Below are 57671 nucleotides of genomic sequence, written 5' to 3'. Positions count from 1 at the left end.
ACAGTTACCACCGAATGCCTCACTTGAGCGTACGGATAAAACTGTCACTGCAATGACCGATTACTTCCTGAAAAACGAAGAAAAATATGTCGATTCTGTATTCAGTGTTGCCGGTTTCTCGTTCACAGGTGTAGGTCAAAACGCAGGTCTTGCATTCATCAAGTTAAAAGATTGGGAAGACCGTACATCACCTGAATCTCAAGTGGGTGCGATTATTCAACGTGGTATGGCATTGAACATGATCGTGAAGGATGCTTCATACATCATGCCAATCCAATTACCAGCAATGCCTGAATTGGGTGTAACTGCCGGCTTCAACTTGCAGTTAAAAGCTTCTGCAGGTCAAACTCATCAACAACTTATCGATGCCCGTAATATGGTGCTCGGTATGGCTGCTCAAGATAAACGCCTCATGGGTGTTCGTCCTAACGGTCAAGAAGATACACCACAGTACAAAATCACGATTGATCAAGCTCAAGCTGGTGCAATGGGTGTGAGTATTTCTGAGATTAACACCACAATGGGTATGGCATGGGGTGGTTCTTACATCAATGACTTCGTTGACCGTGGTCGTGTGAAGAAAGTCTATGTACAAGGTGAAGCTGCGGCACGTATGATGCCTGAAGACCTGAGCCAGTGGTATGTCCGTAACAACCAAGGCACAATGGTTCCATTCTCGACCTTCGCTACTGGTGAATGGACTTATGGTTCACCGCGTCTTGAACGTTATAACGGTATCGCATCTGTGAACATTCAAGGTTCACCGGGTGTGGGTGTAAGTTCGGGCGATGCGATGAAAGCGATGGAAGAAATTGTACAAAAACTTCCTTCGAAGGGCGTTCAAGGCTTTGACTATGAATGGACTGGTTTATCTCTAGAAGAACGTGAGTCTGGCGCACAAGCACCATTCTTATACGCACTTTCATTGTTAATCGTCTTCCTATGTCTTGCTGCCTTGTATGAAAGCTGGTCTATTCCGTTCTCAGTATTACTGGTTGTACCATTAGGTGTATTGGGTGCGTTATTACTGACTTTCCTTGGAATGGTGTTCTTCAAAAATCCAAACTTGGCGAATAACATTTACTTCCAGGTGGCTATTATTGCCGTCATTGGTTTGTCCGCGAAGAATGCGATCTTGATCGTAGAATTCGCCAAAGAACTTCAAGAAAAAGGTGAAGATCTGTTTGACGCAACATTGCATGCCGCTAAAATGCGTCTACGTCCAATTATCATGACCACTTTAGCCTTTGGTTTTGGTGTACTTCCGCTTGCGCTTTCTTCGGGTGCAGGTGCAGGTAGCCAGCACTCCGTAGGTTATGGTGTATTGGGTGGCGTAATCAGTTCTACCCTACTTGGTATCTTCTTTATTCCTGTGTTCTACGTATGGATCCGAAGTATCTTTAAGTACAAACCAAAACAACAAAATAATCAGGAGCATTTATCGTGATGCAAAATGTATGGTCTATTGCAGGTCGTAGCATTGCGGTTTCTTCACTTGCGCTTGCTTTGGCTGCCTGCCAAAGCATGCGTGGTCCAGAGCCGGTTGTTCAGACCAATATCCCCGAAAGCTACACAGCAAGTGCTTCTGGTACTTCTGTTGCTGAACAAGGATATAAAGATTTCTTTGCTGACCAACGTCTGGTACAAGTTCTTGACTTAGCTTTAGCCAATAACCGTGACCTACGTACGGCTGCTTTAAATATTGAACGTGCACAGCAACAGTATCAAATCACTGCCAATGGTCAATTACCAACCATTGGTGCAAGTGGTAGCGTACTTCGTCAAGACACGATGAATTCAAAGCCTATCACCTCTTATAATGTCGGTTTAGGTGTCACTGCCTATGAACTTGATTTTTGGGGTCGTGTACGTAGCTTAAAAGACAATGCTTTAGACAGTTACCTTGCAACTGCAAGTGCCCGTGATGCAACACAAATTGCGTTGATCGGTCAAGTGGCTCAAGCATGGTTAAACTATGCATACGCTAACTCAAACTTGAAGCTTGCAGATCAAACCTTAAAGGCTCAGCTTGAATCTTACAACCTGAACAAAAAGCGTTTTGATGTCGGTATTGACAGTGAAGTTCCTGTTCGTCAGGCTCAAATTTCTGTAGAAACTGCACGTAATGATGTTGCGAACTACAAAACTCAAATTGCTCAAGCGCAAAATTTATTGAATCTATTAGTGGGTCAACAAGTACCTGCGAACTTGCTGCCGAACCAACGTGTCAATCGAATTACTTCGACCAATACCATTGGTTCAGGTATTCCAAGTGACTTGTTGAACAACCGTCCAGATGTCCGTGCAGCTGAATATAAACTGTCTGCTGCCGGTGCGAACATTGGTGCAGCTAAAGCACGTCTGTTCCCTACTATTAGTCTGACAGGTTCAGCGGGTTATGCTTCAACGGACTTAGGTGATCTATTTAAATCAGGCAACTTTGTATGGTCTGCTGGCCCTAGCCTTGATATTCCAATCTTCGATTGGGGTACACGTCAGGCAAATATTAAAGTTTCTGAAACTGACCAGAAAATTGCATTGTCTGATTATGAAAAATCAGTTCAGTCAGCTTTCCGTGAAGTGAATGATGCGCTTGCAGTTCGCCAAAACATTGGTGACCGTATTGCAGCACAGCGCCGTTTAGTTGATGCAACCAATACAACTTACAAACTATCAAATGCCCGCTTCCGTGCTGGTATTGATAGCTACCTAACTGTGCTGGATGCGCAGCGTGCATCTTATGCAGCTGAGCAAGGTTTGTTGTTGCTTGAACAAGCAAATCTCAACAACCAAGTTGAATTGTATAAAACACTTGGTGGTGGTATCAAAGCCAACACTTCTGATGCTGTGCAATACCAACCTTCTACTGCTGAGCGTAAAGCTGCATCAAAACAATAATTTGAGTTAGCCTAGCCCGTAATATTTGAAAAGCTCACTTCGGTGGGCTTTTTCATTTTTAAATCGGAGCTACAAAATAAAAATGAACATATTGCTTTTTGCTGAAGAGTTTCCTATCTTCAATTCACCTTTTTATATTGATAACTAAAAATGCTTTTAAGTAATCTTGAATCTGTTCCGGGTCATACCATTACACAACAACTTGATGTCGTTTATGGCAGTACTGTCCGCAGTAAACATGTTGGTCGTGACTTTATGGCTGGCCTAAAAAACATCGTGGGTGGTGAACTCAAAGGTTATACAGAACTACTCGAAGAATCCCGTCAAGAAGCTATGAGCCGTATGATTGACAAAGCACGTGCCTTAGGCGCGAATGCGGTCGTCGGTATCCGTTTTTCAACCTCAAATATTGCTCAAGGCGCCTCTGAATTATTTGTATATGGCACGGCAGTTCGCGTAGAAGCCAACTCAGCAAAACTCCCTGACCCATTTCCAACTCAGGACTAAGTCATGGATGCCTTTATTTTTAAAGTCCTGATCTTTGTGGTGCTCTTTTGTATTGGTTGGGGCTTCGGTCGCCATATCGAACAAAAGCATCTCAAAGAACTCGAAGCTCAAGAAAAACGTTTATCGCATATTCGAATAGACAACAACCGCTTTAAAACTACTGAACATTTCGGACAACTTATTTCGAGTAATGTAGTGATTTCACATGATTATTTTAAATATGTGATTGCCAATATTCAGAACTTCTTTGGCGGACGTTTAACCAGTTATGAAAGCATCGTCGATCGGGCACGTCGTGAAGCCGTGGTGCGTTTAAAGCAAGAAGCTGAAAAAATGGGCGCAACGCAAATTATGGGTCTGCGTTTAAGCACCACTGAGCTGGGTATGCAAGGCGGCATGGTCGAAGTCTTTGCGTATGGGACTGCAATTCAAAAGAGAGACATCTGATCTCTCTACTTCTCCCCAATTCATTTTTACTATTTAATTTACTTTACACAATATGTTTTCAAACTCTTCATAACTCACATTTTCATTGCGACAAACTTTAAAGCAAACTTCATTAAATTTCTTTTCATCAATATTTGGATCATGATAACTAAATGCAACATCTCCAGCATAAGCACGTGCTAGATCTTGCACCACAATGTCAGCGTTACATCCATATAAAGTTGGACATGCCTCTAATGTTCCTTCGTAATACTCTTTACACTGAGTCGGTTCGACATCCACCTTATTGGGTTTTTGCATCGACACATTTAAACCATTTTCATTCATTAGAAGAAAATATTGAAGTTTTCTAAATGGTTTTAAGTCAATCTCGAGTCCCGAATGATTGATACGAGCCAATTGATCTTTGTAAGAATTATGATCATCTGAGATTAACTCTGCATTACCAGCTTTGTCGATTTTGATAAAGCTATAGTTGACAGGCATATATGCGCCACTCCCCTTATGTGCAATCACTTCGATCAAATGATCTTTCGCAATAAATGCGCCCGTAAATACAGTCGATTCAACACTGGTCAGCAACTTACCTTTCACTAAAACACAATATCCAAAACATTGATCTTTGAATCTAGCCTGATCGCCTTTAAAATCATCAACAGCATGAAATTCAGCTCGCCATTTAAAATCACCAATTTTATTCGAGCTATAAGGTAATTTATCAACATCTGAATCTTGAGGATTTTGACTGTAATACTCAGACTTCAATAATCCTTTTTCATCAAACAGTGCTTCGATCGGTAACCACCCCTCATTTGGTCCTCGCATAACAACTTCTGCACTCGCCGCTTCAACTTTAGGTTCAATCTCAACAGATTCAATAACTGGTTCTGATACAGTTCCTATTTCTTTTTCAGGCTTTTCGAGCGTTGACTTCTGCTCAATTTTTTGAGTTTTCTGTTTAAAATAAAAATATGCCACTGTACCGATTGCACCAATGATTGCGCACAAAATGATGGCTATTCCCCATTTGTTAAAATTATTCTTTTTCATTTCTTATAATCTCGTTACTCATTAAAAAAGTCACTCTTAAAAGTGACTTTTAAACAATTTAAACTTGATAAAACTTACTTCACTTTGGTTTTACGAATCATTTTATACAACGTTGTCGGTGATAATCGAGATACCCAAACACCGAGCTTTTCTTTAGAACCACCCACCACGATGTATTCTTCCCCTCGTTGCAAAGATTGCACCACCGTTTCGGCAAACTCATCGGCTTCCAAGCCATTTTCAATAGCTTCATCCTGATGCCCTTGTGGTTTTCCTGCACCATTGAGTGCATTAAATGAAACATTGGTTTTGACAAATCCGGGGAATATCACCGATACGCCCACCCCTTGATCTGCCACTTCTGCACGTAGACTGTTCGCCCACATATGAATGGCAGCTTTTGCAGCAGAATAGGTCGCGCGGTACTGTGTCCCTAATAAGCCTGCAACACTTGAAACAAAAGCAATTCGACCCGACTTTTGCGCTAAAAAAGTCGGTAAAACGGTTTTAGTCAAATAGACTTGAGAAAAATAATCTACTTCCATGATGGCACGTTCAGTTTGCATGGTCGTATCCGTGATCAATGCACGCTGACTCAATCCCGCGTTATTGATTAGCCAGTCAATTCGACCTTTATGCGCAAGGACTTGTTCATAAGCATGGCGAACTTGTTCTTCATTGGTAATATCTGCACACACTGAAAGATGCTGATCTGGATGTAATAATGAAACACGGACTTTTTCCAACTCTTCAAAACGACGTGCGGTCAAAATGACCTGCGCCCCTTGCAAAGCACATTCTTTTGCTAAAGCTTCACCCAAACCTGACGATGCCCCAGTAATCCATACCACTTTTCCGTTCAAATCATCACGTTTTACCATTTTGACATCCTTTTAAATAACTAATTTATTCATTTATATGTATTTTATGCTTTACGTAGTACAGGCTCATTGTTCAAAAACACCATAAAATGATCAAAGTACTGACTCATCGATTGTGCATCATAAATTTTGCCGAGTTTATCGAAGCGTTTATATCCGAGTTGCGTGGTGAGATTGATGACACCGGTTAAAGTTTTATCCACCACCATATTAAATTTCAGCATTTTTTTTGGTTCTCGCACCAAATGCGTCACCCCGGCATCGACCACTTGTGTAAATGCCTTCAATGCGAGTGGGACATATTGATTCTGCCCTTCTTTCATTTGACTGACATAGGCAAGCAAGTCGGTGGCTAAAGAGGCATCGATCGGATAATGCATATAATGCTGACCATCTTCGCTGTAAAAACGTCCATATAAATAATTTACCATCGGTACAAGGCGGTCATTGCTGAAAAAAGACACCGACCACGGCATATATTTACGGGTCGTTTCACGTATTTGCTGAATAATTTTTTCGGATTCATTGTCTCCAGACTTATTCATGCGCGCCATTTGGCCAAAAACTTGATCTAAAATTTCACATGCAATATCCGCTAAATTATCCCCTAAGGCTTTGGACTGACTTTCTGTTTCACCTGCATTGAGTTTTTGATGAATCGTCTCAAAACGTTGATATGTCGTAGGTTGAATCTTTAAAGAAATAGAATAAGTCATTTGATATTGCTCCTTTTATCTTAGTTTTGGGATCAATGGGTACTTCTTATCTTAGGTCCTATCATACGGACTCTTTTATTTACTGCCAAATCCTAAAAGTTAACATTCGCCCAACATCCCTAATTCACCATTTTTTTTGCTACAATAGATCTAATTTTTTATCCACTTTTGATCTGTTTAGACTATGACTGATTCAGCGCAAAATATTGCTACGACCTACGATCCGACCGAGATCGAAAAAAAATGGTACAAGACTTGGGAAGAGAGAGGCTACTTCAAGCCATCTCAAAAAGGTGATTCATTCTGTATTATGATTCCGCCACCAAACGTCACTGGTAGCTTGCACATGGGTCATGGTTTCAACAATGCCATTATGGATGCGTTGACTCGTTATAACCGCATGTCTGGCAAAAATACCCTTTGGCAGCCGGGTACCGACCATGCAGGTATCGCAACGCAAATGGTTGTTGAACGTCAATTGGGTGCTGAAGGCATCAGCCGTCACGACCTTGGCCGTGAAAAGTTCATCGAAAAAGTGTGGGAATGGAAAGAACAATCTGGCGGTAACATTACCCGTCAAATTCGTCGTCTAGGCTCATCTGTAGACTGGTCACGTGAACGCTTCACCATGGACGAGGGTCTTTCTAACGCGGTTAAAGAAGTATTTGTTAAGTTACATGAAGAAGGCTTGATTTACCGTGGTAAACGCCTCGTAAACTGGGACCCTAAACTACAAACTGCCCTTTCTGACCTAGAAGTTGAGTCTGATAAAGAAGAAGCAGGTTCACTGTGGCACTTCAAATATTTCTTTGAAGATAAGTCACTTCGTACTCACGACGGTAAAGATCACATCGTAGTTGCAACCACTCGTCCTGAAACATTGCTTGGCGATACAGCTGTTGCGGTTGCGCTTGATGATGAGCGTTATGCAGCGCTTGTAGGCAAAAACATCATCCTACCTATTACAGGCCGTGCTGTTCCTATCGTAAAAGACGAATATGTAGACAAAGAATTTGGTACAGGCTGTGTGAAAATCACCCCTGCGCACGACTTCAATGACTATGAAGTGGGCAAACGCTGTGAACTTCCAATCATCAACATCTTCAACAAAAATGCTGAAGTTCTTGCTGAATTTGAATACATCGCAAAAGCGGGCGAGCAAATTTCTAAAACCATTCCTGCACCTGCGGATTACATTGGTTTAGAACGTTTTGAAGCACGTAAAAAATTGGTTGCTCAAGCGGAAGCTGAAGGCTGGTTAGACCAAATTCAACCATATACCTTGAAGCCACCTCGCGGTGACCGTTCAGGTGTGATCGTTGAACCATTACTGACTGACCAATGGTATGTGAAGATCGCTCCGCTTGCTGAACCTGCAATCAAAGCTGTGAAAGATGGCGAGATCAAATTTGTACCTGAGCAATACAGCAACATGTACATGGCTTGGATGAACAACATCCAAGATTGGTGTATTTCGCGTCAATTGTGGTGGGGTCACCGTATCCCTGCTTGGTACGATGCTGAAGGTAACGTATTTGTAGGTCGTGATGAAGCTGAAGTTCGTGCGAAAAACGGCATTGCACCTGAAGTTGAATTGAAACAAGACGAAGACGTGCTTGATACATGGTTCTCTTCTGGTCTTTGGACGTTCTCAACTTTAGGTTGGACTGGTGACGCTGCGAAAGATAAAGAAAACTACTTCTTAAATACTTTCCACCCGACTGATGTACTAGTAACAGGTTTCGACATCATCTTCTTCTGGGTTGCCCGCATGATCATGATGACCATGCACTTCATGAAAAATGAAGACGGCACACCTCAAGTTCCGTTCAAAACGGTGTACGTTCACGGTTTGGTACGTGATGGCGAAGGTCAGAAAATGTCTAAATCTAAGGGCAACGTGCTTGACCCATTAGATTTGATTGACGGTGTTGATCTTGAAACTTTAGTACAAAAACGTACCACAGGTTTGATGAACCCGAAACAAGCAGCGAAGATTGAAAAATCAACACGTAAAGAATTCCCTGAAGGTATTCAATCTTACGGTACAGATGCGGTTCGTTTCACATTCTGTGCGCTTGCAAACACAGGTCGTGACATCAAGTTCGACATGAAACGTGTTGAAGGTTACCGTAACTTCGCGAATAAAATCTGGAACGCTACCCGTTTCGTGATGATGAACTGCGAAGAGCAAGTGATTGGTCAAGACGTACGTCAAGACCTTTGGGAATTGCCTGAACAGTGGATTGTTAGCCGTCTGCAAAAAGCGGAACAAGCGGTGCAAACTGCGTTTGCAACGTACCGCTTAGACTTGGCTGCACAAGCGATTTATGAGTTCATTTGGAATGAATACTGTGACTGGTATGTTGAATTAACTAAACCAGTTCTAAATGACGAAAACGTATCGGTTGAGCGTAAAGCTGAAGTGCGTCGTGTTCTTCTTTCTGTAATGGAAGCGTCTTTACGTTTGGCTCATCCGTTGATGCCTTACCTAACAGAAGAAATCTGGCAAACGCTTGCGCCGAAACTCAACATTTCTGGCGAAACGATTATGTTGGCGCAGTACCCTGTTGCTGAGCAAGCACTCATTAACGACCAAGCTGAAGCTGATATGCAATGGCTGCAAGGTTTGATTGGTGCGGTACGTAACATCCGTGGTGAGATGGGTCTAGGTAATGCTCGTTTGTTGCCTGTTCTTCTGCAAAACACCACTGATGCTGAAAAAGCGCAAATCGCTCGTATTGAACCATTGTTTAAAGCTTTGGCTAAAGTTGAAAGTATTACTTTCCTTTCTGACGGCGAACAACCGCCATTATCTTCTTCATCTGTTGTTGGTCATGTGTCTGTATTCGTTCCAATGAAGGGCTTAATTGACCCTAAAGCGGAATTGGGTCGTCTACAAAAAGACTTAGACAAGGTTCAAAAACAACATGACCAAATTGCCACTAAACTTGGCAATGAAGGTTTTGTGGCGAAAGCGCCTGCTGCTGTGGTTGAAGGCGAGAAAGTGAAACTTGCTGAATTTGCTGATCAGTTAGCGAAGATTAAAGCGAATATGGAGCAAATTGCAGCGCTGTAATGCTGTGGTTTGATTCAAAAAAATCCCCTCTTAGCGAGGGGATTTTTTATTTCAAAGATTTATAATTTTTATATTATTGTCTTCTAAAACTTTTTCTATTTCTTCACGAGAATATTTTTGCTCTAAGTAATCGATATGCTCACTTATCAAACCACCCCACTTTTCACCAGATTTTTTATAAACATTATCAAAATATTTTTTTAGATCTATAAACATCATTAAAAATCTGACAAATCCGATAACAGTCGTTCTTTCCCTAAATTGATATGTAGATGTATAGTTTTCTATCAATTGATCTAAATCATTAAGACTATTTATACCAAATTGATTTAGCTCCTTAACAGCTAAATTAATATAATTACTATTTATTAATTCATGTTCTATATCCACATATTTATCATAATTATCAGCTAATAATGTCTTTAAACCAATACTAGTGACTTCAAACTCCAGATTATCTTTCTTTATACTATCATTAAGCTTTTTCGCATATTCTTCTATTTCGACAGTTAATCTATTAAATTCAAGATCAGCAGATTCTAGCAATCCTGAAAGTAATTTAAATCGCCGATTTAAATGTGAAGGTAATTTACCACCTAACTTATATCCTCTATCATGTTCGATTTCAGCCCATGCGTGTTCTAATGCTGTTCTAACCTGTATTTCGAAACACAACCCTTTATAAGCTGAAAATTCAGGTAATTTTTCTCGATTTCTTCCTACATCACATACAAAATGAACTGAACGATAACCTACTTTTTCCTCTCCTAAATTTTCAGATTTATTCACACTATCTGCTTTATGGACGTGAAACATTGACTCAATAAGAGTACAGACTTTTTGTACATCTGATTCAATTAATGTAATAACACGGACACCAGCCAAATCAGTCATAGATGCAGGGCTGTAATCTTTTTCTGTCAGTTTGTCCTGAATTTTCTTTAAAAAGCTTTTCTTTGTTTTTGAACGATAAGGTACATCCACAAAACTAATATTTTGTGAAATTAAAGAATTTTTTAAAGTCACAGCAATAATTTCTGCTAAACCTTTATAGGGATCAATATTATTATCATACCAATGACCATGATCTTCTTTAGTCTTTATATCAACTTTAGTATTCACCCCAACTCCTTAATTTATTTAAATTATCTTATTATCCATTACTATAATCCAAATATTCTTTTTATTGAATTCAATTCTTTACCCTCACCCCAACCCTCTCCCATAGGGAGAGGGAGCTGTCATTTGATCTTATGCTTGCGTGAGTTTAGTAATGAATATTCCCTCTCCTCTTAGGAGAGGGTTAGGGAGAGGTATTTTTTAATTCAGTACAACTCTGCCACAAATCTTCCAACACCATATCCGTCCCAACCAACACATCATTATTCCAATACCGCACCACCTTTAAACCTAAAGCCTCTAAAAATTTCGTCCGCTCAGCATCATATTCAATAGCATCATCAATTCCATGCTGACTACCATCTAATTCAATGACCAAACCAATTTCATGACAGTAAAAATCCACAATATACGGTTCAATCACATGCTGACGACGGAATTTAAGGTTCATAAAACGCTTGGCACGAAGTATTTGCCACATCATATTTTCAGCATCGGTGGCGGTGTGGCGCATGGATTTGGCGAATATTAAAAGTTGGGGGTCGAGTTTATTGTTCATTGCATTTTGCTTTTTATTATTTTATTTAGATTATCAAATTTTATTACCTCTCCCTAGCCCTCTCCTACAAGGAGAGGGAATATTCATTATTAAGCCAATTGACGGTATTTAATTAGATGCAGCTCCCTCTCCTGAGCGAGTTTTAAAGCACTGCTTTAAAACGAAGCGCAAGTGAGGGTTAGGGAAACGTGCTTTTAATGAAAAAAGTATCAAAGCATCCCATTCTCCAACAACACTTCCAACCCTTTCACCTTTTCCATATATTTCAGTCGTTCTTTTTCCCACCTCACTTGTTCTTTCAGCACTGAGACATCGCCATCAATCACCTTATACACATCTTTGACCTGCATATTTTTCGGCTTCGGCTTTTCACTCCAGTGAAAACTATCTGTAATGTCATCAATTTGACTTACAAGGCGCTGGCTTTGCGCCTCTAAAGCCATTTTATAAAACTTTAAATGTTCATCCGTTAAGGCTTTAGGGCTTTTGCCTTTATTGGTTTCAAGCTGTAATTGCAGCTTTAATAAATAAAACAAATCCTGTGCTTCATGAGCTTGGTTCACCACTTGCAGCAATTCAGTTTTTTCCGTTTTTTTAGTTTCATCAGGTTCACGGTCAGGGTGAATCATGGCAGTGATTTTTAAATACACGGTTTTCAGTGATTGGTTCACTAACTTTTCAGCTTGTTCACGCTTTTGCGCTAAGCGTTTCCGCTGATGCTCTTCTTTCTCACGTTGATATTGTTCGCTGTCCCACTCTTCATAAGACTCGTATTCTTCTTCTGTTTCTTGTTCTATATCAACATGACCTTCTACTTTGCTCTGTTCTGCTTGTGCTGACTTGGCTTTTTTATTTGGCTTTAGGTTATGTGCATGATGCTGCTGATAAAAAGCATCCACCTCTGCAACCTTTTCCAGTTCAGCAGTATTTAAGTAGTTGGATTTTTTCAGCTGCTTTGCCAGTTTCGCAAGCTTTGCATCCAGCTGAGCTAAATCTGCTTTGGCAAAGTCTTCTTGCTGTAGATGCTGCCAAAGCTGAGTTAGTTGACGGTAGTACACCGCATGCAAATCACGATAGATCGGTACTAGTTTTAACTGAATATAACTCTGAATCTCACTTTTGGCATTTTGCCAAAGCGCTAAATCCAGCTTTTGCTGTTCGATTTGCTCAATCAGTTTATTCAGCTTTTTATGCTGTGGGGATAAAGCTTCAGCACTCGGGAGTAGACTGACTTTTAACTCAAAAGACATAAGCAAATTTAACGCAAAAAGAAAATTATAGCCGATCTAAGCACGAAACTTATGAGCACCTTGTATGAATCAACAATGGATTTTTATCCATTAACGCTCAAACCGTTGTAAATATTGACTCAGCTCTTCCCGAACCACCACCTCATGCCCTGCATGACTTCGACTTTGTTCCAAGAGATGTTCTGAGTCGATCACCACCACGCGATGACCATCTGCAATCAAGCGATCTACACCGTCAAAGAGCATTCGGACACCAACATCGTGTATCAAAGAAATATTGGTCAGATCTAAAACGATATGGTTATTCGCAACAGGTTCATCCTCTAAGATCCGCAGCAACATTTCCGACTCAGTAAATTGCAAAACGCCGCGCAGTTCATACACCACCACCGAATGATCAATACCGCAGGTATAGCGACTTTGGACGATCGTTTGCGCTGAAGGTGTTCCCTCCATGACATGCAGTCCCATGTCCTTCGACAGTCGTTCAAATATTTCGACGCCTCGAACACTATTCCCATGTGTATCGAGTTTCGGACTAAAGACTGCCAGCCCAACCTGCCCTGGCAAAGCCCCCATGATGCCACCGGCCACACCACTTTTTGCAGGAATACCGACCGTTGTCAGCCAATCACCCGCTGCATCATACATGCCGCAAGTCATCATCACACTCAACACTTGGCGCACCACCGAACGTGACAGCAACCGTTTACCTGCGGCTGCTTGCACACCACCATTGGCAAGCACACTGGCCATTTTTGCCAAATCTTTAACCGTCACTAATATTGCACACTGACGAATGTAACCATTCACCACATCTTCAGGGTCTTCTTCAAGTACACCGACTGTGCGCAGCATGTAACCAATCGACAAATTTCGAAAAGCCGTCTTCACTTCAGACTGGTAAACCGCTTCATCAAAACTCAGCTCACGCCCTGCCAGTTCACTTAAAAATTCACGGAGTTTTTCAGCTCGAGTGCTGTGTTCGTCATGCGGTAAAAGTGCATGTGTGGTGATTGCTCCCGAATTGATCATCGGGTTTTTCGGGGTATTGCTTTGTGGATCGAGTGCAATTTGATTAAACGCCTCTCCCGATGGCTCGACACCGACCTTTTGTAAAACGCTATCCAAGCCAAGATGACGAATCGCTAAGGCATAAGCAAAAGGTTTAGACATCGACTGAATGGTGAACTCGACTTCGTCATCACCCGTGGAATAAATCGTGCCATCTACGGTAGACAGTGCCAAAGCCAGTCTATTCGGATTGGCGTTAGCTAACTCAGGAATATAATCTGCCAAAGCTCCGTGCTGATTGGCATCGCATGCATTGAGGACATGCTGTAAATAATCTGGAACAGGCGTTTTCATAAGGTCTATTTTTTGTTGTGTGCTTTTTTATTTATAACAAATTGAGCTGCATCTGTATAAGTCCTTATGGTGAAGACGCATTCTGAGCTAAAACTTGTATGTGCTGTAGGTTTAAATGGTGCATCATTTCTCGAATAAAAACGAAATAACTGAGTTGAATGATTGCCTGCTCACCAAATAGATTTTGATAATATTCGGTATGTTCAATCATTTCATTAAAGCCATGTTCTAAGCTTTGTCGGTCAATGCAGGACGCATGTTCAAAAAAGGTCTGCGCCAATATATGTAGCATCGTGTCATTCGACTGAGCATAGCGCTGCGTCTGATAATCAAGCTGTAATCGTTCTAAAATTTCTTCAATTTCATAGATCAAATATTCAATCGCTAAAGCATCGAAGCGCTGATGTCGGACACATTTTTGCACCAAAGCCGCTAAGCCATGATCAAAATGAATATTCTGTTGCTCGGTCTGAAAGTCGAGCTGCGCTAATCCGAGCTGAAATTGTAATTGCTGCATAACTATCGTTTAAATTATTTAATCTTCTGCAAAGTTTAACTCACGAAAGCTACGCACTTGGTTACGACCTTGTTGCTTTGCAATGTACAGCGCTTGATCGGCCATACGCGTGACCACAGCAGACGATGTCCCCTCAATCGCCGTTGCCACACCGAAACTTGCATTAATCTTCAACATTTGATGGTTGGCTATCATAGTTTCAGCTTCAGAAATGGCCAATCGACAGCGTTCAGCGACCTCTATCGCCTGCTCTAAACTCTGATTTTTTAAAATTAAAATAAATTCTTCACCGCCATAACGCCCAACCACATCTTGCACACGGGTATTGTCATTTAAAATTTGAGCAACACGTTGTAAAACGGCATCTCCTGCATCATGTCCATATTGGTCATTGATCAGTTTAAAATGGTCGAGATCAAGCAAAACCACTGCAAATTCAGGCCGTGTCTGTTTGCTGAGTTTATCAAGTTCATGACTAACATAACGTCGGTTAAACACATTGGTCAGCCCATCGACACGGCTGAGGACTTCCATCTTTTGTTCACGGTGTCGCCACTGTAAAAGCAAAATCTGAAAAAATACTGCACTGACGATCAATATAGGTAAATACAACTCCGCCATACTCATGAGCCAAAAGGCATTGTCGTAAAACTCACTCTGTTTTAAAGCTGGGCTGAAAATCGGTGCATATTCTAGATGGTCAATCGAAGTTTGATAGCAAATATAGCCAATAAACAGTGTGATCGGAAATGTGATACTGAGCATAATTGCAGGACGATAAAAAACTAAACCGACCATCAGTAGATTGACCGTCCCCGCCATGGTGGCAGGACTATAGATCCCGATCATATAGCCACCATAGATCATGCCGATCCCAAACAGGACGGGCGCAAAATAGCTAAAAAACAGTCTGAAATTTAAATATTTTTTGAAATAAATACTGAGTACTGCCAATACGCCATAACTGAGTAGGACTATACAAGCGACGATGATCCTGAACTTGAGTTCACTCGGATTAAACCAAATCCGATTGGTCGAATAATAAAAATTCATGATGCACCACTTCAACACGCTAACTTGACTCAGCATGCCAAAGATGAGAAGTAAACACCCTTTATCGTAGTCAGACCAATTGATGATAAGATAGTCTGACTCAAACAAAAGATGCTTCAATTTACGCCATTGTACGCCCCATTTCGTACAGACAGCATTGCCCCAATTTTTCCCCATTAATCTTCTTTTTTATTTTATTATTTCGCTAGTTATACAAGGTTTTAACTTCAAAAAGAAAGCCTATTTTCACAGTTAAAAGTGCAACCTTTGAAGCCTTTAAACTTCACTTACACCACTATTCAATTTACTTTTCCATTATTTCTTTAGCTCAATTGGTCACTTTTATCTTTTTGAAATAGTACAGTTTATTATTCTAAACGCTCGGTGAATAAGATCCCGTTCAGATGATCGACCTCATGTTGTACGATCCGTGCAGGAAAGCCATTCAGGGTTTTCTCTTTGACTTCACCTTGAAGGGTCAAATATCGCACGTGAATTTGCTCGGCTCTCGGGACTTGTCCTCGTGCATTCGGCACACTTAAGCAGCCTTCTTCACCCAAAACCGTGGTCGTAGATCGAGATGTAATCACTGGATTGACCATCACGATCGCCTCCATTTCAGGCGCATCGGGATAGCGTAAATTTGCACGTGAAGCCACGATAATCACCCGCTTTGAAACATAAATTTGCGGCGCGGCAATGCCTACGCCTTGACGCTCAAGCATAGTGGCCTGCAGTGTTTCACTTAGTGCAGTTAACCATGCAGAACCTATTTCAGATGCTTGCACATCTGCGGCAGTGAGCGTCAAAATTGCTTCACCACTCTGTGCAACAGCAGCAACATTACTCATGTTTTTATCCTTTTTAAGTCTAGCGGGCTGAAATCACTTTAAAAAAACAACCATGCAATATGCATTATTATCGGTTCTGAGTATAAAACAACAGCGTGCTATGGCTTTGAATCTTTTGTGGTTTATATAGAGCACAAAGTAAAATAGTAGATCATACTACCCTATGCCATTGATATTTATCATTTATACATCAAGGTACGCCATTATCTATTACCAATCATTCTTTAAGTTAATGCGACTTTATCTATATTATTTTGTTCTTAATTAATAATATTTTCATAACTATAAGTTTTCAATAAGGCAAAAAAGTTTGATTATTCAATAAAAAATTGAATCACTAAAATCGTCAAATGCTATTTGCTGCTGGAAAATATTTGCATGGAAGCTCAGCCACGCCTGACTCGTCAAGATAAACGCACCCTCGGACTGTCATCCCTCGGTGGCGCACTTGAGTTTTATGACTTTGTCATTTATGTGTTTTACGCCAAAATTATTTCGGAACTGTTTTTCCCCACTGGCCTCAGTCCATTTTGGGCGATGTTGAATACCTACGGTATTTTTGCAGCAGGATATTTTTTCCGCCCATTGGGTGGTGTGGTGATGGCGCATTTTGGCGATTTGATTGGTCGTAAGCGTTTATTTAGTTTGTCTATTTTACTCATGGCTCTGCCTACACTGATGATTGGTGTGATGCCGACTTTTGAAAGTATTGGTTATGCAGCACCACTTTTGCTCCTACTGATGCGTGTGATTCAAGGCATCGCGATTGGTGGTGAAATCCCTGCTGCATGGACTTTTGTTTCAGAGCATGTACCTGAGCAAAAAATTGGTATCGCCAATGGCTTACTCACTGCCGGCTTATCTTTGGGTATCTTGTTGGGCGCACTGATGTCTTTGTTTATTTCATTACAATTTACAGAGTCAGAAATCCATGATTGGGCATGGCGGATTCCATTTATTTTAGGCGGGATCTTTGGCTTTGTTGCGCTCTATCTCCGCAGTTATTTAAAAGAAACGCCTGTATTTAAAGCCATGCAAGAAAAGAAACAATTGGCTAAAGAGCTTCCAGTGAAACAAGTACTGCAACAGCACAAAACAGGCGTTGTGATTGGTATGCTGTTTACATGGTTCTTAACTGGCTGCGTTGTTGTGCTGATTTTAGCGATGCCAAATTTACTCACGGGCGCCTTTGGTTTTGAACGTGCCGATGCCTTTAAAATGCAAAGTGCCGCTATTGTGATGCAAATGGTCGGTTGTATCTTGGCAGGTCTTTTGGCAGATCGCTTCGGTGCGGGTAAAGTGATGCTATTCGGTTCCCTCCTTGTTGCGATAATTGCGGGAGTGTTCTATAACAGCTTGGGCCATGTGGCAGCATCGACCGTGTTTGCGCTCTATATGCTGCTCGGTTTGGCATCAGGCACGGTTGGTATGGTGTCTTATAGTATGGTGAAAATGTTCCCTGCACAGATTCGTTTCTCGGGCATTTCATTTTCATACAATTTGGCTTATGCCATCGCGGGTGGTATCACCTTGCCATTGGTTCAATGGTTGAGTTTATACAGCAACATTGGCGCCATGTATTATATATGGAGCGTCTGTTTGGTGACCTTCTTTACTGCGATGCTCTATCGTCAACGTTTTGAAAAAACTTCGCACTAAAAATAAAAAAGCGGTCAATGACCGCTTTTTTTAACTTGCTTTCAAATCAATTCAGGCTTTTAAATTTTTACGCAATTCATCTTCTACAATTTCAATCTCAAGCTGACTAAAACGACGAATTTCACCTTCTGCATGTTTTTCAAGTAATCCACCAAGCAGTGGAACTTTGACTTTCACCGTCCAGTCCAAATTGAAACTCACTTGTGTTGCATCACCACTGACACTTCGTTTACAACTGGCTTCGAGCGGTAGGTTCGGATCTAGTTTGACGTCAGAGGTTAATGCCGCCAAATTACTAATATCCGTACGTTTCAGACGAAACGCATCTTTTAAAAACTTCTTGGCAATATCTGGAATATTTACATCCAAGTTATAGGCACGTTTTAAGGTATACATATCACCTGTTTTTTTTGATTCTAAAATTTCTAGATTTTCACCCGGTATGCGTTTGCACACCGCTTCATGCAAGCTGATATCTGCGGCTAGTCGTTTAAAATCTTCAAGTGAAACGCCATGAATTGTGGCATTGACGGTAAATTGATGTGCCATTCTCGTAATCCTTCAGGTCAATATTGGTTTTATTGTTTTATTTCGCCCAGTCTACAGTTGCTAAAACTGTGCTTTGAATTAAATCGAAAAGCGCTGTGGCTGTCATTGACCTGAAACCAAGCTAGAAAAACAGAATTGCCATACTGCAACTCAGAGGGACTCTGCCTTAAAGGCTTTTTTGAAATATTTGCCCATGCTGATTTTTCAACTCGAGCTGAAATTCCCAGCCCGCATCAATTTTTAAATACATCCCTGCATAGGACAACTTTGCGTACCAATGACCAAACTCGAGGCTAAAAATATCAAAGCTGGCTTGTTCAGGAAGCTGTTGCATTGGTTTTGCATGTATTAAAGCGCTAGGTTCAAAAGACTTGAAGTGCGAGCCATAATGATGAAACAGTTCAAAACATAGCTGATTAAAAATTTCAAATGTTGAATCTTTGGGATCAAGTTGCGTCATTGCTTTAATAGCTTCCCATATCTTTTCATTTCTTCTTGCGCTTATTTTTATATTTCTATAACAAATCTTTGTGGTACTGCTTTTATAAATCTCAGTTTAATTTAAGTTGTTAATTTAACAGCATGCTATGCACTACACCATCCCGATCACGGTGTACCAATTTGATCGGTTGTGAATAATCGATCAAGATGCTTTGGTGTTTATAACTGATTTGGATGCCGTATTCATCTGCACCATCATCCAAACCGCTGATGCTACATTGCGTCCCTTGTGGAAATGCCTTGAGCCATTCAGCGTTATACACATCTGCTATTTGCTCAAACTGAAAAAAGCTCGCCTTTTGCTGCAGTAGAACCGTAGCTTGTCGGTCAAAACGCAGTTGCTGCTCAAGTTGAAAGTCGATAATCATGACTCTGCATGCTCTTTACTTATTCATCGGGATCGGATCATCGGCTATTAAAATCAAGCTTCGCAGACACCCAATTTTGCTTATAAATTCACAGAGGATTTTATGACATGTCTTAGACTCAAATGAACACAGCCACATTTCTTAAGGCATAAAAAAGGCACTTCTCATCGGGGTGAAGCCCGATTATGAAATGCCCTTTATGGTTACAAAGTAAATATATTTTTATAAATTGTCAAATTGGGAATGAAAAAAACATCTGTGGGCTAAATGGATAAAGCTTTCATCGCCTGTTGCTGCTGTTTATTTTTGACTTGTGTCCATTGCCACCAACCAAATGCCGCCAAGCCCACAAAACCTGCATACAACGCCGCAGTGAGATACAGGTCTTTGTATATAAACATACCCACATAGATAATATCGACAAATACCCAAAGCACCCAAGTGGCAATATGTTTCCGGCTGGTCCAATATGTTGCGAGTAAGCTAAACGCGGCCAATTGTGCATCCAAAATTGGCACGGCTGCATCGGTAAAATAGTGCAGGCTTAAACCAAAAATCAAACCGCCCACAGCTGCTAAGAGCATTTGAAAGATCACGAGTTTGGTCGCAATCGGTTCAATACGAATGTCGTGGTCTTGTTGTTTGCCCTTCAACCAATGATAAAAACCGTAGAAGTTCACCACTACAAAGAAAAACTGCAAAATGGTTTCGCCATAAAGTTTGTAGGTATAAAACAAGTAGGCATACAGCAAAAAAGCTGCAAAGTTAAACCACCAACACCACATATTTCGCTTTATGGTTAAAGTCACCCCGATTAAGCTAATAATGACTGCAAATATTTCTAAGTTCGACATGGTTGATTGGGCCTTAAAAAAGCTGCAGCTATTATGGAAAAATTCAGCCTAAAGGCAAGCTATATCCTGCACTATTTCATATCAACTCTGTAAATTTTAAATCAAACCACTCATCCACCAGACGATGATTTTGATGTTTTGAACGCATCAGTTTTGACAGTTTTCTAACAATCGTTTAAAAACTTAGCTATGCCTAAAAAACAATCAGAAGGAATCATTAAAATGTCAGAACAACAAGGTCGTGTAAGTCGAGAAATCCGTGGTCATCTTTATTTGATCGGTTTGGACCGTGCAGATAAACGAAATGCGTTTGACAGTCATTTAATTCATGACCTTTCATTGGCGCTCACTGAATATGAAGATGATCCAAATTTACGTTGTGCGGTGATTTTTGCTCATGGTGATCATTTTACTGCAGGTCTAGATCTGGTCGAACTACAACCCAAACTCGGCAGTGGACTGTTTAATTTTCCTGATCAGCAAATTAATCCGTGGGGCACCAACTCACGACAACGGAAAAAACCAGTTGTGGTCGCGGTACAAGGGTTCTGTTTTACAGCGGGTATTGAACTCATGCTGAATGCCGATGTCGTGATCGCACAGCGTCAGACAGAGTTCGCTCAAATGGAAGTGCAACGTGGCATTCTTCCTTTTGGTGGTGCAACAGTTCGCTTTGTGCAAGCAGCAGGTTGGAATAAAGCCATGCGCTATTTACTCACGGGTGAACGTTTCAATGCGCAAATGGCATATGACATGAACTTGGTGACTGAAATCACCGACCAAGCGCCCTTATCTCGTGCAATAGAACTTGCAGAACAAATTGCACAGGCCGCACCACTGGCGGTTCAGGCAACACTCGCAGCAGCACAGCAAGGGGTGCATTTGGGAGCCGATGCTGCATTTGCTCAATTGGATCAGCACTTACAACCACTACTAAAAACACAAGATGTACAAGAAGGTGTGATGGCCATGCTACAACGTCGCGCAGCCAATTTTCAGGGCAAATAACCCTTTATTTAAACTGAGTAAACCCTTTACGTCCTGCCTATCAAGAGAAAAATTATGTCAACGGATTTAGAACCAGCAGCGCAAGAAATACATAGTACACCCGTGAGTTTCCCTGCAACCGATGGTTATACGCTTTCTGGCGTTGAATATCGGCCTAATACTGCCGCTAAGGCCAATATTATTATTTCAAGTGCGACAGGTGTACCTCAACAATTTTACCGTCGTTTTGCCGAGTATGCCGCAGGACTCGGTTATCAAGTACTGACTTTTGATTATCGTGGTATAGGACGTTCTGCACCGTCAAAACTTAAAGGCTTTAAGATGTCCTACCTCGACTGGGGACGTTATGACCTTTCTGGTGCCATAGCTTATATGCAACAACACAGTCAGGAAACTTTTCTAGTGGGACATTCCTATGGCGGCCAAGCACTAGGACTTACCTCAAATCACGATCAGATACGTGCCATGTATTGTTTTGGCACTGGCGCAGGTTGGCATGGCTATATGCCCTTTAAAGAAAAAATGAAGGTTCATGTAATGTGGAATATCGTTTTTCCGCCGATGGTTGCCATCAAAGGGTATTTGCCTTGGAGCAAACTCAATATGGGCGCTGACCTTCCTGTCGATGTCTATAAACAATGGCGCCGTTGGTGTAAAAACCCAACCTATTTCTTTGCCGACCCTGAGCTGAGTGAGTTATCTCAACAATATGCTGCAGTTCAAACGCCGATTTATGCGGTCGCTGCGCTCGATGATGACTGGGCATTACCCAATTCACGACATGCTTTTATGCAGCATTATGCGCAAGCATCAATGCACTATATCAATATTGAAGCGCAAGATTATGGTCTAAAACAGATTGGTCATATGGGATATTTCCGCAAAGGTGCTGAACTCTTATGGCAGGAAGTGATTGGAAGGTTTAACGAGCTATTAGTCGCCTAGACCAATTTACTTCATACATAGCACATTGATTTATTCGGATAGAGAGATACATGCGTCCACGGAAAAACACCTCTGAACATCTATTACTACAGTCAGCACACGCCTTTAAACGCTATGGTTATATGGGCTGTAGCATGGGGAAATTGGCTGAAGCCTGTGGACTCTCAAAAGCTGCGTTTTATTATGACTATCCGAATAAAGACGCTTTGCTGATGGAAATTTTAAACCTGACGCATATAAAGTTACAGCACAGTATTTTTCAGCAATTACAGCAAACTACTACCTCACCTCAACAGGCTTTCTCGCACATCCATCAACTCGCCATCCAGTTTTTTAGCCAAGGTGGATTAGGTTGTTTAGTCGGGATTTTAAGTATGGAACGGCAACATTTGCCTACCGAGATTTTTGCAAAATTACAGTCCATCTTTCAGGAGTGGCAACTCGCCTTTGAAGTGTTTTTTCAGCGATGCATGAGCATCGAACATGCCGCTCAACTTGCCAAAGTCAGCTTGGCGGATTATGAAGGCGCGATTTTAATGGCCCGAATAACCGATGATTTGAGTTATCTCGATTTAGTCCGAGAACGCATTTTGCTTCAACTTGCGGAGTCTTGATAGCGATATTCAATTTTATGTTCTTCGCCAAAACGGTCGACATGTGTATAAAACTCACCGTATCGGCCTAAATAATACTCGAGCGATTGATTGTAAAAACTCCAATAAATCGACCATTCATTCAGATCTAATTGGCGAATTTGAGTTTTACAATTGACTGGCATGCGACGTAAAAAAACTTCTTGTAACTGTTCGGCTGCCTGTAGCGAATCTAATTTGTATTGTTGTTGAAAGAAAATTTCCGCAATATCATCAAAAAGTTGCTGTTCATATTCATCTACTTCAATGACTTGATCGACGTCACGAATAGCATCATCATTCGATGCTAAAGAGATACTTTTCGATTTTTTTGGTGCTTGGTAACGCGTATATTTTTGACGATATTTTTCTGTTTTTATTATTTTTTTGACCACGATTCCTGCTGCAGACAACGCAATCAGAATACACATCACAATGAGAAAAATAACCATAATAACAACCTACTGCCGATGACGCGCATGCACATCTTGAATCATCGAATATTTTTATGGACTAATATAACGCACAATAACGTTTAAAATTCATACAAAATTATTTTAAAGCTGAAATCTTGCCAATTTTCTTTGCTAATTTATTTCAAACTATTACACCTGCTGAAATCATTGAGTATGTATACATTTCTAAAAAATCTATTATTACTTTAAAAACAGGATAGTTAGATGCATTTATGTGGTTATTTATCCGTATTTAACGATTAATTTATAAATATACATTTGTAAATTTTGCAACAATTTTGAAATAAAAACCCAACCCAACGGCGCAATGGCTGCAAAAAAACATAAAACGCAACAAGAAGCCTCTTTAAGCACAGGGCGATATCTTCTGAAATGACAGGCTGTTGGAGTTTTTTATAAAAAGAAAAAATTATGATACGCGAAGCACAAATTCAGGATATACCCGAAATTATTCACGTGATTCACAACAGCATTCGTTCATGTATCCAGGACCATCAACGTAATGAAAGTGTGATTCAAACTTGGCTTGAGGAGGCAAATCAATCAAATATTCTAATGTGGATGCTTTACAACGACAGTTGGGTCTACGTCAGTGACAATCGAGTGGTCGGCTTTATTTTAGTCAGTGATCAGGGACAAATTTTACTGAACTATATTTGCCCTGAACGTCAGTACCAAGGCATTGGTAAGGCGTTATTGTTAAACATGATGCACTGCGTCAGGAAAAAGAATATTACCGAGATCAGTCTAGAAAGTACTCATACGGCACTCGCCTTTTACCAAAAATATGGTTTTGTCGCACATCAGGATTTTGAGCCTGCCGATGTTCCGCTCAAATTGGTCAAACAGCTCTGTTAGTAGAGAGGCAAACCTCATAAAAAGATAGATTTTCAAATAGGATGATTATGATAGGTGAATTTAAAAAGAGATCAATCTAAATAAGTATTGGCAAAGGATACTAGCGATAGCACCGCAAAGTTTTCGCCGTTTACAACGGAGTATCAAGGCTTAAGTTGATCGCGTCCTGCCTGTTTAGCCATATATAAATAATGGTCTGCATGCTTCATTAAGGCTTCGATACTGTCGAAGTCATTTTGCTTATCCATCCATGCCATGCCCAAACTCAGTGTGACGTAATTTTTGTCATCCCCCCGATTAACATGTTCAAGTTGTTCATTACGCATGGCTTCGAGTACCAATTGCAATTGTTCTTGGGCAATCGCATACGGAACATCATGCATCAATATGGCAAACTCTTCTCCCCCATAGCGAGCCACATAGGCTGAACTTGGCAGGGTATTTTGCATGGTTTTCACGATCTGCTGTAACACCTCATCGCCTTTGAGATGTCCATAGTGGTCATTATAATTTTTAAAATAATCGACATCTAACATGGCAAAGACCAATGTTCGATGACTATGAAAACGGACTTCTGAATATAAACGTTGAATTTCGGCATTCAAAGCACGACGGTTGAATGCCCCCGTTAAGGCATCAATACGAATTTGTAGCTCTAATTTTTTATTCAGCTCATGGAGCTGTAAGGTGCGCTCTTTGACTTTCTGATCGAGTGAACTGTTTAGCTCAAGCAGACTATTATTTAACTGCTCGGTATGCATCGACTGCTGTGCATAATGATGCGATTGCTGAAACATGATCAACAAGGCATACAAACTGGTTGAAATGAACGATAAATTGACGGAATCAATCAAATTCATCATCAGCAAAAAGTCGTTTAAAAAAGTAATGCATAGGAAAATAACCGCGATTAAATTTAATTTTGAATACGGTTCTTTCTTTTTCAGTGTTACGTAAAAACCATACGCAAAATTACTCAGAACAACGATCACATAGGCAAAGCTGTAGGTTGCCAAAGGCTGAAAAATCTCAGGCGTCGAAACAAAAGTCACTGAAATATTCAAAGACAACAGCAACATCGCGATCTGATAATTTAAGGTAAATAAATAGCGACGACTGAGCAAGTGGATATAACTTAAAAAGAAAATCGATGCCAAATAGGTAAATAAGTATTCTAATCGCGTGCCCCACAACCAATTAATATCGGTAAAAGTTGTATAGGCATAAGGTGCTGAAAATAAATTATGGAGTGCTAAAAAGACAATAAATAAGCCAAACACCAAATTACTTCGGCTATTGCGACCGCGTAACCCTCGGAAGACTGAAAATAGGATTGTAAATAGTCCCACACCCAAGACGGCACCAGACACCATTCCAATACTCATCATCTGTTGTTGGAATTGGCGGTTTACTGTCTTAGCAATACCAATACGCATCGGGTTTTCAAACCCGCCGTGCATACTGTTAAAACTTGAAGCCTGAATGGTTAAGGTGAAATATTCATCTTGTGCCACAAAATAGGCAATTCGTGGTGCATTCTCCGTTTTTTGTTCTGCTTCAGTTCGCCCAACTTCACCCAAACGAACGATCACATCACCATTTAAAAATACCCGATATGCACCGTACTGATTTGGAATCAATACCGCGATACGTCGGCCAATAAATTGTTTGGGAATTTGGAAATGCCCAGTGTATGTCCCAAAACCTTTACTGTCCCCTGTAATATCTTTAAATGAAGCAGGCAGATAGACCGTTTGACCGACTAGAACCGAACTCGGAGACGTTAAAAATTGATTTGGATAAAACAACCATTTGCCTTGTAAGAGGCTACTGGTGTCTTCCGTGAAGTAGATTTGGTTAACTTCGTTTTGATGTTTTAAATAAAACGATTTAGGAGCAGTTTCATACTGTGCTTGAGCAGTCGATACAGTGAGTGCCAATGTAAAAATAATAATGGTAAGAACCCAGAACAATCTGGTGCAAGGCAACTGTAAAGACAACGGCTTTGATTCCTGCGTTTATACTCGAGCAATTATTCTAATCTACGGTAAAAGACAAAAATAACAACTACTATTTTATCAAATTGATCAATAACTTCCATGTCACTGATCTAAAACAGTCGCTGTATTAATCGCGAGTTTTTATATCATACAATTCAATCTCAAAAATAAGATTTGAATTGGCAGGAATTACATTACCCATTTTACGTTCACCATAAGCTAAATGTGATGGCACGATTAACTTACGTTTACCACCGACTTTCATCCCCATGATGCCTTGATCCCAACCTTTAATCACACGGCCAGTACCAATCACTGTTTCAAAATAATTACCACGATCCAGTGATGAATCAAATTTAGTACCGTCTTCTAACCAGCCTGTATAGTGAGTTGTAATCAAAGCGCCTTTAACCGCTTCTTTACCTTCACCTACCACTAAGTCAATAATTTCTAATTCCGTGCTCATGCTCTCAACCTCAAATGCCGCAATCTAAATAAAGCACTATTATAAACAGAATCAGTCTGAACATGATGCCCTTGAATGCGTTAGAACTTAGCGACGCAAAGTTGAGAACACAATGATTTAAATCAGCATGCAAATAAACATTTACTAGTAAAGCTCACATGTCTTGAAACATTTAGGAGTATTCCGTTATCACTAAGATGCATTGGGAAGAAACGAATAAAAAATTTCAAGCGCTCTAAAAGTTTGAACGTCCATTGAATGAAGACGTTTATGCGGTAAGAACAACGCTATTTACAATGATAATAAAGGGGATTCATCCATGAGCATTACATAAATGGGGGGGCTAGAAATTTTCCCGAATTAAATTTTTATTTTGGTTTTAGGTCAACTGAGTTTCAAATCAACTTTTAAATTAACAGAATTGTATTAGCTGAAAAATAGTTATAGCACCAAGGATGCAAGCCTGAACTCACATCCATCGTGATGAATTAAATCACATCAAATGCTTATTGCAATTGTGTCCATTCAATCACCGCTTGAGCTTTATCACCAATTAAAGTCCATTCGCCATCCATTACGTTTAATTGTAAAGACATGGTTCGTTCGCATAACTCTTGAATGGCAGCTGTACTCGCTTCAGATAATTGCCAAATTTCAACATTCTTCAGGGTTTTCAGTTTGCTGTTGCGTTTATACCATTCGTCTACTGAAGAACCATAGGTAATCACAGCAACGTGTGGGCAACGTGCGCTGGCTTTTTTGACTTTATCTTCGTCAGGACAGCCGACTTCAATCCATTTCACCAACTGACCTGTTAAATCTTTTTCCCACAGCGCTGGTTCGTCTGTTTCGAAAAGATCTTTGGTAAATTCTAAGGCTTCATCTGCATAGCGTGCATATGCCAAGACACGCACCATCAAACGTTCAATCGTTTCAGAAGGATGCAAAGCCATCGTCAATTGATAATCACCATATTGGTGTACATCCATATTGGCAATGTTCAAATCTGCTTTATAAATTGTAGCTTTTAGCGCCATGGTAAAGTCCTCAAATTTGGCGCTTAGCATATAAGATTTAGCAAGCTTTTGCTGCGTTGATTTACTTATTTCTCAGCTTTATCGGCATCGATACGGCACTGCATTAAACGATCTTCAAATTCGAGCCATTCACGTTCAGTCTGGTAAATAATTTCGACACGATTATCGATACTTTCCTCGCTCGACTGATAATTAAACTGATCGGGATTAAAGTTAAAGGTTTTCCACCCTTGGTCTGTCTGAAAAATACCTTTGATCCGTAGCCAATCTTGCTGCTCACAGAGTAAATCTAACAACTCAAAAAAATCAAAAGTCCATCGTTTTGGGAGTTTCCAACCTGCGACACTATAGCCCTGAGCGGATTCAACATAATGATAAGGCAACTGTTTAATTTCTGTGGGTACATCGACCAACGTTTGCTTTTGTATGGCCAATAAAGGCTGAATTTTACGCGGACTTCCCACATAGGCGAGATCAATATTTGTCAGTTTTAAATCACCTTTGACGACATTGATCCATTGCTGCTGATACGGTAAATACGTTTGTTTGAGTCGTTCCAAACCAGCTTGATCGGCATCACTCATACAATCGACATGAGACACTACCACGATTTGCGCTACTTTGAGTTGATCGGCATACAGGTTTTGCGAAGTCCAATCTTGATCATGTAAGCGTGAGCCATCGACCACGGTCACCAATGCCCGCATGGCTAAATGCGGATGCCAATGTGGCTCAGTCAATTGCTCCAAAAGTTGTCCAGGATGCCCCAAACCTGTTGGCTCGATAAACAGTCGGTCGGGTTTCACCTCTGACAATAACCGTGATAACGCAATTTGCATCGGCAGTTGGCTGCTACAACATAAACAACCACCCAATAATTCCTTCACCGCAAAACCTTGATCTTGCGACAACATCTGTTGATCGACCCCGATTTGTCCAAACTCGTTCATCAGTACGGCCCAAGTTTCCCCCGCTGGCTTTTGCTTCAATAACTGCTGTAAAACTGTGGTTTTACCCGCACCTAAAAAGCCAGAAATAATATGAACAGGAATCGCACCGTGGGTAGAAACTAATTTCAAAAGTGATTCACTCAAATAAATAGCCAATGATTGATGGCCTTTACCATAATGATTTCAAAAAAATGCTGCAAGCCCAGTCTTCATTTCTCTGTCTTCATTTTCCTAAAGCATAGATCAGTCTCGTATTCCAACGAATTGTATAATCATCTGGCTATTAAGAGCCTGTTTATTCCATTTGCATGAATGCATGACATATCTGGTCACACTTTATTGGTAAAGTTAACTCTTATATTTTAAAAAATGGTCATATCGAAAAGAATCCTTACATTTGGATTTTAGTGAAATTTCTGGATTCTGCTTATTTACGACATCGATGTAATCATCATGTAAACAATGAATGAATCATGAAGTCGATTTGGTCATTTTTTCTTGCAAAGTTAAATGAAGATTCCGATATTTTTTTACATTTAAAACACAGGATGGACGGTTATGTATTCATCCAGTTAACCAGTCTGTTTCACTTTGTTGCTCGCATTGATCACTCGGTTTTCTCCATTTAGCATGAGTTCTCTCCTGATGGACGTGATGATCTTTTCAGGACTTACTAAAATATATAAGGATGCTCAAAATGAAATTAACTCAAATTTTACTTGCTTCTACTCTAGCTGCTGCAGCTGCAACAAGTTTTGCTGCGAGCAAAGATAAACAAGAAGCGCCTGAACAAGAAAAAGTAGTGGTTAGCACTCAAGAACAGCCAGCGACTGAAACAACTGCTGCTGAAGGTACTGCTGCTCAACCTGCTTCAGAAGCAAATGCTGAAGGTTCTGCACCAGCTCAACCTGCTCAGTAATAGACGAATAGCGTACTCCACACGCTAAATTCATTTAGTCTGCTGCTCAACATTTATCCCTCACTAATAAAATGTTGTGCTAAATGAATTAAAGTCGCCGGATCATTGAAAAATGGTTCGGCTTTTTTATACTCAAAGCCACTGATTGATAGATTTTAATGATCGATAAATCATTCAAAATGATTGATGATTTTCATATAAATAAATATATATCATCCACTTAAAATAAAACCCTGCAAAAAACACGACAATTCGATTCATCGTTTCGACTTATGCCTAGCTTGTTGAAAGTCTCTGTTTAGAACTTAATAGTGGCATATGTGAAGTGATTGGATGTTTACGCATGAGCAATAAAGCAAATTACACAACGGAAGTTGCCATTCTGGGCGCAGGTCCTGTCGGCTTAACCATTGCAAACTACTTAAGTAAGCAAGGCGTCAATGTCACTGTGATTGAACAACTGGACAGCCTGATTGACTACCCACGTGCGATTGGTATTGATGATGAATCATTACGTACCATCCAATCATTAGGTTTAGTGGACCAAGTGTTACCGCATACGACACCGAACCACGCGATGCGTTTCTTAACCCCTAAAGGCCGTTGTTTCGCAGACATTCAACCGCTCACTCGTGAATTTGGTTTCTCACGTCGTAATGCCTTTATTCAACCACAAGTCGATAATGTACTGCTACAAGGTTTAAAACAGTACGAAACCACAAATGTTTTATTCTCTCGTCAATTGTCTGATTTTAGCCAAGATGCCAATGGTGTAACGCTCAATATTCAAAATAAAGACGGTGAAGCTGAAATAATTCAAGCGCAGTATTTGATTGCTTGTGATGGTGGTAACTCTGTGGTACGTCGTACCCTCAACATCGGCTTCGATGGTAAAACTGCACCGAACCAATGGATTGTAATCGACATCAATAATGACCCACTTGCAACGCCACACATTTACCTATGCTGTGACCCTGTGCGTCCTTATGTATCTGCTGCACTTCCACACGGTATTCGTCGTTTCGAATTTATGGTGATGCCTGGGGAGACTCAAGAAGAATTAAGCAAACCTGAAAACATTGCAAAACTTTTGTCGAAAGTACTTCCAACGACCGATGGTATTGAAGTGATTCGTCAGCGTGTTTATACCCACAATGCGCGTATTGCAGATAAATTCCGTGTAGACCGTATTTTACTTGCAGGCGATGCTGCGCACATCATGCCAGTTTGGCAAGGTCAAGGGTATAACAGTGGTATGCGTGATGCGTTCAACCTTGCGTGGAAAGTTGCAATGGTTGTACAAGGCAAAGCTGGCCCTGCGCTTTTAGATACGTACCAAGTTGAACGTAAAGATCATGCAAAAGCAATGATTGATCTTTCTGTAATGGCGGGTCATGTCCTTGCGCCACCAAAAAAATGGCAAGGTTTCGTGCGTGATGGTATCGCCTATGCACTCAATTACATCAAACCGATCAAACAATATCTATTGGAAATGCGCTTCAAGCCAATGCCGAAGTACAACGATGGTGCATTGATCAATAACGGTGTTAAAGACTCACCTGTGGGTAAAATGTTCATTCAACCACATGTTCAACTTGAATCTGGTGAGAAAGTCCCACTTGATGAAGTCATCGGTAACGACTTTGCAATCATTGCTTGGGGCGTCGATCCAAAATGGGGTCTGTCAGATGCGACCATGAAAAAATGGCAAAAATTGGGCGTTAAATTTATCCAAGTATTGCCTGCTGTTCAGCTTAGCAATGAAAATCGCACCAAGTACGACAATGTGATTACGATTGGTGATATTGGTACTGATATTCGTGGTTGGTTTGGTAAAACCACTGAATCTGTTACGATTCTTCGCCCAGACCGCTTTGTTGCAGCGATTGCAATTCCACAAACTTTAGACAGCGTGAGCCAACAATTGTTTGCAAAATTGTATGCTTAATAATCTAAATAGATCTGCAAGAATTAAAAATCACCATGCATAAAGCATGGTGATTTTTTTCTATAATCACTATAAACATCAGATGCTATAATCGTTCAATACATAATTATAAGCTTCGCAAAATGCAAAAAAGATTTCAGAAATTATTCATTTATAGTTTGTTAGGTTTTATTTTTATCTGTTCACTCATTTTCGTAAAGATACATCATTTTCATGCCAATAGTTGGTTACCGATTTTCGTTTTTTGCCTCTGTTTTCTTATTTCTTTGAATTGCTATTTATTACGCTTAGAAAAAGATGTGAACAAAAACGAAGAATCTAATTTTTTGTCCTTCCATTTATACATTTCATTTTTTTATTCAGTCATTGCCAGCTTTTTTCTCACCACAGTGATTCTTGCTTTATTTGCATTACAAACTCAATATTTTGGTCAAGATAAAAATATCATTCTAAAAGGCCAAGTCTATTCACCTACATTTACACTAGAAAAGAAGCCCTGCCGAGCTCGCCTTAAATTTCCCGAAAGTGGTTGGTCTACCTTCGCGTATCTCTGTCTAGATACCAAGAAACATAAATTTTCTGGTTATTACAAACTCCATTTGAAAACCAGTTTCGCAGGGGCTGCGGTTCAGCATTATGATTGGATTGAAGATCAATTAACATATCAGCAGCATCGTGCCTTAGATATGGATCCACAACAAAAAAGACTGCTTGAAATATATGCCAAACTTGAAAGAGATTTAGGCCCACCTCTATCTGATGATGAAGCCCATGATTTTTTAAATAGAACCAACAACGATTGAGTCTATTTAATTTAGCGCAATATATGCCATACATTATCTAGGCAATAATTAAAATCGCTTTATCATCTTAGTGATTGATATTTAAAACTCTTTCTTTTTAGTTCTCAAAGAAAGAGTTATATGAATAGACATATAGCAATACCAAGTTCAGCCAACAATCAAATAAGCTTCCAGGTTAAACCGACTGAAACCAATGCACATCTTTTACCGATTCACGTTGCTGAATCTGCTGAATATAAGGTTTAAATTCATCTAAATATGGCAATATTTTGAATGAAATGGCATACACCATCCAATAAGCCAAATATAAATCTGCTGCGCTAATTTTATCCCCCAACAGATATGGCTGAGCCTGTGCAAGCCCTGTTTTAATAAAATCTAAAAGTATTTTTTCATTACCAAAACTCAAACTGCCACGTTTCTCATCCATCAACTCAGTGCTAATGCCGACATTTTTCATGTCCATGTATTCAGTCAGCGGACCATGACAGAAAAACATCCATTTCAAATATTCACCACGTTTGGGATCATCCAAGGCGGGTGCCAAACCTTTGTCACTGAATGTATCAGCTAAATAACTAAAGATGGCTGCGGTCTCACTAATCACGACAATACCATCGACTAAGCAGGGAACTTTGCCCATGGGATTAATCTTGAGATATGCCGCTTGGTGCATCTCTTCATATGGCACTTCAATAATCTCAACTTCTGACTCGATGTCTAATTCTTTCAATAAAGGCAGAATAGTATTACTGCGTGAGCGTGGATTGCTGTAGAGTTTCATTGTTGGGTTCATTGTAGATATCCTTATTTTCATCCTTGTTGTTCTGTCTATTACTATACGCGGCTTTATGTAGAATTATGTTGCGTTCATCCGTGCTTTAAACACTTTCCGATACAATACGCCCGACTAATAATTACGCTAAATTTGAATTGATATTTAAAGCAAAAAGTATTTACTCCGACTTTCTGATAATCAAACAATTGAGCTCTACATCGATGAAAAATAAATATTTAATTGCCATGTTTACGGTAATTTTAATTTCAGGCTGTTCCAAGAAAACCGAAGAAATGGCAACTGAAGCCAGCGCAGATGCACAACCTGCTCAAGTCAGTACACAGCAAGATCAAGCAGCGGAAAGCACTTCCAATGAGCCGTCTACCACGCCTGCAACAACACAAAAACCTGAAACTATTTTAAATGAGCAGGTCAACCCAGCTGAAGCCTCACGTAAAATGGTACGAGAAGCCAATGTCAGTTTTGAGTCGAAAGATGTGGTTAAAACGGCCTTAGAAATTGAAAAACTGACGCTAAGTTTAGGCGGCTTTATTGAACAGAAAAATATCGACTTTGTGGTGCAAGAGAGTCAATCCTACCCGATTGCTGACGGCAAAATTAAAATCTTTGAAAAAGTAAATCCGCAAGCGGAAATGATCATTCGTGTGCCAACTGAAAAAGCTGCACATTTCGTTAATCAACTGTTGCCCCTTATGCATTTTTTGAACCGTCAGCAATATTCGGCAAAACGCTATGAGCTAAAACTACTCGAAGAAATAATGTCACAAACACAGGTCGTGCCCGACCATGTTGCAGCTGCGCAAGTCAATGAAATCTCACGACTGACCCGCTTAGAAGTTGAAGATCGTGTCCGCTATAGCACGATTGTGATTGGCTTTACTCAACCTGCCACTGTCCGTGAACATATCGATATTAACCTTGATGCTGTTGCGCAGTTAAATGGCGATAGTTTCTGGCAAAGAGCGTGGTATGGTATTCAAAAAGGTTGGCAATTTGTGTTGAGCCTACTGGTTATTCTTATTACGATTTGGCCAATCTATATGATTATTATTATCGGTTTGATTGCCTACCGTGTGATGAAACCTTATTTACAAAAGTGGTTTAAATAAATCAGAGTGACAATGACTATGTCTCATTGAGTCTTTGATTAAAAATACGATAAATAAAAAAATCCCGAAGCGCTTAATTCGGGATTTTTTCATTTAAATCTTAGGGCAATATTTAAAGGCTTAGAAAAAGCCCATATAGAACTGCTCTTTTAATACTTTTAAAATCAACTCGATCGCATCATTTTTACGATCTTTTCGATAGCTCGCATACAAACCAATAGTCGGCAAAGGTTCAACGGTACTTTTAACCAATATTTTATCACCGAGCAATGGAATGACATAAGACGGCACCAAACTCCATCCCACGCCCATACCGACCAAATTGACATTTAACAAAATATTGGTCGAATGCTGTACCAAGTTCACATTCAGTTTATTTTGCTTAAAGAAATCTTGAATAATTCGGTATAGCTCAGGTGATGAGTGTTCATCGCTAATAATAAAATCCTGATTATTCATGTTTTTAATGCTGATATGCCGCTGTTCTGCAACAGGCGAATTTTTCGGTACAATCAGCGCCAAAGGCTCAGTAAAAATCTGAACAAATTCTATATCAGGGCTTTCTTCGACATAACGGGTAAAGGCAATATCAATCTCTCCCTTACGCACTGCACTGATCTGATCGACATCCATTAAACTATGAAAATGAATTTTTAACTCAGGAAACTGAGCTCGAATATTTGGCATGATATAAGGAAAGACCTTCATTTCAGCCACAGGAACAAAGCCGATATTCAGTTGTTCTTTACTGAGCTGCGCGATTTGACGTGCATCTATCATGGCTTTTTCAGCATGCTCTAAACTCAAACGCGCTTCTTTTAAAAAGGCCTGACCTTCTGCAGTCAGCTCAACTTTTCGGTTGGTTCGCATCAATAATTGCACCCCAACTTCCTGTTCTAGGTCTTTAATTTGCTGACTTAAAGAAGGTTGCACAGTACACATTCGCTGCGCAGCCTTGGTAAAATTTAGCTCTTCGGCAACCGCAACAAAATATCGTAGATGTCGTAATTCCATTATTCAGCTCCTAAAGCACTGCATTTAAATTGGTTTGCCACGAATAGACGATACATCCACAAAGTGAACAGCACCATCACCGCACAAAATAAATAGGTTGCCTGAAATCCAAAGTATGCAATCAGCACACCCATAATGACCGAACCGACAGCAAGGCCAATATCAAACAAGGCAAAAAAGGTGGATATCGCATGTCCTATTCGGGCTTTTTCTACCGTTTGAATCGCGACCGTTTGCAGGCATGGGAACACTGAACCGTAGCCGATGCCCATAAAAACTGCCGATATCCAAAGCACCCATTGATTCGTGAGAAAACTCACAACCACCAAACCAATGGCAAAGCAAATAAAGGATGGATAGATGACTGCACTCGGGCCTTTACGATCATAGACTTTGCCAACCCAAGGACGGACGAGCAACATCGACACAGCAAAGACAATAAAAAAGATACTGGTATAAGCGAGTAAATGCTTCAACTCTGCATAAGCGGTGATAAAACTCATCACACTCGAATATGCAAATGCGGTCAGCAATGCCACAAAACTGATGGCAAGTACCCGTGTTTCTATCACATCACGCCATTGGATGGCTGCGGATTGGCTCGCTTGATCACTTGATTTATGCTGTACGTGTTCTTGTATTTGAACTAACCACGTAAAAATATAGCCCACTGCAACCAATAAGGCTAATACTGCAAATAAGGTACTAAAACTGCTGAATTGAATCATACTCAGCGCTAAAAATGGCCCGATCACCACGCCTAAGTTGGTCGACATGACAAAGTAACCCATGCCTTCGCCCTTTCGATGATCTGGGATGTAATCATTTACGATGGGAACATTGACCGTGGTTAATATACTGAACCAAAAACCATGTAAAAAACGAATGACCAACAACGACCACATGCTGTCAATCCACAAATAACTCAGCGCAAAAACGACAAAGATAAAGCCTGAAATACGCACAGAATTGGCTTTACCAAAACGCTCAATGATCATGCCGGAAAAGGGACGAATCGCAATGGATGACACCAAAAACAGCGTTAAAGCCATACCCGCTTGCTGAATCGAACCACCCAATTCTTTCATAATATAAATGGGCAATATTGTCAGCAGCGCAAAGTAATAGCTAAATAAAAACAAGTTATTACACAGACAAAAAACGAAAGACTTGTTCCATAGCGATGCCTGATGTTGAGTAGTCATGAGGTCATTGTCTCGCTGCTACGCGTGGCTTGGGACTGCGTAAAAATCGGGTTTAGCGCCAACTGCACCAGTCGCTTGATATAGTCTTCATCTGGCTGGGTATTAAAGAAAATGATCTGATAATGAATCGGGCCATACAACATATCCAACATGAGTTCGAAAGGATAAACCGCCCGAATTTCGCCTCGTTGAATGGCCAATTGGATCAGCTCACGTGTGGCTTCTCGTCTAGGTAATAAATACTGTTTAAAAAACTCACCCGCTGCTTCACGATGCTCCGCCAATACAACCAGCAATGCTCGACCCACGTGCTGATTTAAAGCCCGTGATAGTTTGAGCAATTGTTGATTTAGATTGAACTCTAAACTTTGTGATAAATCGAGTTCAAACACTGACGCGGTGTGCGCTTTAAAAGCATCGAAAACCAGATCGGACTTATGCTTCCACCAACGGTAAATCGTCGATTTTCCCACGCCTGCACGAGCTGCAATATCTTCAATGGTCATGCTTCGATAATCACTTTCCGCTAAAGCATCAGTGACCGCTTGTAAGATACATTGCTTACGCCGAGAAGTTTTTTCAGTTTCACTCATAATTTAAAAACGAAACGCTACGTATCGTTTTATATTAAACAGTATTGGACTGAATGACTATCTTTAACTGAGCTTTAAAGAATAAACTTTAGTCGCACACTCGGAATTCAAATCCCAACTGCACTCTCCAGACGAATTTCAGAATACAAAAAAGATCGCCTAAGCGATCTTTTCAAATATTCAGCCACCAAAGTGATTAGCTTTGTGTCGACTTTTTATAAATACTGCAAGAAGGATGATGATTTTCCTGTAAACGTGCCACTTTACGTTGTTCCGCAGCTTCGAAACGACAACGTTTCCAGTCATTATCTAGATTCAATGCTGGAATTTGTTTCGGCTTACCTTGATCATCAACAGCGACCATTGTGAAATAGCAACTATTGGTATGACGTACTGTACGTTTTTGAATGTTCTGCGCTTCAACACGAATACCAATTTCCATAGAAGTACGACCAACATGGTTCACACTTGCAAGGAAAGTCACTAATTCACCCACGTGAATTGGTTCTTTAAAATTCACTTTATCAACTGATAGTGTCACCACGTAGCTACCAGAATAGCGACTTGCACAAGCATACGCGACTTGGTCTAACAATTTTAGAATCGTTCCACCATGCACATTACCCGAAAAATTCGCCATGTCAGGAGTCATTAAAACTGACATCGATAATTCTGACTGGTCGTCTAGTGCATTCGCAATTTGATCTAATGGGGACATCTTGTTTCTCTAGACTCGTGATATAACAATGATTAATGTGATTATTATATAGATTTTAATCCAAATTAAATGTTCAAATCGGCAAAAAAACCATCATTATTATTTATGGTGATCATACCATCATTCAGTAAAATATATATTGATAACGATATACACCCGATAAACAAGTAGTTATCGCGCTATCTATCAGTTTTTTTTAATCCAAGCTATGCTGTGTTTTATATTTAAAACATATTCATTAAAACGCGTTGTTCCATCGATTCAACATAGCACGGCATTAAACTTAATCTTCTAAGACTTTTAACATCTCGAAAGATACGTTGTCATAGCTGGTTTTTTGTCCACCATCATTGGTACTTTCTAGCGTGTAAGAATTATCTACATGTACATGAGTGACAATAAATACGTTATCTTCCATCATCGCAAGCTTTACTTTTTGTCCTACATCAAGCGTTTTCATCTACAGCCACCTTTAAAATATTTATTGGTTTTAAGTATTAATAACCTGATGATATTCTAAACACTTCAACAGTATTGGTAAACGTAAGCACATGAATAAAAACGCTAATATAGATATATACTCTTAAAAGCTACGTAAAACAAATTAATATAAATTTCTTAATTATTTTCAAACAATTAACTGTATATTTTCTTAGTATTACGAGTTTTATATTTGACAAATCTTTTGATTAAGACCTAAAACCAATCAGCATCCAATATATTAATGATTACTAGATACTATTAAGCATGGGAAAAGCTGAGAGCAAAAATTAAAATGCTTTGCTGAAAAAAATTGCACCCTATTACATGAACAGGATGCATGTTAATTTGCGAATCGTACCAGCCTAGTCTTTGGCTGCTAAATAAGGAATATGATGTCCCTTACTATACTGATGTTCAGCATAAACGCGAGAAATCTCTCCAAGTTTTTCTAAAGTTGCCTCTTCACCTGCAAGCATCGTCGCTTCACGACCTTTTACATCAAATATATGTGCTTTTTCACGTAAATCAGGTTGAATCACAATGTCTGCTCGCTTGAGCTCTTCTTGAGCTAAACGATTTTGCATAATGTTGATATTTTGGTTAAACAAGCCCCATACATTCGACGTTTCGGTATGAATCGGTCGTGCCAAAATATCCACCGCAATAATAATATCTGCCCCTAAATCGCGTGCAACGTCCACAGGAACAGGACTGACCAAGCCACCATCAACATATTCTTTGTCTTCAATAATCGTTGGAATAAACATACTCGGAATTGACACCGAAGCACGAACAGCCTGCCCCGTATTACCATAATTGAACACGACTTTTTTGCCATCCTTTAACTCGGTTGCCACCACATACATTGGGGTTTTTAGCAACTCTAAAGGCACGTCATCAACTTGCTCATTAATATAATCTTCAACTTTTTTACCGTCAAAAAACCCTTTTTTGTCCAAACGTATTTCTCGAACATCATTGGCTTTCATATTTAAGGCGATATCTCTTAACTCATTGGCACTTTTACCTGAAGCATAGATTGAACCCACAATGCTACCCGCACTGGTTCCAACAATAAAATCTGGGTGTATTCCCTGCTGTTCAAGTATCTGAATGGCGCCTATGTGAGCATAACCACGTGCCCCACCACTCCCTAAAACCAAAGCAACAATCGGACGCTTTTCCTGCTTTTTCACTTTTTTAAAGTCAATGCGGTTATTCGCCACTTGAGCAGGTGCTGCTGTATAAGTTCGAATTTGTGTGGATATTTCAGCGCTGACCTTTTTTGAGCCCACACTTTGACAACCTACAAGGCTGATTGCGAATGCAGTCATCAAAACAGTTATGCTTTTCATTGAGAGATATTCCAAATGCAACTCGAGATTTGAAGAGAAAAAGTAGTCTAATCAGTCCACATTCACGTCACTGTTATTATTCGTTAATGCCTCTGACCGATGCACATTATATTGACATACAACCTAGAAAGTCATTGGCTGTCAAAATTTCAGTGTCTAGCAGAATTTCCACATCAAGATCCAAAACATTGTCTAGCAAAAAAAGCCCCGATAACGGAGCTTTTTAAAGTTAATTTTTGACTTTACCAAATATCGGAATTAACGCGATCCTTATATTTTGGATGTTCATCCATCTTAAATACTGGCTCTTTTACACCCCGTTTTAACTGTGAGGTGTAGTCTTTCATCAGCATCAATAAGAATGGAGTCAGCAATAAAATCGCAAAGAGGTTAATACTCGCCATCACGCCCATGAAGAGATCCGCTAAGTTCCAAATCAGTGGCACACTCATGATTGAGCCAAAGTACACCATCATGAGGACGACTACGCGGAATATAAACATGACCTTAGGATTGTTATTGATAAACTGCACATTACCTTCAGCATAAGCATAGTTACCGATTACTGAAGAATAAGCGAATAAGAACAAGATTATGGCAAGGAAGTCATCTCCCCATGCGCCAATCTGGCTTTCAAGCGCCATTTGCGTCAAAGCAACACCCTCAAAGCCTGCATTTTCATACAAGCCAGATGCCAAAATAATGATCGCCGTACAGGTACACACCACAAATGTATCGACAAAGACACCGAGCATCTGAACCAGGCCTTGATTGACCGGGTGTTTAACATCTGATGCTGCCGCAGCATTCGGAGCAGAACCCATACCCGCTTCGTTTGAGAATAATCCACGCTTAATGCCTTGCATCATCGCCATAGAAACCATAGCACCGAAGAAACCACCAGCCGCAGCATCAAACTCAAATGCTTTGCTGAATATTAACTGGAAAATATCTGGGAGAATCGCAAAGTTAGCAAAAGCGATATAGAGCGCGACTGCCAAATAAAGTAATGCCATAAATGGAACAAAACGTTCTGCCACTTTTGCAATACGCTTAATACCACCAAAAATAATCAGCGCTGTTATAAAGACAAGGAATAACCCTACCCATGAAATTTCAAAACTAAAACTGCCCAAACTCAATACTAGATTGGCTTTATCCCAACCCCAAGCATGTGAAGTTGCACCCGTAATCGCATTGGCTTGTACTGCATTAAACACAAAGCCATAGGTTGAAATCAGCGCAATGGCAAAAACCACACCCAACCACTTTTGCTTTAAGCCTTGCGTGATGTAATACGCTGGACCACCACGGAATTGCTGATTTTGCGTATCACGCACTTTAAAGAGCTGTGCAAGTGAAGACTCCACAAATGCAGAACTCATCCCTAAAAATGCGGTAAACCACATCCAAAACACTGCACCCGGCCCACCAATTGCAATCGCAATTGCAACACCTGCGACATTACCCACACCGACACGACTTGCCAGTCCAGTCACAAAGGCTTGGAATGGTGTAATACCATGATCATCATCGCCTTCTTTACGGCTAGATTTCATCACTTTAATACTATGAAAAAATAGACGAATCTGAACTGCACCAGTGATTAAGGTATAAAAAATACCAACAGCAACCAAGAAGACAACAAGGAAATCCCAAAGCGGATCATTAAAAACTTTGACCCAGCTCATCAGGGTTTCGTTTAATTGTTCATTCATATTCAACCCTAGTTTTAAATGGTCAAAAGTATAAAAGGCTCTTTTTTGAAGAGCCTTTCTAAATTAAGCAAAGAATTTAAGAATTAATTGAATAACTGTTGCGTTAATCAAATCAACAAAAAATGCGCCACATAAAGGAACGATTAGGAAAGCCTTATGAGATGGACCATACATATTGGTAATGGCTTGCATATTTGCAACTGCGGTAGGTGTTGCCCCCATACCAAAACCACAATGACCCGCCGCTAAAACCGCAGCATCATAATTTTTGCCCATTACACGGAAAGTGATAAACGCAGCATATAGTGCCATTGTTAATGTTTGGGCTCCCAAAATCACAACTAATGGTCCTGCAAGATCTGATAGCTGCCATAGTTTCAACGATAATAGTGCCATTGCTAAGTACAGTGATAATGAAGCATTACCAAATACATCAATTGCACGATCAAATATTTGTACGCGGAAAATACCTTCTAATACATTACGTAAAATGACACCACCTGCTAAAGCCCATACAAATGTCGGTAATTCAAACATCGTACCTTTACTGAAAGCCGTCATAAAATCAGCAAATGCTAAACAGCCAGCAAATAAGCCCAAAGTCGTAATTGCATTATCTGCGGTAATTAAACGAACACGATGTGGATATTCAAAAGGTACATATTCTGTTGAATTAATATCAGCTAGTGGTGTGTTATCACTACGCTCAATTTGCTCATTTGTGCGCGGAGTTGCTAGGTGATAACGATTAATTAGCAACTTAGCTAATGGTCCACCAATAATACCACCAATGATTAAACCAAAAGTTGCACTTGCCATACCTAAAGCTAATGCACCTTGTATACCGTGTTCAACTTCAAGAATTTCACCCCATGCACCAGCTGTACCATGACCACCTGTCAACGTAATTGAACCTGCAATCAAACCAATCAGTGGATCAATACCCAATAAAGTGGCAAGACTGATACCAACGACATCCTGCACAACAATGAAAGAAGCAACGGCTACCAGAAAAATAACAAGACCAATTCCTCCTTCTTTCAATTTGGCAAAGTTTGCGCTTAAACCAATGGATGCGAAGAAAATCAGCATAAAACTGGTTTGTAATTCACTACTCGTAGTAATGCTATAACCCCAAATGCTATGTACAACCAATGAAATTATTGCAGCAACCAAACCACCAGCTACGGGCTCAGGAATATTGTAACGCCTCAAAAAACTGATTTTATTTACCAGAAAACGTCCTAATAAAAGAACGATCACCGCCGCAATTAAGGTATAAAATGCGTTAAAGCTAAATTCCATAATAATTTGTCCAAAATGGTTAGAATATTTATTAGTCCAATTAATAGAAATTAGTAGCGTTTATTAATTAAAATACAATTCCAATTTGTAAATTTAACCAATAAATCAGGCTACCAGCTATTCATTGCCAATCATAAATATTCATCATCTGATTCAAATATGTATGCCTGAGTTAAAAAAAGTGAAAACTCAATTCGACAAAACAAATCCATAAAAGCAGTTCATGCTTACTAAACCAACACTTACTACAATATTCACATCATAGATGAAATACATAAAATCAAATGCTGATTAGAAAAGTCGCACATTATGCGTGGAGAACAGAGAAATTTCATTAATTTTAATTACAAAAAGTTTTATTTGCTATAATTTAAAGTTATATCTGTTTGTTTTTACTAAAATGTATTCGCATTTTTTATCTATATAAAATATTAAAGATTTAAACATGATGCCATGTAGGACGTGGTTAAATGAATGCTTTAACCAGTACGACATCATGACTCAGGCGATTTAGTGATTCCATCTGCTTAGTGCTATGGGTTAATTTGCGTTGAAAAATCTCCTGTTTCAACAAAAAAAGCCTGAACTGAGTCAGGCTTTTTTGATCGATTAGATCAGTAGTTTGTGCTTAGAAGCTATATTTAGCCATTAAGCCCACGCGGTCATCGTTATAAGATTCACCCGCAAAGTTTTTGCGTTTACCGTTTACATATTCCAAGCCAAGTTCAACTGGTTTTACAGGTGCGTAAATAAAGTTAATCCAAGCTTGCTGTGCTTCTTCATTCGCATTTGAGTTAGATGCATCTTTCGCATACGCGCTGCCATCATCCGCAAATAGCGCGCCGTAAGCTAAAGTCGAACGTAGTTTTTCATTAAACTTATAAGTTGCACCCACTTGTACAGCAGTGAATTTGTTTTGCTCGATGTTGCCATCTACCACAGAGTAAGCCGAGTTAGAACCATATAAATAGTTGCTGTTGCCTTCTGTATACGAGACATCACCATTCAATTTCAATTGATCAGTCACTGCATAAGATGCACCCGCTGCTACACCCCAAGCTGTTTCTGTATCATCCGCAACTTTAGATTTGTAGTTTTCAACCAATGCACGAGCTGAAGCGGTACCTTTACCTGCGGCAAAACCTTGAGTCACTTTGGCAGTTAAGTTTGGAAGGCGATACGTCGGATCTGCAGCAACAGTCCCTTTACTATCCCCTTCTTCCGCAGAAACAAATAATTGAGTATCTGGAGCTAATTTGTAGTTATAACGAACTTGAGGAATACGTGTAGTACCACCACCCAAGTTTGTATTGAAATCAATCATTTCTGGTGCATGGCTAGACAAAAAGTTAGATGTCGTTTGACCAAATAACCAGTTATTAAAGGTTAAATAACCATGACGTAGACGAATAGTTTCGCCACTTCCATTGAAATCGACCTCGATTTTACCGCCCACTTTATTATCACCACCGACAGGTGCTGTAAAATCTAAACCAAAACGTGTGGTTTTTGCAGTTGCGCGAAGTTTATCTCGTGCTTCTTCTTTAGACGTATGTACGTTATTAAAGTCGTTATCCGCACCTTCAATAATATAGTTCGCATCACCACGAACAAAACCGTAAAGACTTACATCTGCACCTGTTTTAGATTTTAAGCTTGCAGCTGGAGTAGCTGGTTGCGGTGGTGGTGCAACAGGACGCGCTTTAACTTGCTGAATCTCTGTTTGTTGCTGTTGTTGAACTTGCTGCTGCGCTTTAATCAAACTTTTCAGTTCTGCAACTTCTGCACGTAATTGTTCAATTTCAGAAGTATTGCTGCCTGCATGAGCCATTGATACCGTTGCCAAACTCATGGCAACAACAAGGGTTTTCATTGGGTGGAATACAGTTTGAGTTTTCATCCTAAGCTCTCTATTGTCCTGTCATTGTTGTATACCCTAAATCCGGGTGCTTTGTTATTCAGCTATTTGAGCGGACAAATTTCAAGCTGCATATCCGTGCTTTAGTCGCATTAAAGCCTTAACTTGTAGCCCCCAATAACGAAATACTTGAAAGCAAAAAGCAAGAAACCTGAATCCATTACTGAAAATAGACTGAAATATTTAGTTAAAATTCGGACTTAGCCGATTCAGATGGCAAAAAATCTCAATATTCATACCTTAAAGGTAAAAACCCATACCCTGTAGGTATGCAATAAAAACTATAAAATCCGATATATTACCGATAGAGACATTCACAATGTATTTATCCAGCATAACGTAATGTATTTAATGCGAATAATACTTATTTAATAATTATTCTATTTCCTTAGATTAAGACAACAATGATGCGCAGTTTCATTAATTATTTTCAAGTGGATGATTTCTTAGATATAAGTTTCGAGAAAATAGAAACTGACCTCACAATGGGAAAATAGCACAATCATTCATCGTTATGATGATGAACATTTATAATGAATGACACACATATTTCATCAAAAATATATGGACATTGATGACTGACGTTTAAGTCAAACCAGCTATAGTCATCACCTGCATTCAGTTCAACCCATGGCTGAAGCTTTTAAACTACGTATGGTGAACATTGCAATAACCACAAACAGCAACATAATCACGGCCATATTGATGAGCGCTGACCATACTAAAAAGTTCAAAAACACTCCAGCCATTAGACCACAGGCAAATTGCATACTTCCCATGATTGCACTGGCTGTGCCAGCTCGTGAGCCTTGTTCAGACATCGCCAAAGCCATCGCATTTGGCCCAGTGAAGCCGATTGATGCAACACATAAGAACATGCCAAACATTACAACAACGATAGATGAAAGATAAAATAGCCCCGCCACCAATAAGATCAGCACACCACATAATTGAAGTGCATTACCCAAGTGCAATCGATGGCGAACATCCAGTCGATTTGCAAGTTTCTTGTTGAGGGTCGAAAACACCATAATCCCTAAAGCATTCGCACCAAATACATAAGCAAATTGCTGTTGGCTCAGACCATAACCATCCATTAAAATGGCAGATGAGCCACTGATATAACAAAATAAAATTGCGCCAGAAAAACAGCCTGTGAGCATCGGTTTACGGAAGCTTTCGTCTTGCAAAATCGCACCATATAAACCTAAGACTTGTTTTAAACTTAAGTTTAAGCGTCGCTCAACAGGCAGGGTTTCTTGAAAGAAAAAATGTACGCAGAAAAGACAAAAAATACCGACAAGTACCAATACCGCAAATATGTATTGCCATTCAAACACCTGCAAAACCCATGCGCCTAAAGTAGGTGCAATGATTGGTGCAATTGTTGTCACGATCATCATACTCGCAAAGGCCTGAGCTGAAGCTTGCATACTTAAGCGATCACGAATTGCAGCACGGGCAATCACTACACCGACACAGCCACCCAACGCTTGCAAAACACGAGCAGCGATCAAGCTCCATTCACTATTGGCAAAGACACATAGAAAACTGGCACAAATATATAAAACCAAACCGAAATATAGCGGTGTTTTACGCCCAATACGGTCGCTGACTGGCCCATAAATTAACTGGCCAATCGCCAAACCCAAGAAATACGCTGGAAGACTATTGGCCACTTGTTGGGTTGTGACACCAAAATCGTCGGCCATTTGAGGCAAAGCAGGCAAATACATGTCGATTGAAAGTGGCCCCAAAGCAGTCAGCAACGCCAATAAAACGATCCAGCGTTGAGAAAATTCCTTTTGTGATTCGACGCTTTTCATAAGAATAATTCATTTATTGCAAGCAAGTTTTGCAGACAAGTTTACACTGCACATAGTATTATTTCTTGGCTTCAATGTGAAAATTCACACGATACACATTGCTTACTGCCCCATCGCTTTAGCAAAGGAAAAATTTTGAACGCCTGGCTCGCACGACTGAAACAAGCAACCTATAACACGACCTTTATGTATAACTTGCGCATGGTCATTGCCTTCGCAGGAACTGCCTTTGTCCCTTATTTTTTAGATCAGCAATTAATGACCATTCCCCTCACCTTGGGTGTGGTTGCCGCAGGTCTAAGTGATATCGATGACCGCTTTTCAGTCCGCGTGCTCAATCAAATTTATACCTATATCGGGTTCTTTATTACTGCTGTATCCATTTATCTGTTGTTCCCGCATCCGATTTTATTTGCTTTGGGGCTGATTGTGTCTTGTATCGGTTGGATTCTTTTGGGTTCATTGGGTCGTCGCTATGCCACCATTTCTTATGGTTGTTTGGTGATCTCCGTGTATTCCATGCTAGGGGTCGAACTTTTTGAAAATTGGTATACACAAGCAGGTTTATTGGTCATCGGTGCGATGTGGTATGGACTGCTTTCGACTTTGAGCTTTCTACTGTTTCCTGTACGTCAAGTTCAGGACAAATTGGCCCAAAGCTATTCGTCTCTTGGCGACTTCTTATTTGCAAAATCTAACTTGTTTGATGTCGATATGACACCAGAAAGTTATCAGCAAAGTTTGATCGAGCTATCGCTAGAAAATGGCAAATTAATTGGCATTTTCAACGATATGAAAACAGCCTTATTAACGCGTTTAAAAGGCGACCGTGGACAAAAAGATACGCGTCGTAGCCTGCAATATTATTTTGTCGCACAAGACATTCATGAACGTGCCGATTCCGCACATATTGATTATCAAAAATTAACCCGTATTTTTGAACATAGTGATATTTTATTTCGCTTTCAACGCGTGCTTTCGATTCAAGGAAAAGCTTGTAAAGATTTGAGTATCAGTATCTTACAGCGAAAACCTTATCATCATAATCAACGTTTTAAACATGCGTTCCACAATCTAAAATTGTCACTCGAAAAGCTGCGTGAAGAACAAAAATACGATGAAGTCTGGATCAACTCTTTATTTGCTTTATACCAAAACCTAAAAGGCATCGATGCGCAATTACGTAATGTCGAAACCGAGCGTTATATTGACCGACAAGCCCTGATTGAAAATCGTTTAAAAGATGATGATTTAAAAGGATGGGACGACATCGTCATTCGATTCAAACAACATTTGAGCCCTGAGTCGGTGCTGTTCCGTCATGCTGTGCGTTTATCGACCGTGTTATTTATTGGTTATATTTTTGTCCAAGTCACCAATATCAGTTATGGCTATTGGATTTTATTGACTGCCCTGTTTGTCAGCCAGCCGAACTTTAACGCCACCAAGCGCCGCCTCTATTTACGTATCATTGGCACCTTGGTCGGGATTATTTTAGGTTATGCAATTTTATATTTTGTCCCTTCTGTCGAAGGTCAGTTATTGCTACTCATTTTAAGTGGCGTATTGTTTTTTGAACTACGTAGTAAGCAATATGCACAAGCCACTGCGTTTATTACCATTTTGGCGCTGATTAACTTTAACTTAGATGGCATGGGTTTTGCCGCAGCTATGCCGCGTATGATTGATACACTGATTGGTTGTGCCTTGGCATGGTTTGGGGTGAGCTTCATTTTCCCAGATTGGAAATTCCGTCGCCTGCCTCGAACCATCAGCCGTTCGATTCAAGCGCAGTGTGATTATTTGGCCGAAGTGGTCGAACAATACAAGTCTGGCCGTAATAACGGGTTGAATTATCGTGTAGTACGACGTGCAGCCCATAATACCGATGCAGAAGTAGCATCACTGATTTCCACTTTAGCCACCGAACCCGATACCGATCCGACTCAAAAAGCTTCGGCCTTTGAGTTTTTGTGTCTCAATCACACCTTTATTAGTTATATCGCGGCCTTAGGTGCGCATCGTGAAAAAATTCAAGACCAACAGGTCTTAACCTTATTGGATAAAGCCACAGATGACATTCAAGGTGCATTACTACGTGACGAAGTGCCGGACTTAACGGCGCAAAATATGTTGCAAGAAATCCGTCAGCGATTGTCACAAAATAGTGAGGAAGATCAAAAATCCTTAATCGTGCTACAACAGCTTTCGTTGATGTTTAACGTGTTGAACCAATTTAGCCAATTGAAACAAAATCTAAGTCATGAGCATGATCAGGCATCGACTGAACTGGCTTCGCTATAATTTGGATGATTTTGGAACAATATACTCACTGAATTGGTATAAATAATGCTAAACTTTTTACAGTTTTAAATCTGTTACTTTCACTATGACCGCAAAAAATTTATATGCCTACACGCTAGAGCCAGTGGCTTATGAAATTTCTGAAGCAGAACAACGTTATGCTCAACTTGTTCTGTCTCGCAGTAACTTCAAAATTGGCAAAAAAGCATGGCTAATTATGGGTGCAATTCTGGCACTGGCACTCTTGGGCCTCATCTTTATTAAGAACTATTCAACAGTATTTTGCTGGGTAGCTATTGTCTGTGTTGTGATTTACTTCCTTGTGCGTAAATTCGGTATCGAGTGGTATGCGAAACGCAAACTAAACGAGGTTCCTGTACAAGAAATTAAAGGCATTCGCATGGGTGTTCAGCCGCATGGGATCTCTATGCAGCAACGTATGGGCGCAAACATGGGTACGATGACTGTCGGTTGGAAAGACATTCATGAATGGTATGACACTAAAGACTTCATCCTTTTAAACTTTAAAGTGAAGGGTCAAGACGGCGCATACATCTTGCCTAAACGTATGGATAGCAAGAAGTTTCCATTTTCGACCATTCGTAAACACTTAAATGAAACTGTAGGCCCAGCTAAAGCAATTTAAGCCAAACAGACATTTATGTATAAAAAACCTCCGCTTTTTGGAGGTTTTTTTATCTGTTTAATTTTCGAATGATCATTGATAATTACAATAATGAGAATGAATATTACTTACTTTTTCCACATTCTCTACTACATCATCGTTTATAATTCGTCGCAATTCAGCAACCTTTTATCAATATTAAATCCATCATGTTTAAGAAAACCCTTTTCCAGATTCACTGGTTCTTGGGGATTAGTGCCGGCTTAATACTCTCGCTCATGGGGGTTACAGGTGCCATTTATTCCTATGAACAGCAAATACTTAAAGCAATCAATCAGGACAGTTATGTGGTTCAGGCTCAACAGCAGCCTAAACTAACCCCTGCTGAGCTTTATCAGCACTTTAGTCAGTCTGATCCTGACATGAAAATTAATAGCATCTCTATTGCCTCAGATGCTACCGCCTCAAGTACCGTGAATATTGTCAAAGAAGGTGCTCGTCGTGGCTATAACATGATGGTTAACCCCTATACAGCCGAAGTTTTACCTGAAATCAAAGGTCAAAAATTCTTCCAGTTTGTACAGCAGCTACACCGTAATTTAACTGTTGGCCCTGTTGGTAAACAAATTACCGGCGCATGTACACTGATGCTGATTTATTTTGTATTGAGTGGTTTATATCTGCGTTGGCCAAAGAGACATTCTGTTAAACAATGGCTTGCAGTTAAACCAAAGCTCAAAGGACGTAATTTCCTGTGGGATCTACATGCTGTCGTCGGCACATGGGTGATTATTTTCTATCTCATTTTGGCATGTACAGGTTTGTATTGGTCTTATGACTGGTGGCGTAATGGCATGTTTAAAGTCATGGGCGTTGAACGTCCACAGCCCCAGTTACAAGATGGTCCAAAACCGAATGGACAACCTGCTGAACAGGCGGGCGAAAAGCAAAGCGCTGAAAAACAAGCCACTGAAGCAGGACAAACTCGTGGTGAACACCAAGCACGTTCTGAAAGTAACCCTGCAACTTCTGGTCCCTCTGAACACGGCGCTCAAGAAAACAAACATGGTGCTGAAGGTCGCGGAGAAAAACGTGGTCTAAAACCAGAACAAGTGAATATTGCCCTTACGCAAAGTTGGAATGGCTTTAATCAAAATATTGGTCGTGAATACTCAAGTGTCACTTTTAATATTCCGAAAAAAGCCAATGGTGAATTAGAAATTAACTTTGTGGATGCCGTTCCTCAACATGAACGTGCTCGCAACAAAGCGACTTATAACTACAAAACGTCTGCTCTCACCGATATCGAGTTATACGAAGATAAAAAATTAAATGAAAAAATCATGACCAGCATGTTACCTGTGCATCGTGGTAGTTTCTTCGGACCGATTTATCAGTTCTTTGTGGTTATTGCATCCCTCATGATGCCGCTGTTCTTTGTCACTGGATGGATGCTCTATCTCAAACGTCGTAAACAGAAAAAACTGACACAGCAAGCTCGTCAAAGCTTAGCACCTGTTGCCATCGACCCAAATGCACAGCCTTGGTTAATTTGCTATGCATCACAAACAGGTCAGTCTGAACAATTGGCATGGCGTACAGCAACAAGCTTACAAGAGGCTCGTCAGTCTGTCACAGTGAAAGCTGTTCAGCAACTTTCTGCTGATGACTTAACGCAAGCCGCTCAGATTTTATTTGTTGCAAGTACCTATGGCACTGGAGAAGCGCCTGATCTCGCTTCAAGCTTTGAACGTAAACTGATGACACAAAGCCTCGATTTGAGTCATGTTCAGTTTGCCGTATTAGCTTTAGGTTCTGAAGAATATCCTGATACTTTCTGTAGCTTTGGTCATGCGATTCATCGCTGGATGCAAAGTAATGCTGCGAAGCCCCTGTTTGACACAATTGAAGTCAATAATGGCGACACCCAAGCCATTCAAGCATGGAATAGCGCTTTAGCCAAAGCGACTAAACTTGAACTTCAGCACATGCAAATTGAAAAAACTTTTGATGCATGGACATTGACCAAACGTGATTTACTCAACCCGAACAGTTTAGGTGCACCTGCATTTAATATTGAGTTAAAACCGCAACATGAAGCCAATTGGCAAGCGGGTGATATTGCAGAGATTCAACCAGGTAATAGTGCTGAACGTATTGCAAACTTCATGCAAAAGTACCAAATTCAAAGTCAGCAAGTGGTTGATTCTACTCAGCAACGTATTGAAGATGCATTATGGGATCGTAACCTAAATACGGATGTTGAACCATTTGCCAACCTTGATCATTTGCTTGAACAGCTTCCACCGCTTCCAACTCGTGAATACTCGATTGCCAGTATTCCAAGTCAGCAAGTATTACGCTTAGTGGTGCGTCAGCAATCCAATGCGGATGGTGAGCTCGGCTTAGGCTCAGGGTGGTTAACACAACATGCTGCGATCAATAGTACACTACAACTGCGTATTCGTACCAATGAATCATTCCATCTGATTGCAGATAATCGTCCTGTGATTTGTATTGGTAACGGTACAGGTATTGCTGGTTTACTCAGCCTGTTACATACACGAGTTCGTCAAGACTATACGCAAAACTGGCTGATTTTTGGTGAGCGCCAACGCGCACATGATTTCTTTTATCAAGACGTCATTGAAGCATGGCAAAACACCGGTTTAGTTCAACGCATAGACCTCACCTTCTCTCGTGATCAAGCGGAGAAACGCTATGTGCATCATGAGCTACGTGACCATGCGACCTTATTAAAATCATGGGTAGAACAAGGTGCCGTGATCTACGTTTGCGGTAGTATCAACGGTATGGCAACGGACGTTGACCACGCACTGATTGATATATTAGGTGAAGACGTTGTTGCTGAACTGCGTCAAGCTGGGCGCTACCGCCGTGATGTTTATTAATAAGATGTTTACTCATAAATAGTCCCAACTAAAAACCAGACCTCGTGTCTGGTTTTTTTCACGCTATACTTAGGCCAAATAAGGATACTGCTTTAATTTTTTGAATGAAAAGAATACTACTGCTTTGTGTAGGCTTGCTGCTCTGTGTAGATGCCATTTGGTTGCTTACATTAGATAAAATTCATTTAGGCATTCTTTTACCCTTAGTCATTGGGTGTATTTTTCTTATATCCGGACTATTTACAACCCAAATCCACAATATTTTAGATCATTCCCCCAAACTCAAAAGGCTCTGGCGTGCGGCATGGTGGTTGTTTTGGCTTTGGCTATTGAGCCTTTTGCTGTTTTTTGCGTATTTACACTTCAATAGCCACCAATCTAAGCCATTTACTTCCGTCCAAGCCATCATCGTTTTGGGTAGCGGTATTGAAAATGGTCAACCCTCTCCAACCTTAAAGGCGCGTCTCGATGCCGCAGCACCGTATGCCTTGCAACAACCCAATACTATTATGATCATGACAGGTGGTTTAGGTTTTAATGAAAAAATAACCGAATCTTCTGTGATGAAGCGCTATTTACTTCAACACTATGACATTTCAGCGGCAGGCATATATGAAGAAAGTAAAAGTACCAGTACAGAACTCAACCTGATCAACAGTAAAATGATTTTAAAACAACATCAGATTTCTCTTGATGCCCCCATTGCAATTGCCAGTAGTGACTTTCACCTTCCACGTGCAAAAGCAATTGCACGAAAGTTAGGCTATACACAGGTGTATACCATTGCAGCGCCTACACCGCTGTACATCCGCTACAACTCTTGGTTACGTGAATATTTTGCCTTTTTGAGTGGTTTTGTACTCAATGAATATTAAAAAAGCCCTTGTTCGACCAATGAACAAGGGCTTTTTTATGCTGTAAATAAACCATTAATTTAAACGAATACTACGTGGCAAAGGAATTTTAAGGTTTTCAAAGACTTCTGGGCGCTGTTGATAAACTTGATATAAATAATTTTTAATATCTAACAGCATCTTTTCAGGTGCAACCAAAATATTTTGTCCTTCTGGGGTTAAATCTAAAGATACTGTAGTGCTCTCGCTGCGTAAAAACGGAATGACTTTTTCGATAAAGTCTTTTAATGAAATTTCCTGAATTTCATAATTGGACCAATTGTCTTTAATTAATAAACGTGCCAAACCACGGTTTTGCCAAATGGCGAATGAACGCTGACCTGTAGGTGTCGCGCAAAGTGCCCAACCATCTTGATATAACGCAATCACGCCACCTTGAGCAACCATATTTTCAATAAATTGTTTATAGGTTTGTTGAGGATTGTAATTTGTAGTTTGAGTTTTAGACGCTGCCTTGCGCTGATATGGATTTCTCATAGATCACATACAATATTAAAATTATTATAGAGCGGATTCTATGTAAATCAGAAAATTTAGGCAAGCTTTTGGGGAAAGAAGATTCTATAGAAGAATATGGTGGGCGCTGACGGGATCGAACCGCCGACATTCTGCTTGTAAGGCAGACGCTCTACCAACTGAGCTAAGCGCCCTGAGCGAAGAGTAACAAAGCGAAGCCTTGTCTGAGCGCAAGAGAAAAATCAAAGATTTTTCTAAAGGCATTCTCTTGAACAGAGATTTTTAAGATAAATGGCGCAGCGGACGGGACTCGAACCCGCGACCCCCGGCGTGACAGGCCGGTATTCTAACCAACTGAACTACCGCTGCATCACGTAGTTTCTTTCGAAACACAACCTATATCTTAAAAGATATGGTGGGCGCTGACGGGATCGAACCGCCGACATTCTGCTTGTAAGGCAGACGCTCTACCAACTGAGCTAAGCGCCCTCAAAGGGTACAACAATTATATTCTTTGTAATGGCGCAGCGGACGGGACTCGAACCCGCGACCCCCGGCGTGACAGGCCGGTATTCTAACCAACTGAACTACCGCTGCATCGCAAAAAATATGGTGGGCGCTGACGGGATCGAACCGCCGACATTCTGCTTGTAAGGCAGACGCTCTACCAACTGAGCTAAGCGCCCTCAAAAGGTCTATCATGTAAATGGCGCAGCGGACGGGACTCGAACCCGCGACCCCCGGCGTGACAGGCCGGTATTCTAACCAACTGAACTACCGCTGCACTTACACAATGTCGCTATTGTGGTTCAAACGAACTAAGATTTAAAGTGGCGCAGCGGACGGGACTCGAACCCGCGACCCCCGGCGTGACAGGCCGGTATTCTAACCAACTGAACTACCGCTGCACTCTAAATATCTTAACGCTGAAAAGGTTTGGTGGGCGCTGACGGGATCGAACCGCCGACATTCTGCTTGTAAGGCAGACGCTCTACCAACTGAGCTAAGCGCCCTTTTCAAAACATGTTCATCGTTTGATGAGGTGCATTATAGAGAATCCTCACGGTCTGTCAAACGCTTTTCTAACTCTTTTCCACTTTTTCTGTTTGAGTGATTAAAAAATAAGTTATATTGCGGAAAAATCAGTATTTTTGAACATTTTTTAGCTATAAACCTGTAAATTTATTACTAAAAATATGACTTATATTCTGCATCATTCACATAAAAAACAGTTTTTCGCGTGGACTCATAACTAATCATTCAGCGAACCGACGATTAATTCATCACATACACTACATTCTAAAACACCACAGTGTACAAAATACATTCAAACACGATTTTCTGTTAGTTTACGAGCATTAGTCCTGACAAAAGTCCTGACAAAAAAACGCCTTTCAAACTCACTTTAATTCTTCAAACCATGGTTTGATGTCATGAATTTCGGCTTTCATGGCTTGTGCTTTTAACGACGTGTTCAATGTTCAGTGATGTAAACCAAAGCATTTAATGGAATCAATTGATAAAGTTCTACAACATCGCTGTTTCGCATGCGAATACAACCATGTGACATCGGTATACCCATAGGCTCTCTATCTGGTGTGCCATGGATATAAATATAACGTTGATAAGTATCACAGCCCTCACCTGCATTAAAGCCGGGTTCTAAACCACTGAGCCATAATATTCGAGATAAAATCCAATCCCGATCAGGGTGTGATGCAGCAAGTTGCTCGTCGTAAACCTCTCCGGTCCACTGACGTGCTTTAAAAACTGCATTTTGAGGTTGTTGTCCACCAAACTTTTCAGCCACTTGATGCCAGCCTCGTGGCGTCTTGCCACTATTTTCCTGCTCACCAATGCCATTTTTACCCGATGAAATGAGGTAAAACTTATTCAGTTTCGGCAAAGTTAAAGTTTGATCTTTCAAGTTAATCAGGATATCTGCTTGATCTTGGGTATATTCAGACATGCTCTTGCTCTTTCTGCTTATCTTTATCTTGTGGTTGTGTCTGCGGCGATGTTTCAATAGTTCTAATCTTATTTGGCTCTGGTCGTGTCCATAACCAAATGCCAACAATCAACATGGTTAAGTCAGTGAAAATCTTGACAGCAATCGGTGCTGATGTAAAAAGCATAATCAGGCCACTCACAAACATCATGATCGATGCAAACCATTTTGCTTTGCGTGGGACTGTGCCATTTTCGCGCCAAGCGCGTAAGGTTGGCCCATATTTAGGATGATTCAACAACCAAGCATCCATTTGAGGCCAACCTTTTGAAGCCGCCCATGCCGCTAATATTAAGAAGACTGTCGTGGGCATTCCCGGCAATAAAGCCCCTATAAAGCCTAAAATGACAAAGACAACCACTAAGCTTCGCCAAAACAACGTCTTCATACCGCTACCCTGAACTTTCAATTCAGGTAGTATAAGATGTTTTTAACAATTATCCGTTGTTATTCTGCATTATTCAAAAGGTTTCAATATGGCTGTAACCCCGACAACGTCGTCTTATTTTGAGCCATGGTTGCAATTTAAACAGCCCTTAGTTCGCCAATTAGCTTTCTGTATTGCAAGCCCAAATATTCTGCAGCAAATTCCCAATGAACTCGAAATCCGCTATCCCTTTCATTTTCATCCAAGCGAGCTTTGGCATAAATATTTTCAAGCCTATCTTCCCCGTTTAAAACAACTCGAACAATACCCAAGTGAATTAGTAGAATTTTTACAAAAATTAAAAAGTACTCGCCTTGGTTTACGTTTCGAAATGTTTATGTGGTTTTGGCTTCTCGATCACCCATACCATCCCTACCAGTTACTCGGACATAGCATTCAAAAAATTGATGGCCCTCGTACAGTAGGTGAACTCGACTTTGTTTTAAAAAATACTGAAAGTGGTGAAGTTGAACATTGGGAAGTGGCTTTAAAATACTATCTAGCAGAGCGCGATTTTCAATTACCCTATTGGTATGGCTTAAATCGTAGTGATACTTTGGCTCGAAAGCTTAATCATTTTACCCAAAAACAATTCCAATTTGATGAAGCACTTGGGCAGCAGATTCAACAGCGCTATTGCGTTTTAAAGGGCCAATTATATTTACCTATTCAGCGTACCAGCACATTGCCAAACTGGGTCAATCCTGCGCGTAGAATAGGTCAATGGGGACATGTCATTCCCTCAAAAAGTCAAGGTTACTATCGCCTACAACGACATGAATGGATTTGCGTGCAGCAGCAACCGACAAGTACAACCGCACATTGGTGGACAGATGGTTTATATAAAAAAGACAGTGATGAAAGCTATTATATGTATAGACAGCCACGCTTGGTTTTGCCGCAAACAATTTAAGACTCAATGCACCATTTAGTAGAAATTTACATTTATTTACTCAACCACCGTAAAAACCACCTACTGTTTGATACGGCTATTTTTTAATCTAAATCTCACAACAGAATAATTTAATCCTCTAAAAATTATTCTTTCATAATGGAGATTACATTCAATGAAAAAAATTTTAGCTGCATCACTTATGGTTGCTTTCGTATTGACAGGTTGTAATACAGTAAAAGGTGTTGGTAAAGACGTATCTAAAGCTGGAGATGCTGTAACCAATACTGCTGAGAAAACTTCGGAAGAAATTCGCCGCAATTAATTTCTTTCCCAAGAATTTATAAAAGAGCCCTATTTTTTAAATAGGGTTTTTTTACGTCTAAATTTCCCTTCGCTTGTCGATTCGCCTATTATATTGCGACATTTTTGACTTCTGTATTTAGCATGACCTCAACAGCAACTCTTGATCTCAGCCTAGAACTACTTCGCCAACCGTCGGTGACACCGATTGACCATACCTGCCAGAACATTATGGCGGAACGTTTAGCCAAGATTGGCTTTAACATTGAAAATATGCGTTTTGATGATGTAGATAATCTTTGGGCACGTAAAGGGACTGAAGCACCAGTATTTTGCTTTGCAGGTCATACTGATGTAGTACCTACGGGTAACTTGGATGCATGGGGTTCTGACCCATTTCTTCCTGAAATTCGCGACGGAAAACTATATGGTCGTGGCAGCGCAGATATGAAAACCGCGTTGGCAGCTATGGTTGTCGCTTCAGAACGTTTTGTTGCGAAGCATCCAAATCATAAAGGT

General features: G+C 40.3%; 54 protein-coding genes and 8 tRNA genes (2 of these 62 running past the window's edge). 21 read left to right on the top strand and 41 right to left on the bottom strand.

Translation table 11 applies throughout. From position 1 onward, the window contains the following. From FTU29_RS04325 to FTU29_RS04310, 4 genes are all read left to right on the top strand, one after another. Positions 1 to 1447, top strand: partial view of an efflux RND transporter permease subunit gene (locus FTU29_RS04325; RefSeq protein ID WP_180120594.1) — the 3' portion only. The gene continues 1733 nt to the left of window position 1, outside the view; only the last 1447 of its 3180 coding nucleotides appear in the window; the start codon falls outside the window, past its left edge; its stop codon occupies positions 1445 to 1447. Continuing rightward, the gene (gene adeK, locus FTU29_RS04320) at positions 1447 to 2898 is read left to right on the top strand and encodes a multidrug efflux RND transporter AdeIJK outer membrane channel subunit AdeK (RefSeq protein ID WP_180005082.1); all 1452 of its coding nucleotides are present in this window, start codon (positions 1447 to 1449) and stop codon (positions 2896 to 2898) included. The genes FTU29_RS04325 and adeK overlap by 1 nt, the downstream gene beginning before the upstream one ends. A gap of 150 nt (positions 2899 to 3048) precedes the next feature. After that, complete coding sequence (locus FTU29_RS04315; protein ID WP_078192212.1) at positions 3049 to 3405, top strand: YbjQ family protein; 357 nt, start codon at positions 3049 to 3051, stop codon at positions 3403 to 3405. Positions 3406 to 3408: 3 nt separating this feature from the next. Next, positions 3409 to 3852 carry a YbjQ family protein gene (locus FTU29_RS04310; RefSeq protein ID WP_180120592.1) on the top strand — a complete coding sequence of 148 codons (444 nt, stop codon included), beginning with the start codon at positions 3409 to 3411 and terminating at the stop codon, positions 3850 to 3852. A 33-nt stretch (positions 3853 to 3885) separates the two neighbouring features. Here FTU29_RS04310 and FTU29_RS04305 read toward each other — a convergent pair whose 3' ends face one another. The 3 genes from FTU29_RS04305 to FTU29_RS04295 all read right to left on the bottom strand — a co-directional run bounded on the left by FTU29_RS04305 (position 3886) and on the right by FTU29_RS04295 (position 6499). Next, the gene (locus FTU29_RS04305) at positions 3886 to 4902 is read right to left on the bottom strand and encodes a hypothetical protein (RefSeq protein WP_180120590.1); all 1017 of its coding nucleotides are present in this window, start codon (positions 4900 to 4902) and stop codon (positions 3886 to 3888) included. 74 nt (positions 4903 to 4976) lie between these two features. Beyond that, positions 4977 to 5783 (bottom strand): SDR family oxidoreductase, encoded by an 807-nt coding sequence (locus FTU29_RS04300; protein WP_180120588.1) that lies wholly within the window; start codon positions 5781 to 5783, stop codon positions 4977 to 4979. A 44-nt stretch (positions 5784 to 5827) separates the two neighbouring features. Then, the gene (locus FTU29_RS04295; RefSeq protein ID WP_180093791.1) at positions 5828 to 6499 is read right to left on the bottom strand and encodes a hypothetical protein; all 672 of its coding nucleotides are present in this window, start codon (positions 6497 to 6499) and stop codon (positions 5828 to 5830) included. Between the two features lie 184 nt (positions 6500 to 6683). On the opposite strand from FTU29_RS04295, the gene FTU29_RS04290 reads away from it, so the two are divergent. Beyond that, entirely contained in the window at positions 6684 to 9578 is a 2895-nt protein-coding gene (locus FTU29_RS04290) for a valine--tRNA ligase (protein WP_180120586.1), read from the top strand. A gap of 51 nt (positions 9579 to 9629) precedes the next feature. On the opposite strand, the gene FTU29_RS04285 is transcribed toward FTU29_RS04290, so the two are convergent. The 7 genes from FTU29_RS04285 to def all read right to left on the bottom strand — a co-directional run bounded on the left by FTU29_RS04285 (position 9630) and on the right by def (position 16295). Continuing rightward, positions 9630 to 10700, bottom strand: a complete 1071-nt coding sequence (locus FTU29_RS04285; protein WP_180120580.1) for a GTP pyrophosphokinase — start codon at positions 10698 to 10700, stop codon at positions 9630 to 9632. A 181-nt stretch (positions 10701 to 10881) separates the two neighbouring features. Next, complete coding sequence (locus FTU29_RS04280) at positions 10882 to 11256, bottom strand: endonuclease domain-containing protein (RefSeq protein ID WP_180120578.1); 375 nt, start codon at positions 11254 to 11256, stop codon at positions 10882 to 10884. A 209-nt stretch (positions 11257 to 11465) separates the two neighbouring features. Next, on the bottom strand, positions 11466 to 12506 hold the full coding sequence (locus FTU29_RS04275) for a molecular chaperone DnaJ (RefSeq protein ID WP_180120576.1): 1041 nt from the start codon (positions 12504 to 12506) through the stop codon (positions 11466 to 11468). Between the two features lie 90 nt (positions 12507 to 12596). Further along, entirely contained in the window at positions 12597 to 13874 is a 1278-nt protein-coding gene (locus FTU29_RS04270; RefSeq protein WP_180120574.1) for a glutaminase, read from the bottom strand. Between the two features lie 64 nt (positions 13875 to 13938). Next, positions 13939 to 14391 (bottom strand): hypothetical protein, encoded by a 453-nt coding sequence (locus FTU29_RS04265; protein ID WP_180120572.1) that lies wholly within the window; start codon positions 14389 to 14391, stop codon positions 13939 to 13941. Positions 14392 to 14409: 18 nt separating this feature from the next. Continuing rightward, positions 14410 to 15621, bottom strand: a complete 1212-nt coding sequence (locus tag FTU29_RS04260) for a GGDEF domain-containing protein (protein ID WP_180120570.1) — start codon at positions 15619 to 15621, stop codon at positions 14410 to 14412. Between the two features lie 191 nt (positions 15622 to 15812). Beyond that, positions 15813 to 16295, bottom strand: a complete 483-nt coding sequence (def, locus tag FTU29_RS04255; protein WP_180120568.1) for a peptide deformylase — start codon at positions 16293 to 16295, stop codon at positions 15813 to 15815. Positions 16296 to 16673: 378 nt separating this feature from the next. Between def and FTU29_RS04250 the strand changes: the two genes are divergently transcribed. Beyond that, a complete protein-coding gene (locus FTU29_RS04250) occupies positions 16674 to 17954 on the top strand; it encodes an MFS transporter (RefSeq protein ID WP_180007554.1) in 1281 nt (426 codons plus the stop codon). Between the two features lie 51 nt (positions 17955 to 18005). Here FTU29_RS04250 and FTU29_RS04245 read toward each other — a convergent pair whose 3' ends face one another. From FTU29_RS04245 to pnuC, 4 genes are all read right to left on the bottom strand, one after another. Then, positions 18006 to 18503, bottom strand: coding sequence for a DUF2505 family protein (locus tag FTU29_RS04245; RefSeq protein ID WP_180109767.1), 498 nt, complete (start codon positions 18501 to 18503; stop codon positions 18006 to 18008). Between the two features lie 166 nt (positions 18504 to 18669). Further along, positions 18670 to 18963, bottom strand: coding sequence for a hypothetical protein (locus FTU29_RS04240; protein WP_180107380.1), 294 nt, complete (start codon positions 18961 to 18963; stop codon positions 18670 to 18672). Positions 18964 to 19072: 109 nt separating this feature from the next. Then, positions 19073 to 19372, bottom strand: a complete 300-nt coding sequence (locus FTU29_RS04235; RefSeq protein WP_180023193.1) for a hypothetical protein — start codon at positions 19370 to 19372, stop codon at positions 19073 to 19075. 263 nt (positions 19373 to 19635) lie between these two features. Beyond that, on the bottom strand, positions 19636 to 20226 hold the full coding sequence (gene pnuC, locus FTU29_RS04230) for a nicotinamide riboside transporter PnuC (protein ID WP_180120566.1): 591 nt from the start codon (positions 20224 to 20226) through the stop codon (positions 19636 to 19638). Positions 20227 to 20448: 222 nt separating this feature from the next. Between pnuC and FTU29_RS04225 the strand changes: the two genes are divergently transcribed. From FTU29_RS04225 to FTU29_RS04215, 3 genes are read left to right on the top strand one after another with little or no spacing between them, the layout of a single operon-like run. Beyond that, entirely contained in the window at positions 20449 to 21234 is a 786-nt protein-coding gene (locus FTU29_RS04225; protein ID WP_078192229.1) for a crotonase/enoyl-CoA hydratase family protein, read from the top strand. 54 nt (positions 21235 to 21288) lie between these two features. Continuing rightward, positions 21289 to 22179, top strand: coding sequence for an alpha/beta fold hydrolase (locus tag FTU29_RS04220; protein ID WP_180120564.1), 891 nt, complete (start codon positions 21289 to 21291; stop codon positions 22177 to 22179). Between the two features lie 50 nt (positions 22180 to 22229). Next, positions 22230 to 22793 (top strand): TetR/AcrR family transcriptional regulator, encoded by a 564-nt coding sequence (locus FTU29_RS04215; RefSeq protein WP_180120562.1) that lies wholly within the window; start codon positions 22230 to 22232, stop codon positions 22791 to 22793. Here FTU29_RS04215 and FTU29_RS04210 read toward each other — a convergent pair. Beyond that, on the bottom strand, positions 22775 to 23263 hold the full coding sequence (locus FTU29_RS04210; protein WP_180034488.1) for a hypothetical protein: 489 nt from the start codon (positions 23261 to 23263) through the stop codon (positions 22775 to 22777). The genes FTU29_RS04215 and FTU29_RS04210 overlap by 19 nt on opposite strands. Before the next feature lie 435 nt (positions 23264 to 23698). Between FTU29_RS04210 and FTU29_RS04205 the strand changes: the two genes are divergently transcribed. After that, positions 23699 to 24145, top strand: a complete 447-nt coding sequence (locus FTU29_RS04205; protein WP_078191420.1) for a GNAT family N-acetyltransferase — start codon at positions 23699 to 23701, stop codon at positions 24143 to 24145. A 143-nt stretch (positions 24146 to 24288) separates the two neighbouring features. On the opposite strand, the gene FTU29_RS04200 is transcribed toward FTU29_RS04205, so the two are convergent. The 4 genes from FTU29_RS04200 to FTU29_RS04185 form a co-directional block, all read right to left on the bottom strand. Beyond that, positions 24289 to 26085 carry a diguanylate cyclase domain-containing protein gene (locus FTU29_RS04200; protein WP_180120652.1) on the bottom strand — a complete coding sequence of 599 codons (1797 nt, stop codon included), beginning with the start codon at positions 26083 to 26085 and terminating at the stop codon, positions 24289 to 24291. Positions 26086 to 26272: 187 nt separating this feature from the next. Continuing rightward, positions 26273 to 26611, bottom strand: coding sequence for an FKBP-type peptidyl-prolyl cis-trans isomerase (locus FTU29_RS04195; RefSeq protein WP_180120560.1), 339 nt, complete (start codon positions 26609 to 26611; stop codon positions 26273 to 26275). A 506-nt stretch (positions 26612 to 27117) separates the two neighbouring features. Next, positions 27118 to 27648 (bottom strand): YaeQ family protein, encoded by a 531-nt coding sequence (locus tag FTU29_RS04190; RefSeq protein WP_078191423.1) that lies wholly within the window; start codon positions 27646 to 27648, stop codon positions 27118 to 27120. A 65-nt stretch (positions 27649 to 27713) separates the two neighbouring features. Beyond that, positions 27714 to 28727 (bottom strand): GTP-binding protein, encoded by a 1014-nt coding sequence (locus tag FTU29_RS04185; protein WP_180101795.1) that lies wholly within the window; start codon positions 28725 to 28727, stop codon positions 27714 to 27716. Between the two features lie 568 nt (positions 28728 to 29295). Here FTU29_RS04185 and FTU29_RS04180 point away from each other — a divergent pair. From FTU29_RS04180 to FTU29_RS04170, 3 genes are all read left to right on the top strand, one after another. Further along, positions 29296 to 29517: a hypothetical protein gene (locus FTU29_RS04180; RefSeq protein WP_078191424.1), complete on the top strand. Its 222-nt coding sequence runs from the start codon at positions 29296 to 29298 to the stop codon at positions 29515 to 29517. 343 nt (positions 29518 to 29860) lie between these two features. Then, positions 29861 to 31465 carry a bifunctional 3-(3-hydroxy-phenyl)propionate/3-hydroxycinnamic acid hydroxylase gene (locus FTU29_RS04175; RefSeq protein ID WP_180120558.1) on the top strand — a complete coding sequence of 535 codons (1605 nt, stop codon included), beginning with the start codon at positions 29861 to 29863 and terminating at the stop codon, positions 31463 to 31465. 299 nt (positions 31466 to 31764) lie between these two features. Continuing rightward, positions 31765 to 32268, top strand: a complete 504-nt coding sequence (locus FTU29_RS04170) for a hypothetical protein (RefSeq protein WP_180034492.1) — start codon at positions 31765 to 31767, stop codon at positions 32266 to 32268. Positions 32269 to 32443: 175 nt separating this feature from the next. On the opposite strand, the gene FTU29_RS04165 is transcribed toward FTU29_RS04170, so the two are convergent. Beyond that, complete coding sequence (locus FTU29_RS04165) at positions 32444 to 33052, bottom strand: glutathione S-transferase family protein (RefSeq protein WP_180034602.1); 609 nt, start codon at positions 33050 to 33052, stop codon at positions 32444 to 32446. A gap of 215 nt (positions 33053 to 33267) precedes the next feature. Between FTU29_RS04165 and FTU29_RS04160 the strand changes: the two genes are divergently transcribed. Further along, a complete protein-coding gene (locus tag FTU29_RS04160) occupies positions 33268 to 34176 on the top strand; it encodes a DUF4349 domain-containing protein (protein ID WP_180034493.1) in 909 nt (302 codons plus the stop codon). A 120-nt stretch (positions 34177 to 34296) separates the two neighbouring features. Here FTU29_RS04160 and FTU29_RS04155 read toward each other — a convergent pair whose 3' ends face one another. The 10 genes from FTU29_RS04155 to FTU29_RS04110 all read right to left on the bottom strand — a co-directional run bounded on the left by FTU29_RS04155 (position 34297) and on the right by FTU29_RS04110 (position 46311). Further along, on the bottom strand, positions 34297 to 35190 hold the full coding sequence (locus FTU29_RS04155) for a LysR substrate-binding domain-containing protein (RefSeq protein ID WP_180034494.1): 894 nt from the start codon (positions 35188 to 35190) through the stop codon (positions 34297 to 34299). Next, positions 35190 to 36395: an MFS transporter gene (locus FTU29_RS04150; RefSeq protein ID WP_180120556.1), complete on the bottom strand. Its 1206-nt coding sequence runs from the start codon at positions 36393 to 36395 to the stop codon at positions 35190 to 35192. The genes FTU29_RS04155 and FTU29_RS04150 overlap by 1 nt, the downstream gene beginning before the upstream one ends. Beyond that, positions 36392 to 36988, bottom strand: a complete 597-nt coding sequence (locus FTU29_RS04145; protein WP_180034496.1) for a TetR/AcrR family transcriptional regulator — start codon at positions 36986 to 36988, stop codon at positions 36392 to 36394. Before FTU29_RS04145 ends, FTU29_RS04150 begins: the two co-directional genes overlap by 4 nt. A 196-nt stretch (positions 36989 to 37184) precedes the next feature. Next, positions 37185 to 37706, bottom strand: a complete 522-nt coding sequence (locus FTU29_RS04140) for an acyl-CoA thioesterase (protein ID WP_078192241.1) — start codon at positions 37704 to 37706, stop codon at positions 37185 to 37187. A 283-nt stretch (positions 37707 to 37989) separates the two neighbouring features. Then, the gene (locus FTU29_RS04135; protein WP_171263721.1) at positions 37990 to 38166 is read right to left on the bottom strand and encodes a hypothetical protein; all 177 of its coding nucleotides are present in this window, start codon (positions 38164 to 38166) and stop codon (positions 37990 to 37992) included. Positions 38167 to 38551: 385 nt separating this feature from the next. Then, positions 38552 to 39544, bottom strand: a complete 993-nt coding sequence (locus FTU29_RS04130; protein WP_180120554.1) for a patatin-like phospholipase family protein — start codon at positions 39542 to 39544, stop codon at positions 38552 to 38554. Positions 39545 to 39786: 242 nt separating this feature from the next. Continuing rightward, positions 39787 to 41262 (bottom strand): sodium:alanine symporter family protein, encoded by a 1476-nt coding sequence (locus FTU29_RS04125; RefSeq protein ID WP_180023180.1) that lies wholly within the window; start codon positions 41260 to 41262, stop codon positions 39787 to 39789. A gap of 63 nt (positions 41263 to 41325) precedes the next feature. Then, the gene (gene gltS / locus FTU29_RS04120; protein ID WP_078192244.1) at positions 41326 to 42567 is read right to left on the bottom strand and encodes a sodium/glutamate symporter; all 1242 of its coding nucleotides are present in this window, start codon (positions 42565 to 42567) and stop codon (positions 41326 to 41328) included. A gap of 628 nt (positions 42568 to 43195) precedes the next feature. Continuing rightward, on the bottom strand, positions 43196 to 44467 hold the full coding sequence (locus FTU29_RS04115; protein WP_180120552.1) for a DcaP family trimeric outer membrane transporter: 1272 nt from the start codon (positions 44465 to 44467) through the stop codon (positions 43196 to 43198). A gap of 641 nt (positions 44468 to 45108) precedes the next feature. Continuing rightward, entirely contained in the window at positions 45109 to 46311 is a 1203-nt protein-coding gene (locus tag FTU29_RS04110; RefSeq protein WP_180120550.1) for a multidrug effflux MFS transporter, read from the bottom strand. Between the two features lie 135 nt (positions 46312 to 46446). On the opposite strand from FTU29_RS04110, the gene yccS reads away from it, so the two are divergent. The 4 genes from yccS (at position 46447) to FTU29_RS04090 (ending at position 53027) form a co-directional block, all read left to right on the top strand. Then, positions 46447 to 48615: a YccS family putative transporter gene (gene yccS / locus FTU29_RS04105; RefSeq protein WP_180120548.1), complete on the top strand. Its 2169-nt coding sequence runs from the start codon at positions 46447 to 46449 to the stop codon at positions 48613 to 48615. A gap of 85 nt (positions 48616 to 48700) precedes the next feature. Beyond that, positions 48701 to 49261: a YcxB family protein gene (locus tag FTU29_RS04100; protein WP_180023176.1), complete on the top strand. Its 561-nt coding sequence runs from the start codon at positions 48701 to 48703 to the stop codon at positions 49259 to 49261. Positions 49262 to 49449: 188 nt separating this feature from the next. After that, on the top strand, positions 49450 to 52152 hold the full coding sequence (locus FTU29_RS04095) for a sulfite reductase flavoprotein subunit alpha (protein WP_180120547.1): 2703 nt from the start codon (positions 49450 to 49452) through the stop codon (positions 52150 to 52152). Between the two features lie 104 nt (positions 52153 to 52256). Then, a complete protein-coding gene (locus FTU29_RS04090) occupies positions 52257 to 53027 on the top strand; it encodes a YdcF family protein (RefSeq protein ID WP_180120545.1) in 771 nt (256 codons plus the stop codon). 54 nt (positions 53028 to 53081) lie between these two features. Here the strand turns inward: FTU29_RS04090 and FTU29_RS04085 are convergent, their stop codons facing one another. The 11 genes from FTU29_RS04085 to FTU29_RS04035 form a co-directional block, all read right to left on the bottom strand. After that, positions 53082 to 53543 (bottom strand): DUF2750 domain-containing protein, encoded by a 462-nt coding sequence (locus tag FTU29_RS04085; protein WP_111885580.1) that lies wholly within the window; start codon positions 53541 to 53543, stop codon positions 53082 to 53084. A 97-nt stretch (positions 53544 to 53640) separates the two neighbouring features. Next, positions 53641 to 53716 (bottom strand) — tRNA-Val (locus FTU29_RS04080). A 98-nt stretch (positions 53717 to 53814) separates the two neighbouring features. After that, a tRNA-Asp gene (locus tag FTU29_RS04075) sits at positions 53815 to 53891 on the bottom strand. 44 nt (positions 53892 to 53935) lie between these two features. Beyond that, a tRNA-Val gene (locus FTU29_RS04070) sits at positions 53936 to 54011 on the bottom strand. Between the two features lie 31 nt (positions 54012 to 54042). After that, positions 54043 to 54119 (bottom strand) — tRNA-Asp (locus FTU29_RS04065). A 13-nt stretch (positions 54120 to 54132) separates the two neighbouring features. Beyond that, a tRNA-Val gene (locus FTU29_RS04060) sits at positions 54133 to 54208 on the bottom strand. Positions 54209 to 54229: 21 nt separating this feature from the next. After that, positions 54230 to 54306, bottom strand: a tRNA-Asp gene (locus FTU29_RS04055). Between the two features lie 47 nt (positions 54307 to 54353). After that, a tRNA-Asp gene (locus tag FTU29_RS04050) sits at positions 54354 to 54430 on the bottom strand. Positions 54431 to 54459: 29 nt separating this feature from the next. Further along, positions 54460 to 54535, bottom strand: a tRNA-Val gene (locus tag FTU29_RS04045). Between the two features lie 461 nt (positions 54536 to 54996). Beyond that, positions 54997 to 55491 (bottom strand): cell wall-recycling L,D-carboxypeptidase ElsL, encoded by a 495-nt coding sequence (gene elsL, locus FTU29_RS04040; RefSeq protein WP_078192250.1) that lies wholly within the window; start codon positions 55489 to 55491, stop codon positions 54997 to 54999. Beyond that, the gene (locus FTU29_RS04035; protein WP_180004991.1) at positions 55484 to 55918 is read right to left on the bottom strand and encodes a YbaN family protein; all 435 of its coding nucleotides are present in this window, start codon (positions 55916 to 55918) and stop codon (positions 55484 to 55486) included. The genes elsL and FTU29_RS04035 overlap by 8 nt, the downstream gene beginning before the upstream one ends. Before the next feature lie 88 nt (positions 55919 to 56006). On the opposite strand from FTU29_RS04035, the gene FTU29_RS04030 reads away from it, so the two are divergent. The 3 genes from FTU29_RS04030 to dapE form a co-directional block, all read left to right on the top strand. Next, the gene (locus FTU29_RS04030) at positions 56007 to 56870 is read left to right on the top strand and encodes a DUF1853 family protein (protein WP_180078159.1); all 864 of its coding nucleotides are present in this window, start codon (positions 56007 to 56009) and stop codon (positions 56868 to 56870) included. 154 nt (positions 56871 to 57024) lie between these two features. Next, positions 57025 to 57174 (top strand): entericidin A/B family lipoprotein, encoded by a 150-nt coding sequence (locus FTU29_RS04025; protein ID WP_078191053.1) that lies wholly within the window; start codon positions 57025 to 57027, stop codon positions 57172 to 57174. 122 nt (positions 57175 to 57296) lie between these two features. Beyond that, positions 57297 to 57671 carry the 5' end (the start) of a succinyl-diaminopimelate desuccinylase gene (dapE, locus tag FTU29_RS04020; RefSeq protein WP_111884925.1) on the top strand. Its footprint extends 759 nt past the window's final position, so 375 of the gene's 1134 nt are visible here — the first part of the coding sequence; the start codon lies at positions 57297 to 57299; its stop codon lies off the right edge, out of view.

This window comes from Acinetobacter sp. YH12086, from assembly GCF_013419345.1.
Classification (GTDB): domain Bacteria; phylum Pseudomonadota; class Gammaproteobacteria; order Pseudomonadales; family Moraxellaceae; genus Acinetobacter; species Acinetobacter amyesii.
This window is presented reverse-complemented; position numbering and strand designations above follow the sequence as displayed.

Bases quoted from the DNA above. Each gene is read 5' to 3' on its own strand.
- adeK (WP_180005082.1), top strand. From the start codon at position 1,447: ATGCAAAATGTATGGTCTATTGCAGGTCGTAGCATTGCGGTTTCTTCA.
- FTU29_RS04315 (WP_078192212.1), top strand. From the start codon at position 3,049: ATGCTTTTAAGTAATCTTGAATCTGTTCCGGGTCATACCATTACACAA.
- FTU29_RS04310 (WP_180120592.1), top strand. From the start codon at position 3,409: ATGGATGCCTTTATTTTTAAAGTCCTGATCTTTGTGGTGCTCTTTTGT.
- FTU29_RS04305 (WP_180120590.1), bottom strand. From the start codon at position 4,902: ATGAAAAAGAATAATTTTAACAAATGGGGAATAGCCATCATTTTGTGC.
- FTU29_RS04300 (WP_180120588.1), bottom strand. From the start codon at position 5,783: ATGGTAAAACGTGATGATTTGAACGGAAAAGTGGTATGGATTACTGGG.
- FTU29_RS04295 (WP_180093791.1), bottom strand. From the start codon at position 6,499: ATGACTTATTCTATTTCTTTAAAGATTCAACCTACGACATATCAACGT.
- FTU29_RS04290 (WP_180120586.1), top strand. From the start codon at position 6,684: ATGACTGATTCAGCGCAAAATATTGCTACGACCTACGATCCGACCGAG.
- FTU29_RS04280 (WP_180120578.1), bottom strand. From the start codon at position 11,256: ATGAACAATAAACTCGACCCCCAACTTTTAATATTCGCCAAATCCATG.
- FTU29_RS04275 (WP_180120576.1), bottom strand. From the start codon at position 12,506: ATGTCTTTTGAGTTAAAAGTCAGTCTACTCCCGAGTGCTGAAGCTTTA.
- FTU29_RS04270 (WP_180120574.1), bottom strand. From the start codon at position 13,874: ATGAAAACGCCTGTTCCAGATTATTTACAGCATGTCCTCAATGCATGC.
- FTU29_RS04265 (WP_180120572.1), bottom strand. From the start codon at position 14,391: ATGCAGCAATTACAATTTCAGCTCGGATTAGCGCAGCTCGACTTTCAG.
- FTU29_RS04260 (WP_180120570.1), bottom strand. From the start codon at position 15,621: ATGGGGAAAAATTGGGGCAATGCTGTCTGTACGAAATGGGGCGTACAA.
- def (WP_180120568.1), bottom strand. From the start codon at position 16,295: ATGAGTAATGTTGCTGCTGTTGCACAGAGTGGTGAAGCAATTTTGACG.
- FTU29_RS04250 (WP_180007554.1), top strand. From the start codon at position 16,674: ATGGAAGCTCAGCCACGCCTGACTCGTCAAGATAAACGCACCCTCGGA.
- FTU29_RS04245 (WP_180109767.1), bottom strand. From the start codon at position 18,503: ATGGCACATCAATTTACCGTCAATGCCACAATTCATGGCGTTTCACTT.
- FTU29_RS04240 (WP_180107380.1), bottom strand. From the start codon at position 18,963: ATGACGCAACTTGATCCCAAAGATTCAACATTTGAAATTTTTAATCAG.
- FTU29_RS04235 (WP_180023193.1), bottom strand. From the start codon at position 19,372: ATGATTATCGACTTTCAACTTGAGCAGCAACTGCGTTTTGACCGACAA.
- pnuC (WP_180120566.1), bottom strand. From the start codon at position 20,226: ATGTCGAACTTAGAAATATTTGCAGTCATTATTAGCTTAATCGGGGTG.
- FTU29_RS04225 (WP_078192229.1), top strand. From the start codon at position 20,449: ATGTCAGAACAACAAGGTCGTGTAAGTCGAGAAATCCGTGGTCATCTT.
- FTU29_RS04220 (WP_180120564.1), top strand. From the start codon at position 21,289: ATGTCAACGGATTTAGAACCAGCAGCGCAAGAAATACATAGTACACCC.
- FTU29_RS04215 (WP_180120562.1), top strand. From the start codon at position 22,230: ATGCGTCCACGGAAAAACACCTCTGAACATCTATTACTACAGTCAGCA.
- FTU29_RS04210 (WP_180034488.1), bottom strand. From the start codon at position 23,263: ATGGTTATTTTTCTCATTGTGATGTGTATTCTGATTGCGTTGTCTGCA.
- FTU29_RS04205 (WP_078191420.1), top strand. From the start codon at position 23,699: ATGATACGCGAAGCACAAATTCAGGATATACCCGAAATTATTCACGTG.
- FTU29_RS04195 (WP_180120560.1), bottom strand. From the start codon at position 26,611: ATGAGCACGGAATTAGAAATTATTGACTTAGTGGTAGGTGAAGGTAAA.
- FTU29_RS04190 (WP_078191423.1), bottom strand. From the start codon at position 27,648: ATGGCGCTAAAAGCTACAATTTATAAAGCAGATTTGAACATTGCCAAT.
- FTU29_RS04180 (WP_078191424.1), top strand. From the start codon at position 29,296: ATGAAATTAACTCAAATTTTACTTGCTTCTACTCTAGCTGCTGCAGCT.
- FTU29_RS04175 (WP_180120558.1), top strand. From the start codon at position 29,861: ATGAGCAATAAAGCAAATTACACAACGGAAGTTGCCATTCTGGGCGCA.
- FTU29_RS04165 (WP_180034602.1), bottom strand. From the start codon at position 33,052: ATGAAACTCTACAGCAATCCACGCTCACGCAGTAATACTATTCTGCCT.
- FTU29_RS04160 (WP_180034493.1), top strand. From the start codon at position 33,268: ATGAAAAATAAATATTTAATTGCCATGTTTACGGTAATTTTAATTTCA.
- FTU29_RS04155 (WP_180034494.1), bottom strand. From the start codon at position 35,190: ATGGAATTACGACATCTACGATATTTTGTTGCGGTTGCCGAAGAGCTA.
- FTU29_RS04150 (WP_180120556.1), bottom strand. From the start codon at position 36,395: ATGACTACTCAACATCAGGCATCGCTATGGAACAAGTCTTTCGTTTTT.
- FTU29_RS04145 (WP_180034496.1), bottom strand. From the start codon at position 36,988: ATGAGTGAAACTGAAAAAACTTCTCGGCGTAAGCAATGTATCTTACAA.
- FTU29_RS04140 (WP_078192241.1), bottom strand. From the start codon at position 37,706: ATGTCCCCATTAGATCAAATTGCGAATGCACTAGACGACCAGTCAGAA.
- FTU29_RS04135 (WP_171263721.1), bottom strand. From the start codon at position 38,166: ATGAAAACGCTTGATGTAGGACAAAAAGTAAAGCTTGCGATGATGGAA.
- FTU29_RS04130 (WP_180120554.1), bottom strand. From the start codon at position 39,544: ATGAAAAGCATAACTGTTTTGATGACTGCATTCGCAATCAGCCTTGTA.
- FTU29_RS04125 (WP_180023180.1), bottom strand. From the start codon at position 41,262: ATGAATGAACAATTAAACGAAACCCTGATGAGCTGGGTCAAAGTTTTT.
- gltS (WP_078192244.1), bottom strand. From the start codon at position 42,567: ATGGAATTTAGCTTTAACGCATTTTATACCTTAATTGCGGCGGTGATC.
- FTU29_RS04115 (WP_180120552.1), bottom strand. From the start codon at position 44,467: ATGAAAACTCAAACTGTATTCCACCCAATGAAAACCCTTGTTGTTGCC.
- FTU29_RS04110 (WP_180120550.1), bottom strand. From the start codon at position 46,311: ATGAAAAGCGTCGAATCACAAAAGGAATTTTCTCAACGCTGGATCGTT.
- FTU29_RS04100 (WP_180023176.1), top strand. From the start codon at position 48,701: ATGACCGCAAAAAATTTATATGCCTACACGCTAGAGCCAGTGGCTTAT.
- FTU29_RS04095 (WP_180120547.1), top strand. From the start codon at position 49,450: ATGTTTAAGAAAACCCTTTTCCAGATTCACTGGTTCTTGGGGATTAGT.
- FTU29_RS04090 (WP_180120545.1), top strand. From the start codon at position 52,257: ATGAAAAGAATACTACTGCTTTGTGTAGGCTTGCTGCTCTGTGTAGAT.
- FTU29_RS04085 (WP_111885580.1), bottom strand. From the start codon at position 53,543: ATGAGAAATCCATATCAGCGCAAGGCAGCGTCTAAAACTCAAACTACA.
- elsL (WP_078192250.1), bottom strand. From the start codon at position 55,491: ATGTCTGAATATACCCAAGATCAAGCAGATATCCTGATTAACTTGAAA.
- FTU29_RS04035 (WP_180004991.1), bottom strand. From the start codon at position 55,918: ATGAAGACGTTGTTTTGGCGAAGCTTAGTGGTTGTCTTTGTCATTTTA.
- FTU29_RS04030 (WP_180078159.1), top strand. From the start codon at position 56,007: ATGGCTGTAACCCCGACAACGTCGTCTTATTTTGAGCCATGGTTGCAA.
- FTU29_RS04025 (WP_078191053.1), top strand. From the start codon at position 57,025: ATGAAAAAAATTTTAGCTGCATCACTTATGGTTGCTTTCGTATTGACA.